This window comes from Novosphingobium sp. ST904, assembly GCF_001298105.1.
Lineage (GTDB): Bacteria > Pseudomonadota > Alphaproteobacteria > Sphingomonadales > Sphingomonadaceae > Novosphingobium.
Genome location: NZ_LGJH01000161.1, coordinates 1 through 55,866 on the forward strand (window position 1 = coordinate 1; position 55,866 = coordinate 55,866).

Genomic DNA, 55,866 nt, shown 5'->3' on the forward strand with positions numbered 1-55,866 from the left:
TTGCCCGGCAACTCAACGAACGGCCAAGGAAAACGCTCGAATACCAAACACCCGCAGAGCGCTTTCAAGCCTGTGTTGCCGCCACCCGTTGAACCCACCCCCCATTACGGACATTAGGCGCGAGGTTAAACATAGCCTTATGACAAGAAAAATTGTGGCACTACTTCTGCTATGCCTTGGGTCTGCTTGCGCCACAGACATGTATTCTGACACGCCAGCTTGCCGTGATGGTGACGCGAACACGGTTTGTCCGGTCGATGGCTCAAGGGATGGAGACGAAAACGCTAAACCAAGCCGTTTCGCATCGGGGGAAAGCAAGCCTGAGCTTCTCAGGCAAATACAACTGGCGGTCGAAGGAGACATTAGCTTCGCAGGTCACTACTCTACTGCCTACGTTCCCTGTGGCACTGCATGCGGCAGCTACTGGTTTGTGGACCGCCGCAGTGGGCTAGTCTTTTCCGCTCCGGGCGAAGCGGGTGACGGACAGATGATTTGGGACATCAAGACCAGTCATGATAGCGATGTCGTGGAAGTGACCTACGGGTCGCGCGACGGCACCAACACTGGCGCGTGTGCGAAGCAGGCGTTCCGCTGGATAGGAACGAAGTTCGTTGAGGCAATGCCAAAGGAACCGACTAGCTGCCCCGCCTAATGACAGCTTCCCCCCATCATAGCCGCTTACGCTGCGGATCTGCGCCGCCAGGAAACGGTCGGGCAGCTTTACGCCACCAACAAGGGATCGGCGATCCGGAAAGGCAATCATGGGGCGTGTTCGGTCTGGCCGCTTTTTCCATCGATGGATGAAAACCGGACAGGCTGCTATAGATCGCACCCCATGGCCGTCTGAATGGCGAAGATGGGTGGTTAGCTGCCATCCATCGCATGAGGAGCAAGAGCCACGTCGCGGCAGATCGCGATGAGGTCGGCTCCGTAGGACGGCACGATTACCACCATGGAAACGTCGCCATCGGCAATGCGGGCTGACTGCCGCTCAACAATCGCCGCATGCGCCCTCTGGTATTCCTCGGCGGCTGACGGATGCGGTGGGCGGAACAGACGCTCAAGCCCAAAATGCTCGTAAGGAACTTGGCCGCTGACCACCTCCACCATGGAGATGGTGTTGCCTTGCCTGAAGTCCTCCATGTGAAGAACCTCAAGTCCAGCGAGTGTTAGCGTGTATCCGTCGCCATTTGACTTGCTCAAGAAAAGCTTTGCCGTGTTCTCACGGACGATTACTCCGTCGAGCGATCCGTCGTGGAAGTGGGGAATATCAGAAACCATAATCCAACCTACAGGCTTCCGCCTGATGTCCGCAACGGGGCGTGTCCGGAATGGCAGGAAATCTCCTTTGTCGGCGATGCGCTATACCGAAGGCGATGGGCAGCTATCTGCCGATCTGAGCCGGTGAGACGCCTATTTCGCAACCGGCCTCCACGTTGTCATCCTGAACTTTTGTCAGGATCCATGTCCAGACCCATGCTTGTTGTTGGGCATGGAAACTTGCCCTCGGTTTGGGCGATTTGGCGGCGAAGCTTTCGGTGGGATGGATCCCGAAACAAGTTCAGGATGAGGAACTGCGCGGACGGCACCTTGCCTTCGCAACAACCATCTTCGTCATCCTTGCGCCGGCGGGGATTCCGCTATTCCGACGGACGCGGCGCGGCAAAAGGCCGCGGGCCCCAGCCTGGGCGACGGAGTTTGAGCGTTGGGCAGGCGTCTACCCAGCAAGCCCTCAGATCGCGCCCACTTCCCGCAATTCCGCCATCCTCGCTTCATCGATACCGATCTCCGCCAGCACTTCGGCGGTATGTTCGCCCAGCATGGGCGGGGCCATGCGGATGGTTGCCGGGCTGGCTGACATCTGGGCGAGCGGGCTGGCGATGAGGTCCACCGAACCGCTTTCGGCCCAGGCGTGCGGCGTGGTGGCGCGCAAGTTCCGGTGCTTGACCTGCTCATCCTCCCACACGTCCGCCAGTTCGTTGTAGCGCGCGGCGGGAATGCCGACGCCGTCGAGCATGTCCTGCATCCGGGTAACGGTGAAGTTCTCGCTCCAGCGGTTGATCAGGTCCATCAGTTCGGCGCGGTTGGTCTTGCCGCGCTTCAGGTTGCTGTCGAAGCGCGGGTCGGTGAAGAGTTCGGGCTGCTCCATCAACACGGTCAGGCGGCGATAGTGCTCGTCGGTGCCGGCGGTGAGGTAGATGATGCCGTCGGCGCAGCGCATCAGGTCTGCCGGGCCGCCGCCGTTGCCGCCGTTGCCGAGGCGGGGAGGGGCCTGCCCGCTGATGAGATAATCCTGCATGATGTGGCTGACCATCGCCACCGAACTGTCGAGCAGGGCGATGTCGATGAACTGGCCCTCCCCAGTTCGGTTGCGGTATTGCAGCGCGCCGAGGATGGCGAGGGCGGTGTTGTGGCCGGTCACGAAATCGACGAGGCTGGGTCCGGTCTTGAGCGGGCCGCCGCCGGGCTGGCCTTCGGGAAGGCCGGTGACGGCCATCATGCCGCCGGTGGCCTGGAACAGCCCGTCATAGCCGGGCCGCGCCGCCATCGGGCCGGTCTGGCCGAAGCCGGTCACCGAGCAGTAGATCAGGCGCGGGTTGATGGCCTTCAGGCTCTCGTAATCGAGGCCGAAGCGGGCCAGATCGCCCACCTTGTAATTCTCGATCAGCACATCCGCAGTCTTCACCAGCTCCTTGAGGATGGCCTGACCTTCCGGCTTGGAATGGTTGAGCGTGATGGAGCGCTTGTTGCGGTTGGACACGGTGAAGAAGCTGGAATGGCGGGTCTCGATCCCGTCCTTGCCGGGCACCCACGAGAAGCCGTAGCCGCGCCCGTCGTCCCCCACGCCGGGGGCGCTCGATCTTGATGACGTCGGCGCCGAGGTCTCCGAGGATCTGCGCGCCCACGGGGGCGGCGAAGACGCGGCTCATGTCGATCACGCGGATGCCGGCCAATGCCGCCTTGGCGCGCTCTTGTCGTTGTTGCTCATCGTCCGAACCTAGTCAGAGCGGAGAGGCGGGCCAAGGCGGGGGGCGGCGCTTATCGCAGCGACGATCAAGGCGGCCTGCCGCCCAAGTCAGGGCTTATCCCGCCCGCCAAAGCCGGTTAGCGCGGGCGCCACGGACACATGAAAAAGGGACTGGGCGAGATGAAGACGGCCATCATCACCGGGGCAGGCAGCGGCATCGGCCTTGAAACCGCAAAGATACTCCATGGCGAAGGCTTCGCCATCGTCGGCGTCGGTCGCAGCAAGGACAAGCTGGCCACGCTGGAGGCAGAGATCGGCAACCCCGACCATGTGCTGGCGATATCGGCGGACCTTACCGACCCTGCGGCGCCCGCGCGGATCGTGCAGGCCGCGCTGGACCGGTTCGGCCGGATCGACGCGCTGGTAAACAATGCCGGTGTCGGCAGTCCGAAGCCGCTGGACGAAACCGACGACGAAACGCTGGACGATTTCCTCGACATCATGCTGGTGGCCCCGTTCCGCCTGTGCCGCGATGTGATCCCGCACCTTTCGCAGGGCGCGAGCGTGGTGAACGTCACCAGCACTTTCGCGCATATCGGCGGGCGGCGGGGCGGCGCCTACTCGGCGGCGAAGGGCGGTCTCAAGTCGCTGACCGAACATATGGCCTGCGAATACGGCCCGCGTGGCATCCGTTCGAACTGCGTGGCACCGGGCGTGACGATGACCGACATGGTGCGCCACCGTTTCGAGGATGAGGGCTTCAAGCGCGCCAATGTCGAAACCACGCCCTATCCGCGGCTTGCCCAGCCCGGGGATATCGCTTCGGTGATCGCGTTTCTCTGCCTTCCCGGCAGCGAGATGATCAATGGCCAGTCGATCGTCGTCGATGGCGGCTGGACGGCGACGAAATACCTCTCGCCCCGCGTCACCCGCACCACATGGGTCGAGCCTGACGGACAGTAAGCGGGGCTAAGGCGCGGTGCACACCACGTTGCCGCCGCGCCGTTTCGCCTCGTAAAGCGCCGCGTCGGCCCGGTGGAACAGGGCTTCCGGATCGACGCCCCCGGCGCTGTCGGGGAAGGCCATGCCCGCGCAGGCGCCAAGCGGGAGGTAGCGTTCCTGCCAGATCACGGGAGAGGCCAGGGCGTTCATGCGGTGACGCACGCATATTTCGAGCCCCATCCGCGATCCCGTGCGGTCCAGGATCATCGCGAATTCGTCACCCCCGATGCGGGCGATAAGCCGGGCTTCGGGGAACGTGGCGCGCAGCCGGCGGGCGAAGCCGGTCAGGCAGGCATCGCCGGCGGCATGGCCCCACCTGTCATTGACGGCCTTGAAGGCGTTCATGTCGAACAGCACGATGGCGCCGATGTCCGAAAGGCTGTCGTCGCCGGCGGGCCGGTCGAGGAATTCGGACTGGAAACGGGCGCGGTTGGAAAGGCCGGTCAGCGCGTCGTTCTCCGCCATCTGGCGAAGCCGTTCCCAGCGCAGGCGTTCCTCGGTGATGTCCTGCTTCATGCCATAGAGGCTGACGGGGCGGCCGTTCTCGACACGGGTTGCCGCGGTCAGGCGCATCCAGCGCAGTTCGCCGTCGGCGCGCCTGATCTGCGCTTCCATCGAGAATCCGGAACGCGCGGCAATGGCCTGCGAGCGTAGCCGCTCGAGCGTGGCGCGCGAATCCTCGGCGTAGAATTCCAGCGTTTCGCGGCGGTCCATCTGGCGGTGGAGCGGGGCGCCGAAGATCTGGAACACACCTTCCGTCCAGGAAAGCTCTTGCGTTCGCAGATCGCAGGACCAGGCGCCGATCGATGTCAGTGCCGCTGCCTGCGCGTATAGCTGCGCCGGATCGCTTGCCATCATGCGGGCAGCGCCGGGCGCGGGGGTCATGCGGGACTGGATGACGGCGTGATCCAAAAGGCGGGAACCTCGGGGGGAAGAGGGTCGCGCTCCGTTACGGGAGCTTGGCTTAGGGGTAAGCACTTAAGGTAAAAGGAATACTAAGCATAGGGTCTTGAATGGTCTCCGGGGGGCATCATTCATTGCCGTTTCGCCAACGGCGATGCTCCCTCCCGGTCAAGCTGGCGCGGTTGTTCGCCGGCCACCGGGCGCCGATAATGCCGCCTCAATCGATCGGGAAGAGGCGATGATCCGGGGCATCCATCATGTCGGCGTGAACTGCCGCGACCTTGCGCGAATGACGCGTTTCTACTGCGAAGCCTTCGGTTTCGCGCCGGTGGACGAAGGGTTCGGCTGGGCGGACGAGCCGGTGATGGACCGCATCGTCGATGTGGCCGGATCGGCGGCGAAGGGCGTGATGTTGCGGGCGGGCAGTGCTATCTCGAACTGTTCGAGTATTCCGCTCCGCCTTCCGACATCGCCCGGCCGCTCAGGCCCAACGATCGCGGCTATACGCATTTCTGCATCGATGTGACCGATATCGAATCGGACATTCTCCACCTGAAGGCCTGCGGCATGACCTTCGGCGACCGGGATTTCGTTGACGTGGGCCATGTCCGCACGATCTACGGCTACGACCCCGAGGGCAACGTGATCGAGGTGCAGCAATGCATGCCGGGCAACGGCTTCACGCTGGAGGAACTCGGCCAGGGAAATGCGCTGCGCGCCCGGGCGGAATGAGGGGATCGGAGCCGATGCCTTCCCCGGCGTAGCGGCTGACCGAGCCGCGCGGGCTGAGGTCGGCCGCGAAGGTGTGGCGGGCGGTTGCTCCGTCCGTGATCCGGGTAAGCGCCTCTCGCGCGATGGCGGCCCAGGGGACGCGCATCGATGTTAGCGGCGGCAGGGTCCGGGCCGCCAGCGGCGTATCGCCGAACCCCACGACCGAGATCTCGCCCGGTACCGAAGTTCCGGTTCGCGCGGCGGCATGGAGAACGCCGGCCGCCATCTCGTCGTTGCAGCAGACGATCGCGCTGGGGCGGGGGCTGACGTCGAGCAGGAGCAGGCCCGCCTCGATCCCCGATTCGAAAGTGCCGTTCCCGGAAACGACCAGCGGCGGCCCCCTTCCGCTCCGGTCCGCCATGGCATCGAGGTAGCCCTGTTCGCGCAGGCGCGGTCCGGGCGAGGTCTCCGGTCCGGCGACAAGGCCGATGCGGCGATGCCCTTCGGCCGCCAGCCAGTGCACGAGTTCGGCCATCGCCGCGCGGTCGTCACAGGCAAGGCCGGGTTCGCCGGGCCGGGAGCAGGGCACGCCCGCCGCTGCGCACATTTGGGCAAGGGCGGGATCGGACGAGAGCGGCGGCAGCAGGATCGCGCCGCTCGGGCGGTGAGCGGCCAGGAACCGCTGCAACCGCTGTGCGGGATCGGCGGCGAGCAGATGGACGGCCAGGGCCGGGCCACCGTCCTGAAGTTGTGTGAGAAGTTCGGTTTCCATCACGCAGGCAAGGGCGGGGTCCGAGCCGTCGTGCAGAAGGACGATGAGCGCGGGGCGAAGCCCTGCGCTGGCCGGTTGGCGATGCGCGAAGCCCAGTTCCGCCATCGCCGCCTCGATAAGGCCGCGCGTATGTTCGCTGATGGTTGCAGAGCTGTTCACCAGTCGGCTGACGGTCTTGCGCGAAACCCCTGCGAGCCGGGCGACATCGTCCATGGTGGGGCGCGAAGGAGGTGGCATCCGGCCATCATGGGAGGGCTGCGCAGACCCACCAAGCACAATCCGCCCCGATCCGGACCGGTCGCCGGGCAATGCCCCTGCGACGACCTGATACAACCCCGTTATTGCGGAAAACGGGCGAAATCCCTAAGTGGGCGGTGCTTCCGCACTGGCGGATCCGCCCACCCCACCGGAGAATGATGAAGCCCGTCCCGTCGCAACGCCACTATGGAATGGATTGGCTGCGCGTCGGCGCGTTTGTTCTGCTGATCTTCTATCATGTCGGCTTTTCGTTCACGCCGTGGGGCTATCAGACCCCCACGCGCGGTGTCGTGGCGTGGGCCGAGATCCCGCTGCTCGGTCTGAGCGCATGGCGTCTGGCGCTGCTTTTCGCGATCTCCGGCTATGCCAGCGCGGCGCTGCTCAAGAAGGACGGCAACAACCGCGTTTTCCTGAAAAGCAGGGTGCTGCGCCTTGGCATTCCGCTGCTGTTCGGGTTGACCGTGGTGGTGCCGCCGCAGCCCTACATGGGGCTGATCAACAGCGGCTACGCGCATGGCTACGGCTATTTCCTGCTGCACGACGCCTTCAGCTTCCGGACGGTGGGCTATGAAAGCCTTCCTGCGACGATGCACATGTGGTTCGTGATCTACCTGCTGGTCTACACGCTCCTGCTCTGCTTCGCCCTGATGGCCTTGCCCGATGCATGGCGTGCCAAGCTGCAAAAGGCCGCGGAGCGCGTGCTGTCCGGTCCTGCACTGCTTCCGGCGGGCATCGGCCTGATCTTCCTTGTCCGCCTGATTCCCTATGGCTGGACCGACATCCACAACCTGCTGCAGGATCGGGCCGCGCATCTGCATTACGGCGGGATGTTCCTGTTCGGCTTCCTGCTTCGCGGATCGGTGCCGATCCAGCAAGCGATAGCGCGGCAGTGGAAAGTGGCGCTGGTGCTGGGGATCGCGGGCTATGCGTGGGTGATCCGGGATTCGCTGCTCTATCCGGGCAATATTCCGACCCCGGCGGCCTGGGAGCAGCCGCTTTCCTTCGCCAAGTCGATGCAATGCTGGGGCACCGTGATCGCGCTGTTCGGCATTGCCGACCGATTCTGGAACTTCGACAGCCGCTGGCGCGTGACGCTGGTGGAAGCGGTCTTCCCGATCTACATCGCGCACCAGACGGTGATGGTCTTCGTGAGCTACGGCCTGCGCGACATGGGGCTGACCGCGCTTCCGGAATTCCTGACTCTCTGCCTCACCGTGGCGGGCGGTTCCTGGCTGTTCTATCTCCTCGGGCGCGAAATCGGCCCGCTGCGCCCCCTGATCGGGCTCAAGCGGCACCGCACCCGCAAGCCTGTAGATGAAAAGGAACCGGCGCTGGCCTCGATCGGCTGAGTTTCGGTTCTAGCGTGCTTCGGCAAGTTGCCGGTCTCGCCCCCGCAGGACATCCCCGACCTCGCAGGAGGAGAGCCCGCGAGGTCGGAGTCTACAAGTCAATCGCGCGCCAGCAGCAGCGCTGCCGCCATCGGGCCGCCGCCCGAGGTGCGACCGCGAGCTTGGGGTCGCCGCCGATCTGCCGTTCGCCGGCCGCGCCGCGAAGCTGGGTCACGGCCTCGTGCGCGAAGCCGAAACCGTGCAGCCGGCCCGCGCCGAGCTGCCCGCCGAACGTGTTGAGCGGTAATTCGCCATCGCGCGCGATGCGCTTTCCACCTTCGATGAAGCGGCCGCCTTCGCCCTTGGGGCAGAACCCGAGCCCTTCCAGCCAGGTGATCGGCAGGAACGCGAACCCGTCGTAGAACTGCACGGTATCGACATCGGCCGCCGTGTAGTCGGTGCGGGTCCAGAGATCGGCGCCGGTTTCGTAGGCGGCGAATTCCTCGACCTGATCCCACGAGTAGCGATCCACCGAACCGGACATGGCGGCGATGCGGATCGGCGTTGCCGTGACTTCGTCCAGCGCGTCACCCGCCGAGACGATGACGACGGTGGAAGCGTCCGAGAAGCGGTCGCAATCGTAGAGGCACAGCGGCGTGGTGATCATCCGCGCGACATGTACTTGTCGAGCGTCAGTTCTTCCTTGGTGATCGCCCGGGCGCGCGGGTTGGCCATGGCGTTCTTCGAACCGTTGATGGCGATCTGGGCGAGCTGTTCGCGCGTCATGCCGTAGCGGTGCATGTGCCGGGCCGCATACTGCGCCGTCCAGCAGGCTGCCGACGTGGCCCAGAACGGGCTGGTCCACTGCGAGGACCCGGTGACGGTATCCTGCTTCGCGCCGGACATGTACTGAGCCGGATCGGCCATGCCGCCCGCTTCGTAGACCGTGCGGAAGCAGATGACATGGCGGCAGACCCCCTGCTTCACAGCCATGGCCGCCATGCCGATGGCGGAGAGCTGCGCGGGCTGTTCCATCGCGCCCATGTGCCACTTCGACTTGATGCCGAGCACTTCGATGAGGTCTTCGCTGCCGACCGGGGAGAAGGCGGTATAGCCGTTCATCTTGCCGGGGTAAGTGAAGACGCCGTCGATCTGGTCGAGCCGGAGCCCGGCATTGTCGAGCGCTTCGCGCACGGCATCGACCGTGAGAAGCAGCGGATGGCGCGGCAGGCGCACGCCGACTTCGGACTGGCCGACGCCGGTGATATAGGCTTCCTTGCCGGCCATCAGGCGACTTTCTCGAAGAGGGGATAGAATATGCCGTCCTGTTCCTCGAATGTGACGCGAACCTTGTCCTCGAAGTCCACGGTTTCCACGGGGCTACCGACGATGTTCGTGGTGAGAAACACGCCGGGCGCGCCGTCCAGCTTCACGCGGGCGATTACGTAAGGCACTTCCAGCCCCTTGGCCCAGGGCTGGTGGTTCACCGTGAAGCTGTCGATCGTGCCGGTTCCGGGAACGGCGTGAGGGGCAACGTTCTCCGACTGGCAATGGCGGCACAGAATGCGCGGCGGATGCGTGAATTCTCCGCAATCGCCGCAACGGGTGATGTTGAGCTGTCCTTGGCCACCGCCGGTCCAGAAGGCGGTGTTTTCCTGGTCCAGCTTGGGCTTGGGCCTGGGTGGATTCATGTCGGGTCTCTCCCCTGTTTTGCCGCGACAGTTCGGTGTGGCGGGGCTTTGCGTCAAGGCGAGCGGGGGATTGATCGCGGGGGCGCGCGCGATCCTTTCCCGCATTCACCGCTCAGCGCAGACCGGGCATGATCTCCTCGGCGATCCACTGGGTGTAATCGCGATAGGCCTCGATTCCGGGCAGATTCGGGATCGGGATCGAGCTCCAGGTAACGCCCCATTCGGCCAGTTGGCCAAGCCGGTCCAGAAGCTGCTGCCCGGTCTGGCCGGGCCGGGCGGAAGGGTCGTGCTGTACTTTGTGCCCCTCACCGACGCGCGCTGTGGAAATGCCGTAGAACACGTCCGCAAGCTGGCCGTTGTAGTCCGGCTGCGAGCGGATGAAGTCGATCCTGTCGGGGATCGTCTCGGGCTTCGTCAGGAACGGCCACCAGCCTTGCGCATAGCGCGCGGTGCGCTTCAGCACGGCATCGGCATCGCCGCCGAACCACACCGGGATATGCGGTTTCTGCACCGGCTTCGGTTCGAAAGCGACATCGCGGAAGGAGACGTACTTGCCCTCGAATTCCGGGTTTTCCTGGGTCCAGAGCGCGAGGATCGCCTGGATGTATTCCTCCGCCATGGCGCCGCGTTCGTGGAAGGGGATGCCGAGCAGGGCGAATTCGTCCTCCAGCCAGCCGACTGCGAACGTGATCGTCACGCGGCCGAAAGAAAGCCAGTCCATCGTCGCCAGCGCCTTGGCGGTGACGATCGGGTGCTGCGCGGGCAGGATGGCGATGCAGGAATTGACCCGCACCCGCTCTGTGGCCCCGGCGAAGTGGCTCATCGCGGTATAGGCGTTGAAGTAGAATGGGCCGGAAAGATCGACGTGGGCTTTCGGGATCACGTGATGCTCGGGCACCGCGATCATCTCGAACCCCAGCTTTTCCGCCCATTTGGCGAGCGCGGTCTGGTCCGCGCCGGTGACGGCCAGTTCCCATGGCTGCATCGTCGCCTTGAGTTCGAGCATGTGCGGCATCGCGAATGCGAGTTTCAAGAATTCACCCTTCAGTCGATCACTTTGCGGGCTATCAGATCGTCCATTTCGCTTTCCGACAAGCCCAGAAGCTCGCGGTAGACATAGCCATTGTGCTCCCCGAGCAGGGGAGCGCCGCGTTCGACCTGCGGGCCTTCGGGGCTGATCCGCCATGACGGACCGATGATCGGACGGGTTCCATTGCGGTGATCGCTGACCATGCGGAAGGCATCGCGGCCCCAGAGGAAACCGTCCGAGCAGAGGTCCATCGAGCTCATCGCCTTGAACGCCGGAACGCCCGCGTTTCTGAGCTTTTCGGCAAGGTCTGCGGCGTGGTGCGGGCGGGTGAGCGAGGAGAGTTCGGCATCGAGTTCGGCGCGGTTGGTCAGCCGGTTCGCCAGCGTCGTAAAGCGCGGGTCGTGGCGAGGGCAGGGGCGCCCAGCGTGTTGCAGAGTGCGCGCCATTCGGCCTCGTTCGCCACCGCGATACTTGTCCAGCCGCTCTCGCCGCAGGGGTAGAAACCGTGCGGGGCCATCTCCGGGTGGTGGTTGCCGTCGGCCTTGGGCACGTCTCCGGTGACGCTGGCGGCGAAGAGGCTGTCTCCGACGAGGCTGGTCATCGCCTCCACCGCCGACAGGTCGATGAACTGGCCTTCGCCGGTGCTCTCGCGGTGGTGGAGCGCGGCCACGCAGGCGAGTGCGGCAAGCGCGCCGGCGGTGGAATCGCCGTAGCGGATGTTCATGCCCTTGGGCGTCTCGCCCTCATGCCCCACCAGCGCGGTGAGGCCGGAGAGCGCGGCGAAGCAGGGGGCGTAGCCGGTCTGATAGCCCAGCGGGCCGTCGCTGCCCCACATCTTGATCGCGCACTGGATGAGGTCCGGCTTGATCGCCTTGAGGCTTTCGTAATCGAGGCCGGACCGCTCCATCGCGCCGGGGCGGATGTTGTCGATCAGCACGTCGGCCTCGGCGATCATGCGCTTCACGAGGTCCAGCCCCTCGGCGGTCTTCATGTTGACCTGAACCGAGAGGATCTCCTGATTGATCGAGAGGAAATAGGGCGCGGCGTCGATGTTCACGCCGCCATAGGCGCGCATCTCGTCCAGGTTGGAGCGGGATTCGATCTTGATCACTTCCGCGCCGAGGTGGGCGAGCAGCTTGCCCGCGTAGGGGCCGGCCCAGACTTTGGTGAGTTCGACAAAGCGGATGCCGGCGAGGGGGCCTTTCCGGTCAGGAAGCGGCATCGAGGATATCCTCCTGATCGGCGCCGAGACAGGGTGCTGCGGCCTTCACCGAAACCGGCGTGGCGCTCATGCGGTAGGCAGCGGTGGGGTAGGAGACGTCTCCGAACGCCGGATGCACCGCCTGCTGGAAGAAGCCGCGATGGACGAACTGTTCGAGGCGGGGCAGGTCATTCGCGGTCTGGACCGGCACCATGGCGACGCCCGCCTTCTGTGCGGCCTCGGTAATCGGATGCTTGTCCTGCCGGGCGATCCAGCCGGTGAAGTGTTGGCGGAATTTCGCGACATTGGGCGCGGTGCAGTCGAACTCCAGCCAGTCCTCCCGCAGTTCCCGCGTCCATGCCGGATCGCCCATCAGCGCGCAGAGGCCCTTCCAGTGCGCGCGGCTGGTCATCAGCAGGAAGACATGCCCGTCGCGGCAGGCAAAGGACGTGCCGGGGCCGCCCATGTCGTAGGCGGTGCGTTCGTCGCTGGGCTCGGCCTCGCCCGCCAGCATGCGGTCGAGCACGCAGTCAATGCGGTTCAATTGCACTTCCACTTCGGAAATATCGACGAACTGGCCCTGACCTTTGCGGCGCAGGCGCAGCAGCGAGGCCAGGGCGGCCAGCGCGGCGTCGATCCCGGCTTCGTAGTCCGAGAGGAACCGGCCCGCGCCTTTCAGCGGCGGCTTGTCGGCAGGCGTTTCGCTAGGGCTGTGATAGGCCCAGCCACCCGCCGCGATGACGTTGATCGGGCGGGCGGATTGCCAGCCTTCCGGCGCATCCTGCCCGAACGGCGTGACCAGCGTGTGCACCAGCGCGGGATGCGCTGCGGCGACCGCTTCGGGCAAGAGGCCCATCGCCCTGCACCAGCCCGCGTCGTGATCGTCGATCAGGCCATGGGCGCGAGCGAGCAGGCGGTCCAGCACCTTGCGATCCGCGGCATCGGCAAGGTTCAGCACGACCGATTTCTTGTTGGTATTGAGGTAGGCGAACAGCGTCGATTCCCCCGCCGCGAACGGCCCCATCGCGCGCGTCGGAGCGCCGCCGGGGCGTTCCACCTTGATCACTTCGGCGCCGAGATCGGCCAGCAGCTTGCCGGTATATTCCCCGCTCACCCGCTCGGCGACCTCGATCACGGTCAGCCCTTCGAGGGCACCTCTGCTCGTCATAGCGATTGCCCGTCGTCGATCGTGAATGTGGCGCCCGTCACTTGCGCGGAGGCGTCGGAAAGCAGGTAGAGCAGGGTGGGCGTCAGCGCCTCGGCATCGAGCAGGCGGCGGCGGTGGAGGGCGGCGATGTCGGCTTGTCCGCGCTCGCTGGCGAACCAGTCGGTGTTGATCTCGGTGGCGATCCAGCCGGGTTGCAGGGTGTTGACGTTGATCCCCTGCCGCATCCATTCGCGCGCCAGTTGCCGGCCCAGGTGGGCAAGACCCGCCTTGGTGGCCGCATATAGGGCATCGCCGGTGCCGCTCTGCAGCGCGGTGATCGATCCGATCAGCACCACGCGCCCGCGTTGATGCTCGCGACTGCCGCCCGCGATCAACCGCCGTCCGGCCTCGCGCGCGACCAGCATCGCGCCGAGCAGGTTGGTATCGAGCACGCGGCGCAGCCCGTCTTCCGGCACATCGGTGGAGCGGCCGCCGGTGCCGACACCGGCATTGCAGATCACGCCATCGATCGTGCCGAACCGGGCCTCTGCCGCATCGAAGGCAGTGCGCACCGAAGCCTCGTCCGTCACGTCCAGCTCGACCGCCAGCGCCTCGCCCAGTTCCGCCGCCAGCTTGGCGCAGCGGTCCACCCGCCGCGCGCCCAGCACGACGCGTCCGCCCGCAGAGGAAATGGCGCGCGCGAAACCGGCGCCGATCCCGGAGGAGGCGCCGGCGACGAAAACAGTGCGACCCGATAGTGAAAACGTCATCAGCGTTGAAGGGCCCTAAAGTCAGGTTGATAGGGCGGCAGCGCCATGTACTTGTCGATGGTCTGTTCGAAGTGGCGCACGCGCACTTCCTGATAGTCGCCCAGGGTGATGCCGGGCTTGGCACTCGCTTCCAGACCTTCCTGCTGGGCGTAGAGGTTGTCGGTATCCTGATCGAGGATATGGCCGAAACCGGGGTCCATGCCTTGCGCCTCTGCAAAGGACTGGTGATCCTGCAGGATCTCCACCTCGGCCGTTTCCACCTCGCGGCCGTCCTTGGGCTTGGGCCGCATGAACATCACTTCGTAGATCGTGCGGCGATGGTCGCGCGCGTCGGGGCGGAAACGGTAGATCATCGGCAGCGAGATGCCGGGGAACAGGAACAGGTTCGGGAAGAACGTGTAGCTGTAGGTATCGAGCAGTTCGGTATCCGAAACGTGGCTGAGATCGGTGTTCGTTGCCGTTTCGAACATGTCGCGGAACATGTCTGCCATGACCTGCCGCGCGCGTTCGCCCGCCTTCAGTTCGGGCTTGCTGCCGCCCAGCGAGGAACTGTCGCCCAGCGTGAAGTTGGCGATGATGTCCGCCTCGCTGTACTTGTCGCGCAGTTTGGGGCTGACCACGCCGAGCGTGGAGATGAAGCGGTCCACGTGATCGCCGTAGACATCGTACTGCGAGTTCACGTCGCCATTGGCAGGCGCCACTTGCGGGTGCGTGTCGCCGACGTGATAGGCCTCCATGAAGGCCTCCATCGTCAGCTTCCAGTTGGCCGGATAGCTCTTCTGGACGTGGAGGTAGATGTAGCGATCCTCCAGCTTCCACGCCTTGAGATGAGCGAGGGCCTCGGCGCCGAGGTACTCTTCAAGGCCGGGCGCGGCGGGGTCCGATGTTGATCCAGACGAAGCCGCCCAGCCGCTCCACCCGTGCTTCGGGCAGGCACATCTTCCGCGTGGCGACATGGGCGAAGTCCCACTTTTCAGGGATTTCCTTCAGCGATCCGTCGAGGTTCCAGGTCCAGCCATGGAACGGGCACTTCAGGTTCGCCGCGAAGCCCGCCGTGCCGGAGGGCTTGAGCTTGGTGCCGCGATGGAGGCAGGCGTTGAAGTAGGCGCGGATCTCGTCATCGTCACAGCGGGTGACGATGAAGGAGTACGATCCGATGTCGTAGACGTAATAGTCGCCCACTTCGGGAATGTGATCCTCTCGGCAGGCCATCTGCCAGGTGCGCGTCCACATCCGCTCGAACTCCGCTTTGGCGAAGGCGGGATCGGTGTAGCGCTGCTTGGAAACGTCCTCGCTGCCGAGGTAGTGGTAGCTTTCGCTGGCGGCCCAGGCGGGGGCGGCGTTGCGGTCTGCGGCGATGATGTCCTGCGTGGATTCGGCGGGGCAGCGGGCCTCGCCGGGCTGCAGCGTTCCGGTGGCGACGTTCATTCCGAGGCTCCTTATTCCGCCGCTTCGAGCGTCGGCGTGCTCGCATGTGTTGCGAGGGCAGGGCTGATTTTCTGGACCGCGCCGTCCTTCATCACGAAGGCGACCTTTTCCGGCCCGGCGAGGATGGAGATATCGGCGATCGGATCGCGTCGATCAGGATCAGGTCGGCCAGATTGCCCGGCGCCAGTGTGCCGAGTTCGCCGCCGTATCCCATGGCGAGGCCGCCGTTGCGGGTGGCGCAGACCAGCGCCTCGGCCGGGGTGTAGCCGTAGAAATCGACGAAGGATTTGAGGTCGCGCCCCTGCGTGCCCTGCGGGCTCCAGCCGAAGCCATAGTCGCCGCCGATCAGGTGGCGGATGCCGCGCTTGCGCAGTTCGGTATGCGTGCGCAGCGAGTTTTCCAGCAGATCCGGAATGTTCATGTAGCCGCCCAGTTCGGGCGAGAGGCCATGCGCCGAAGCCTCACCCGCCATGATCTGCGCGAAAAGGCCGACGGTGGGCACCACGAAGATGCGGTCCCGCGCCTCCTCCATCATGTCCAGCAGCTCCTCGTCCACGTATTCGCAGTGGAACAGGCCGTCCACGCCCGCCCGGACGCAGTGCTTGGAGCCTTCGATGGAGCGGGTGTGGGCGTTGATCTTGCGGCCATAGGCATGGGCCGTTTCGGATGCGACGCGCACTTCCTCGAACGTCATCGGCGTCGTGTTGCCGGGCGTGCCGGGGTAGAACGGATCGCCCGAGACATCGAGCTTCACGTTGTCGATCCCCTCGCGGCAGTGGAGGCGCACGGTCTTGCGCATCTCTTCCACGCCGTCGACGATGGCGGAGGGGCCGATCCGCGGATTGTGGAGCTTGCTCTCATCCCCCATCGCGCCGGTGACGGAGATTTCGAGGCCACCCGCACGGATGCGCGGGCCGGGCAGACGGCCGGCGTTGACCTCGTCCCGCACGGCGACGGCCAGTTTCAGCTTCGCCTCGGAGGCGCCGTAGGCAGAGGTAAAGCCCGCCTCGATCAATGCCTTGGCCCCGCGCGCGGCGGTGAAGACCTGCGTTTCGGGGCAGGGGGTGATCAGATCCTCGGTCGCGCAGACATTCTCGAACGAGAGGTGCGCGTGGCCTTCGACCATGCCGGGCATCAGGAACATGCCGCTGGCGTCGATCGTGATGTCGTCCGGCTGCGCGACGGTTGCGGTGCCGACCGAGGTGATACGGTTGCCCTCGACCACAAGGTCGCCCTTGATCGTGCTTTTGCCCGTCCCGTCGAATATCGTGGCGTTCTGGATCAGTGTCCGTCCCACGGTTTTTCTCCTTCTGGCCACGGGTGTTCTCGTGGCTCTTGGGGAGGCAGGTTAGGAGGGAGGTGCGGCGCGGCAAATGACGGGCCGGGCAGAGGGCTTGTCCTGTACCGGAAGGCCCGGCGGCTACGTGGTGGCGGTTTTCCCGCTGGGGCAAGTCGCAAGGCACGGGGAGCGCTTTGCGCGGCCTCCCGGCTGCGGCATCACCTATGAAAACCAAACGAAGAGGACCGGGCCGGACTTATGGGCAACCTTCATGTCACCATGACCGACATCGACGGCGTGAAGCACGAATTTTCCGATGTGGATGAGGGCGTGAGCCTGATGGAACTCGGCCGTGGGCGCGGGGTTGCCGGGATCATGGGCGATTGCGGGGGAGGCTGCGCCTGCGCGACCTGCCACGTCTACATTTCGCAGGACTGGTGGGACGAAGTGGGTGAGCCGGACGAGGTGGAGTTCGCCATGCTCGACATGGTGGCGGACGTCATGAAGGACACCAGCCGCCTGGGCTGCCAGATCAGGATGAGCGATGATCTGGACGGCTTGGAAGTCACCGTGGCGCCTGCGTCGGGGTACTGATCCTTCCCCTCGGGGCAAGCCTTGGTTCGAGGGCGGGCATGGCTGGCCGTCGCCGCGCGGTCCATAGAACATGACAAGAGGCGGCACGAACCGCTGCATCAATTCACGGGACAGGGTACATGGCAACGTCAACGCAAATTGGGGCAAGCGAAGACCGGATCAGCGAGCGGCGGGAACTCACCGCCGAAGAGCAGGCGCTGCTGGGCAGCGGTTCGCTGGCCGATACCACGATCCAGGCGCAGCCTAACCCGTTCTACCGCGTCATGCGCCACGGCGATCCGATCCACTATGACGAGCGGCTCGGTTCCTGGCTGGTGACGCGGCACGAGGATATTGCGCAGATCCAGTCCGACCCGGTGACCTTCTCGGTGAAGCACGGCTATTCCGAACAGCAGGCGCGCGGGATGCGGGAGGAGTTTCAGGCTTACCTCGAAGAGCATGGCGGGGGCTATTTCCCGGACGCGATCATGTCCGATCCGCCCTATCACACACGCATCCGCAAGCTGATGGAGCAGGCCTTCACCGCGCACCGCGTGAAGGAACTGGAGCCGCGCATCACCGAAGTGGTGCGCGGGGTGATCGCCGATGTGGTGGCGCGCGGCGATGGCCGGTGCGATGCCGTAAAGGACATCGCGATTCCGCTGACCATCCGGGTGATCGTGGAGCAGCTCGGGCTCGATCAGGGCATGGAGGAGCAGATTTCGCGCTGGTCGGTCGCGGTCACCGCGCAGATCGGCGCGATGCAGAGCCGCGAGACGATGCTGGCCAATGCCGCGCAGATCGCGGAGCTTCAGCAATACCTGATCGCCAAGATGAGGCAGCGCGAGGCGAACCCGTCGGAAGACATGCTTTCCGATCTGGTTCATGCGCAAGTTACCAATGAGGATGGCGGCAAGGAGAAGCTGACCTTTGCAGAGGCCGTCTCGCTGGTGCGCGCCACGCTGATCGCGGGCAACGACACCACTGCGACCGCCATCGGCAACCTGTTCTACGTCCTCACCACGCGCCCCGGCATGGCCGAACTGCTGGAGAGCGTGGCGGACGACGATCGCCAGCTGGGTCGCTTCGTGGAGGAGCATTTGCGCGCCGAACCGCCGGTGCGCGCGCTCAGCCGCATGACCACGCGCGAAGTCACCGTGAACGGCACGACGATCCCGGCCCATGCGCATATGCTGCTGGTCTACGGATCGGGCAACGTGACGAGACGGTGTTCCCGGAGCCGCGCAAGTTCGATCTGACGCGCCCCAATCTCGGCCGCCACGTGGCCTTCGGCGGCGGCCCGCACCGCTGTATCGGGCTGGCGCTGGCGCGCATGGAAGTGAAGGTGGCCGCGCGGGAGATCGTCCGGCAGATGAAGAACCTGCGTCTCGCCATTCCCGAAAGCGCGATCCGCTACACGCCCACCGTCGCCACGCGCACCATCGAGTCGCTGCCGATCACTTTCGAGGCGCGCTGATGGAACTTGCGGGCAAAGTGGCGGTCGTGACCGGCGGCGCCAGCGGCATCGGCCGCGCCACCGTGGAACTGTTCGCGGCGGAGGGCGCAAAGGTCGTCATCGCCGATATCGCGGACGAGGCGGGAGAAGCGCTGGCGGAAAGGCTGGGCGCTTCGGCGGTCTATCAGCGCACCGACGTATCCGATCCGGCGGCGGTGGAGGCGATGATCGAGGCCGCCGTCTCCCGCTTCGGCGGGATCGACGTGCTGTTCAACAATGCGGGCATGTCCTGCGGCGCGTTTCCCAGCTTTCTGGACGATACGCTGGAGGATTTCGACCGGGTGATGCGCGTCAACGTGCTTGGGCCCATGCTGGGCACGCGCAATGCGGCGCGGATCATGGCGAAGGCAGGCCCAAATGGTCAAAAACGGGGCGGCGTGATCCTCAACAATGCCTCCATCGCCGGCACGCTCGCAGGCCATGCGATGATGACCTATCGCGCGTCGAAGGCGGCGCTGATCCAGTTCTCCAAGTCCTCCGCCATCGATCTGGCGCGGCACGGCATCCGGGTGAACTGCATCGTGCCGGGCCATGTGCGCACCGAATTGTCCTCGTTCGGAGAGAAGGGGGCCGAGAACGGCCTTGCCGCGCGGATCGAGGAGGGGGTGAATGCGGTCTACCTCTCCAACCAGCTCATCAAGCGGCGCGGAGAGCCGGAGGACGTGGCGCAAGTGGCGCTGTTCCTCGCCAGCGACCGTTCGCGCCACATGACCGGCGCGGTGATCCCGGTGGAAGGCGGCGTGACCGTGGGCGATCCGGTCAACCATCTGGAGCAGATATTCGACGCTCGCGCCGCGGCATTCGCGGCGATGGAGCGGCTCGACGGCTGAAGACCCCGAAGACGGGGCGAAGCATTGGAAGCGGTGGTGTGCCGCTTCCCGGGGAGGAGAGGGACCATGAGGAACTGGCTGAAGGCCGCGCTGGCGGCTGGAACGGTGCTGTCTGGAATGGACGGCGCCTATGCACAATCGCAGCAGGCATCGCCGGGCGGCGTTACGATCCACGAAGGCGATATCGTCGTCACCGCGCGGCGGCGTGACGAAAGCCTGTCCACCGTGCCGGCGGCGATCACCGCCCTCAATGCCACCGATCTGGTCGAGCGCGGGGTGAAGACCGATTCCGACCTGCAACGCATCGCGCCGGGCCTGACGATCCGCCAGACGCAGGGCAACAACTCGCTGACCTATTCGATCCGTGGGCAATCGGCGGATACGTTCTCGGGTTCGCCCTCGGCGGTGATCGCCTACCTCAACGAAGTGCCGCTGACGATCAACAGCGCTTCCTCGTTCTACGATCTCGAGAACGTGCAGGTCCTGAAAGGCCCGCAGGGCACGCTGTTCGGGCGCAATGCCACCGGCGGCGCGGTGCTCTACAATTCGGCCAGGCCCAGCGACAAGCTGGAGGCGGCGCTGACCGGCCGGGTCGGCAATTACGGCATGTGGGAAGGCGAGGGGATGCTGAACGTGCCCCTGCTGGCGGACAAGATCCTGCTGCGCGGCGCCTTCGACGTGATCCGCAAGGACGGCTACATCCGCAACCTGCTCAACGACGAGCGTCTGGGCGACATCCGCCGCGACAGTGGCCGTGTGACGCTGACGGTGGAGCCCACCGACACGATCAGCAACACCACCATGCTGCAATATACCAACACGCGCGCACCAATACCGGTGCGTCCTACACTTACAGCGTCTATTCCTGCGGCCAGACCAACAACGGCTTCGCGCTGACCTGCGGGGCAGGGCTGCTGTTCGGGCCGACGCTCGATTCCGTCGCCGGACCGGGCGCGTGGGAGGCTTATCTCGCCGCGCATCCGGATGCCTATGCGCCGGGCCTGATCGACTACGTGAACGAACAGCGCCGCATCGGGCCTTACAAGACGCGCCATCCCGGCGGGGCCAGCCACCATGGCAAGGACTGGTTCCTCACCAACACAACCGAAGTCGACCTGAGCGACAGCGCCAAGCTGCGCAACATCTTCGGCTGGTCGGATTCGAAAACCCGCTCCGAACAGCCTCAGCTCGGCGCGCCTTTCGTGACGATCCTGACCGCCAATGCCGCTGCGGGCGAGTTCGGAAACCAGCTGAAGGTCCGCTCCGTCTCCGAGGAATTGCAGCTGGTCGGCGATGCGATGGATGGCAAGCTGGACTATATCTTCGGCTATTACTTCCAGAAGCAGCGCAGCGACACGCTCTGGCCGCAGACCTATTTCGATGTCTCGCCGATCATTCCGCCCAGCTACGTCACCAACAACTTCCGCATCCGCAACCGGACCAATGCGGTCTACGGCCAGGTGTCCTATGCCGTGTTGCCGGACCTGAAGCTGACCGGCGGCCTGCGCTACACCTGGGAGCGGGTCTCGATCGCCCAGTTGCCCGGCGCGACCTATACTTACGGCGCGCGACCAGAAGAAGACCTTCTCCGATCCGTCATGGGAAGTGGGGCTGGAGTACAAGGTTTCGCCGGAGTGGTTCGCCTATCTCAAGACGCGCGGCAGCTTCCGTTCGGGCGGCTTCAACGGTGCGGCCCCGCCGGTCAACGCGACGGCTACCGATGGCGGCAACCTGTTCAATTCCGAACACACGCAGGATATCGAAGGCGGCCTGAAGTACGCCGGTGACGTGATGGGCCGCCCCGCGAACTTCGCCAGCGCCGTGTTCATCCAGTGGGTGCAGGATGTGCAGCGCGTGGAGTTCCCCGATCCGGATGGCCCCGGCGGGCTCGCCTCGATTGCGGTGACCGCCAATGTGCCTTCGGAACGCATCTGGGGCTTCGAGGCGCAGGGCAATCTCCGCCCGGCGACGTGGCTCGAACTGGGCGGTTCGGCGGCCTATACCAAGGCGACGTTCACGAACGGAAACATCGAACTGTTCGGCACGCCCTATTCCTATGGTCCGGTAGGCGATACGCCGGAGTTCTCCGGCACGGCCTATGCGCAAGTCTTCCTGCCGGTGGGTGAGGAGGCGGGCGAAGTCTCGCTGCGCGGCGACCTTTATGGGCAGACGGCGCAATACTTCTCCAATGCGGCCAACTCGATCGCGCCGGGAACGAAGCTGCCGGGCTATGTGCTGGTGAACGGGCGGCTCGACTGGAACGGGATCATGGGATCGGACTTCTCGGCCGCGCTCTTCGTCAAGAACGTGACCGACAAGGCCTATTTCGTCGGCGGCATGACGCTGGCCGCAGCGCTGGGCCACAATGCCGCTGCCGTGGGCGAGCCGCGCACTTACGGGCTGGAGATCCGCTACCGATTCTGAACGAAGGCGGTGATTTCCCCCGCCAGCCTGGCGGGAATTTCGAGGTTGAGCAGGTGGCCGGCGCCTTCATGGTCGATCCGCGACACCTGCTCGCTCGCAGCATCGATCAGGGCGGCCATGAGCCGGAAGTCCTCGGTGTCGCGGCTGCCGGTCAGCAGCAGGGTCGGCGTGGCGAGATCGGTCAGCCGCTCGGCCTCGGGCAGTTCCGGGCGCTGGTCGTCCTGTATCCATTGGCGGCCGTGAAAGGCTTCTATCCCGGCGCGGAGCCGCTGTGACTCCAGGCTTTCGCGCGTGGTTTCGAACAGGGGGTGATTCCACCAGAGCTCCCGGGCGGACGCGATATCGCCGCCCCGTGCGGCGCGGCCGATCGCTTTCCAGCGCTCGATCCAGTCCGCGCTCCAGGACCAGCCCAGCATGAGCGGGCTGACCATCACCAGCCGCCGCACGCGCTCCGGGTGGTTCAGGGCGAAGTTCAGCACGGTGCCCCCGCCAAGCGAGAGGCCGCACAGGTCTGCTTGCGCAATGCCGAGGGTTTCGAGCAGGGCGAGCAGGTCGTCCGAATGGGAGAACGGCACGCCGGGAGCGCCGGTGGAATCGCCGAAGCCGCGCTGGTCGTAGGCGATCAACGGAAGGTCGGCGGGCAGGGCGGCCACGATCGGCTCCCAGTCGTGCCGGGAGCCGCCGAAACCGTGGACCAGTACGAGCGGCGTCCCGGATCCCTCGCGGCGGTATCCCGAAAGCGTGGCTCCGCCGGTTTCGATGCTGAAGTCTTGCGTCATGCGCAGGAGGCTAGCGCGCCCGCACGCATGACGCACTGATCAAATCAGGCAGAGCCCATGTAGCGGCCGCCATTGGTGCTGATCGTCTGCCCGGTCATGTAGCTGGCTTCCTCGGAGGCGAGGAAAGCTGCCGCCGCCGCGATGTCCTCGACCTTGCCGAGGCGCTTGACCGGGAGGGACTTGCCATAGGCCTCGGCGTCGATCGGGGCCTGGCGCAGCATCGGCGTGTCGATCGAGCCGGGCGGGATCATGTTGGCGGTGATGCCGGTGCCGCCCAGTTCCATCGCCAGCGCCTTGGTCATGCCGAGCAGGCCGCCCTTCGACGAGACGTAGTGGCTTTGCGCAAAGGAGCCGGACTGGGTGGAAGAGGAAGTGATGTTGATGATCCGCCCCCACTGCGCCGCCAGCATGTCCGGCACGATTTCCTTGGTAACCAGCCACGGTCCCTTGAGGTTGATGCGGATCACCTTGTCGAACTCGTCCTCGCCGATATCCAGGAAAGGCGTGAAGGGTGCGATGCCGGCATTGTTGACGAGGATGGTGATCGGGCCGAACGTGCCGCGTGTTTCGTCGGCGGCGGCCTTGATCGCGGCCTTGTCCGAACAGTCGGCGGTGATCGCCAGGGCCTTGCCGCCGGCTTGCTCGATCAGCCGCACCGTTTCGGCCGCGCCTTCGGGATTGAGGTCCCATACGGCGATGGCGGCCTTGTCCTCGGCAAGGCGCAGCGCGATGCCGCGCCCGATGCCCGAGCCGCCGCCCGTGACGACGGCGACCTTGCCTTCAAGCGAACGTGTCATGAAATTCTCTCCCGCGGATGCACTCGATTTGCGCTGAACGGGTGAACAGCGAGCGCCCCGGGAGTCAAGAACCCTTGTTACATGCGTTCGGCGAAACCGCCGTAGCGGCCTTTGTGGAACAGCATGGGATCGTTCTCGCGCACTGCTTCCATGCGCAGCACTTCGCCCAGCACGAACCAGTGGTCGCCCGCTTCGGTTACCGAATAGAGGCGGCATTCGATCGCGGCGATCGAGTCCGCGATGATCGGCAGGTTATGGTCCGATACCGTATATTCCACGCCGACGAACTTCTGGTCGCCCTTGGCCGTGACGGCCCGGCAGACTTCTGTCTGGTCGCTGGCCATGACGTTGACGCAGAAATGCCCGGCCTTCTCGATCAGCGGCCAGGACGAGGACTTCCTGTCGGGGAAGAAGCCGACCAGTGGCGGATCGAGCGAAACGGAGGTGAACGAGCCGACGACCATGCCCGCGGGCTTGCCATCGTCGAGCGCGGTGATCACGCAGACGCCGGTCGGGTAGCTGCCCAGGACCTTGCGGAACTCGGCCGGGTCGATGGTGGTCGTGGTCACTGGGTCTGTCATCCTGTTACTGCGATGTTGCGACGCATCATGGCTTGAGAACTCCCTCCATCCGTCGGGCGGTTTCGTCAAGCCATTGGCGGAAGAGCGTCACCCGCGGAAGCTTGCGGATATCCTGGTGAGTCACGAACCAGAATGCGCGGGTTATCCGGCATTCGGGCAGGACCTGAACCAGTCTCGGATCGGAATCGGCCATGAAGCAGGGCAGGACGCCAAGCCCGCCGCCGCTGGCGACGAGACTGTGCTGCGCGGTGATGCTGGGCGAGCGGATCGCCGCCTTCAGGCCCGGCTGGATCTCGTCTAGATAGCGCAGTTCGGGCGAATAGAGCAGGTCGGGAATGTAGCCGACCATGGCATGGCCCTCCAGCAGGTCTGCCGGGCGCGCGGGGCTGCCGTGGGCATCGAGATAGTCCCGCGTCCCGTAGAGGGCGAGCGTGTAGTCCGAGAGCTTGTGCGCCACCAGCGGCCCGGTGCGGGGGCGGGAGAGCATGACAGCGACATCCGCCTCGCGCCGGGTCGGGCTGAGGAACCCGCTGCTGGCGACGAGATCGATGGCGAGGCGCGGGTGTTCAGCCTGGAATCCGGGCAGGTGCCGGGCAAGGAACCAGCAGCCGAATCCTTCCGACGTGCTGATGCGCAGGGTGCCGTAAAGGCCGTCGCTGCCCTGGGCGGGTTCGGTGATCCGGCCGGCTGCGCTGGCCATGGCCTCGACCGAGGAGAGCAGGGTTTCGCCTGCCTCGGTCAGTTCCTGGCCGCTGCGGGTCTGTTCGAACAGCGTGGTGCCGAGCGCGGCTTCAAGGCGGCGCAGGCGGCGTCCCACGGTGGTGGGGTCCACCCCGAGCAGCCGTGCCGCTCCCGCCAGTTGCCCCGCCCGGGCGATGGCGAGGAAGGCCTGGTAGTCGCTCCAGTCAATGGAATGCATCGTCAAGGTATCGTCACTGCGGAGAATTGTCCGTCCGGCTGCAAATGTGCAGTTATCGATGGCGTATTTTCAGCTTGCCTGCAAATCGGACCGGGACCACCTACCCCTCAAAGAGCGCTTGCGGGCGTTCGGGGAAAGAAATTGCGAAAGGATGAGGAATGCGGCTGATTGACCACTTCGTTGTCGGCGGAAGCGGCGGTTCGGCCGCCCGTCTGGGCGATGTCTTCAACCCCAGCACCGGGCAGGTCCAGGCCCAGGTCCCGCTTGGCGACAAGGCGCTGCTCGACCGTGCCGTGGCCACCGCCCATGCCGTGCAGCCCAAGTGGGCCGCCACCAATCCCCAGCGCCGCGCGCGCGTGCTGTTCAAGTTCAAGGAACTGATCGAACAGAACATGCAGTCGCTTGCCGAAATGCTCGCTTCCGAGCACGGCAAGGTGGTGGACGATGCCAAGGGTGACATCCAGCGCGGCCTTGAAGTGGTGGAGTTCTGCTGCGGAATCCCGCACATGCTCAAGGGCGAATACACGCAGGGCGCCGGTCCGGGCATCGATGTCTATTCGATGCGCCAGCCGCTCGGCGTCGGCGCGGGCATCACGCCGTTCAACTTCCCGGCGATGATCCCGCTGTGGATGTTCGCCCCGGCCGTGGCGGTGGGCAACACCTTCATCCTCAAGCCGTCCGAGCGCGATCCTTCGGTGCCGAACCGCCTCGCCGAACTCTTCATCGAAGCCGGCGCGCCGGAAGGCGTGCTGCAGGTCGTCCATGGCGACAAGGAAATGGTCGACGCGATCCTCGATCACCCCGGTATCGCGGCGGTCAGCTTCGTCGGGTCGTCGGATATCGCGCAGTACGTCTATTCGCGCGGCGTTGCCGCCGGCAAGCGCGTGCAGGCGATGGGCGGCGCGAAGAACCACGCCATCGTCATGCCGGATGCGGACATGGATCAGGCCGTCAACGACATCATGGGCGCAGCCTATGGCTCGGCGGGCGAGCGCTGCATGGCGCTGCCGGTCGCTGTCCCGGTGGGTGACGAAACCGCCGAAATTCTGCGCGAAAAGCTGGTCGCCGCGATCGACAAGCTCAAGGTCGGCGTGTCCAACGATCCCGAGGCCCAGTACGGCCCGGTCGTGACCGCGGTTCACAAGCAGAAGATCGAGAACTGGATTCAGACCGGCGTCGACGAAGGCGCGGAACTGGTCGTCGATGGACGCGGTTTCTCGCTTCAGGGTTATGAGGAAGGCTTCTTCGTAGGCCCGTCGCTGTTCGATCATGTGACGACAGAGATGAGCGCCTACAAGGAGGAGATATTCGGGCCGGTGCTTCAGATCGTCCGTGCCAGGAACTTTGAGGAAGCCCTGGAGCTTCCCACGAAGCACCAGTACGGAAACGGCGTCGCCATCTTCACCCGCAACGGTCATGCCGCGCGCGAATTCGTGCAGCGTGTGCAGGTCGGCATGGTCGGCGTGAACGTTCCGATCCCGGTGCCGGTCAGCTATCACAGCTTCGGCGGCTGGAAGCGTTCCGCCTTCGGCGACCACAACCAGTACGGCATGGAAGGCGTGCGCTTCTGGACCAAGGTGAAGACCGTGACCCAGCGCTGGCCCGATGGCGGCGCGGGTGACAGCGCCTTCATCATCCCGACCATGGCCTGAGGCCGACTGGCGGAACATGGGGGCTTGCGCGGGCGTTGCCTTGGCAATGCCGCGGAACGAAAAGGACGTTTGATGATGCAGATCAGGAACGCACTCGCCCCCATGGCCGCAGCCGCGCTGGTCCTCGGACTTGCGGCCTGTTCGAAGGAGCCGGCCGAGCCCGCCGCGCAGGAAACCGGCACCGCCGTGCCGCAGCCCACGCCGAGCAGCGCTGCCGGCACCGGGCCAGCGGTGATGCCCACCGCCATTCCCGGCGCCCTGCAGGGTCGCTGGGGGCTCGTCGACGCCGATTGCACCAGCAGCCGGGGCGACGCCAAGGGCTTGCTGACGATCAGCGGCGATACGCTGACCTTCTACGAATCGGTGGCGAAGCTGGCGACGATCAGGTCCGGTTCGCCTTCCTCGTTCAATGGTGAATTCGCCTTCACCGGGGAAGGGCAGAGCTGGAACCTTGACGTCGCGCTGACATCGCCCGACGGCGGCAAGACATTGATCCGCAAGGATACCGGACCGGACGCGATGCCCGGTCCGCTCACTTACACAAAGTGCCCCTGAGGGCACCTAACCGCACCTGACAGGGACAGAGATGACCGAACAGTTTGGGCTGACCGAGGACCAGCTTGCGATCCAGGAGACCGCGCGCAAGTTCACCGCCGACCGCATCACGCCTTACGCGGCCGATTGGGACGAGAAGCACCATTACCCGGTCGATGTCTGGAAGGCCGCCGGCGAACTCGGCTTCGGGGCGATCTACGTTTCGGAGGAAAGCGGCGGCATCGGCCTCGGCCGTCTCGACGCGGCGCTCATCATGGAGGCCATGTCCTACGGCTGCCCGGCGACCAGCGCCTATATCTCGATTCACAACATGGTCGCCTGGATGATCGATACTTTCGGCGACCAGCAGCTCAAGGACCGCTATCTTCCCGATCTGGTGACGATGGAGAAGATCGGCTCCTATTGCCTCACCGAACCCGGCTCCGGCTCGGATGCGGCGGCGCTCAAGACTTCGGCGCGGCTGGACGGCGACCATTATGTGCTCAACGGCACCAAGCAGTTCATCTCGGGCGGCGGCTACAATGATGTCTATGTCGTCATGGCCCGCACCGGCGATCACAAGTCGCGCGGGATTTCCTGTTTCGTGGTGGACAAGGACACGCCGGGTGTCTCCTTCGGCGCGCCTGAGAAGAAGCTCGGCTGGAACGCATCGCCCACCGCGCAGGTGATCTTCGAGGATGCCCGCATTCCGGTCGCCAACCGCGTCGGCGCCGAGGGCGACGGCTTCAAGTTCGCCATGGCCGGGCTCGACGGCGGCCGCCTCAACATCGGCGCCTGTTCGCTGGGCGGAGCGCAGCGCTGCCTCGACGAGGCGGTCCAGTACGTGAAGGACCGCAAGCAGTTCGACGTGGCCCTGGCCGAGTTCCAGAACACCCAGTTCCGCCTCGCCGAAATGGCGGCCGAACTGGAGGCAGCCCGTGCGCTGCTGTACCTCGCCGCAGGCAAGGTCACCGCCGGATCGCCCGACAAGACCCGCTTCGCCGCCATGGCCAAGATGATGGCCAGCGATACCGGCTCCTCGGTGGTCGACCGTGCGCTGCAACTGTTCGGCGGATACGGCTATCTTCGCGACTATCCCATCGAGCGGTTCTGGCGCGACCTGCGTGTCCATCGTATCCTCGAGGGAACCAATGAGGTCATGCGGATGATCATCGGCCGCGACCTCCTCAAGTAAGGGGCCCGAGGACATGACGACCGACCTGTTGAGCACCGAAGCCCTTGCCCGGGAACTGCTGACCCGCCGCGAGGGCGTGGCGGGCGTGATCTCGCTCAACCGACCCAAGGCGATCCATGCGCTGACTCTGGGCATGTGCGAATCGATGCGCGAATCGCTTGGTGAATGGGCCGGCGATCCGGGCGTGAAGGCCGTGATGATCGAGCATAGCGAGGGGCGCGGTTTCTGCTCGGGCGGGGACATCAACCTGCTGCGCCGTTCCGCGCTGGAGGATCACGGCGCGGCGGGGCGCAGGTTCTTCCACGAGGAGTACCGGCTCAACCACCAGCTCTTCACTTACGAAAAGCCGGTGGTTGCCTTCATGGACGGCGTGACCATGGGCGGCGGCGTCGGCATCTCGCAGCCGGCGCAGTTCCGCGTGGCGACCGAACATACCCGCTTCGCGATGCCCGAAACCGGCATCGGCCTGTTTCCCGACGTCGGCGGCGGCTGGTACCTTTCGCGTCTCGACGGCCGCCTCGGGCAGTTCCTGGCGCTGACCGGCGCCCGGCTGGACGGTGCGGAGTGTCTCTGGGCGGGCCTTGCCACGCATTATCTTCCCAGCGAAGCCCTGCCGGAAGCCAAGCGCCGCATCGCGGCCGGGCATGAAATCGGCGGCGTGCTCGGCGCCCTGTCGGCCAAGGCGCCGGAACCCAAGATCGCCGCGCACGAGGGCCAGATCCGCAGGCACTTCGCCTTCGACACGCTGGAGCAGGTGCTGGCCTCCCTGGAATCCGACCAGAGCGAGTGGGCCGCGCGCGAGCTTGCCACCTTGCGGACCAAGAGCCCGCAGGCCTGCAAGGTCTCGCTGCGCCAGCTCGCCACTTCGCTGACGCTGGATACCTTCGCCCGGAACATGGCGATGGAATACCGCATCGGCAGCCGGGTGATCGTGCTGCCCGATTTCGCGGAAGGCGTGCGCGCGGTGATCGTGGACAAGGATCATGCGCCGAAGTGGAATCCTGCGGCGCCCGAAGATGTAACCGAAGCGATGCTGGACGCGATCTTCGCGCCGCTGCCCCAAGAGGAGGAATGGAAGCCCCTATGAGCTATGAAACGATCCTGGTTGAAACGCGCGGCGCCGTCACTCTCATCACGCTCAACCGCCCGCAGGCGCTCAATGCGCTCAACTCGGTGGTGCTGGAAGAGCTGATCCGGGCCTTCGCGGCGTTCGAGGCGGACAAGACCCAGGGCTGCGCGGTGATTACCGGCGCGGGCGAGAAGGCCTTCGCCGCAGGTGCCGATATCAAGGAAATGGCCGACAAGCCGGGCGCCGAGTTCTATTCGGAGGACTTCTTTGCCGGTTGGACCAGCCATCTGGTCAAGGCCACGCGCAAGCCCTGGATCGCGGCAGTAAACGGCTTCGCGCTTGGCGGCGGGTGCGAGGTGGCGATGATGGCGGACTTCATCATCGCTTCGGAAAACGCGAAGTTCGGCCAGCCCGAGGTGAAGCTGGGCGTGGCGCCGGGCATGGGCGGTTCGCAGCGCCTGACCCGCGCAGTCGGCAAGTCCAAGGCCATGGACATGTGCCTCACCGGCCGCCTGATGGACGCCGCTGAAGCCGAGCGTTCGGGCCTCGTCAGCCGCGTGGTGCCGCTGGAGCAGCTTCTCGACGAAGCGCTCAAGGCCGCCGCCGCGATCGCGGCCATGCCGCCGCTTGCTGCGATGATGAACAAGGAACTGGTCAACATGGCCTTCGAGACGACGCTGGACACCGGCCTCGTCATGGAGCGCCGCATGTTCCAGGTTCTCACCGCCACCGAGGACAAGGCCGAAGGCATGGCAGCCTTCGTCGAGAAGCGTCCCGGAGTCTGGAAGGGCCGCTGACGCCGTTCCTGCTCGTCAAAGGTATGCACAAGGGCGCAACCCGATCCCGTTCCGGCCCATATCGTTCCGGCCGGCGGCGGGATGACAGTGGTGCGACCCAGGGAGAGAATGTCATGAAAATCGCCTTCATCGGACTCGGCAATATGGGCGGCGGCATGGCTGCCAATCTCGTGAAGGCGGGCCATGAGGTGCGAGCCTTCGACTTGTCCGCCGAAGCCGTAGCCAAGGCGGCGGAACAGGGCTGCGAGACGTTCGCCGCGGTCTCCCAGGCCGTAGAAGGTGTGGATGCGGTGGTGACGATGCTGCCGAACGGCGCGATCGTGCGCTCGGTCTATACGGCCGAAGTCTTCGGCCATGGCCCGCGCGGGGCGCTGTTCCTCGATTGCTCGACCATCGACCTTGAAACCGCGCGCGAGGTGGTGGGGCTGGCGCAGGCCGCCGGCTACGCGATGGCCGATGCCCCCGTATCGGGCGGCATCGCGGCGGCCAATGGCGGCACGCTGACCTTCATGGTCGGTGGCAGCTCAGACGTGTTCGAGCGCGCGAAGACGGTGCTCCAGCCCATGGCCAAGGCGGCGATCCATGCCGGGGATACCGGTGCGGGGCAGGTCGCCAAGATGTGCAACAACATGCTGCTGGCGATCCACATGATCGGTACCTGCGAGGCGCTGGCGCTGGCGGAAAAGGCCGGGCTCGATCCGCAGACGTTCTACGAGATCAGTTCCAAGGCCACGGGCTACTGCTGGTCGCTGAACGACTATACGCCGATGCCCGGCGTCGGCGCGGCGAGCCCGGCGGACAACGGCTATGCCGGGGGCTTTGCCTCCGCGCTGATGCTGAAGGACCTGCGGCTGGCGATGGCGGGCGCGGAAACCTCCGGCGCCGCGGTGCCGATGGGCGAACACGCGACGAAGATCTACGAGGCCTTCGTGGAGGCGGGGAACGGCGGTAAGGACTTCGGAGCGATCTTCACGACGCTGTGAAATCCTCCCTGCCGTCCTCGTCCTTCTTCCTCTCCAGCACGAAACGGGGCACGCGCAGGCCCTTGGTTCGACCGGTCAGATGATACTGCCGGCAAAGCGCGCAGCGATAGGGCCGCAAGGTAACGGCCGCTTTCGCTGCGCTTGCAGCGCTTCCGCCTCGGCGGCGTAGCGCCGCTTGCGCTGGCAGATGCCGAAGCGCGTTCGCATGGGTTCAGCCCAGCAGCCGCGCGCCCAGCAGCATGAGCAGCTTCACGTCGATGGCGTAGCCCTGCGTGCGCCACGCGGCGATCGCCTGTTCGATCCCGGCAAGTGGCACGCGGTGAACGACGATATCCTCGCTGTCCACGCCGCCGCCTTCGCCCACTTTCACAAGGTCATGCGCGCGGAACAGGGTGAAGCTTTCGCTGACCATGCCCGGCGAGGAATAGAATTCTCCCAGGTTTTCCATGCGGCCTGCGTGAAAGCCGGTTTCCTCTTCGAGTTCGCGGGCGGCGGCGACGCTGGCGTCCTCGTCGGCGCTGTCGTCATGGTCGCCGACGAGGCCGGCGGGCAGTTCGATGCAGCGCTTGCCGAGCGGCACGCGGTACTGGTCGACGAGGATCACATGATCCTCGGCGTCCACCGCAAGGATCACGGCGGCGCGGATGCGCGCGCGCGGCTGACATATTCCCAGCGGCCGCGCTTGCGGGTGGTGATGAACCGGCCCTGCCAGATCACTTCGTCCGGCGCGTCGGCATCGGGCGGCAGGGGAAGGGCGGAGATATCGGTCATATTTCGATCAGCCTGTCGGGAAGTTCGTTCACGTCGTCATCGGCGCGAGGGAAGTGCTGGGAAAGGATCGCGCGACTTTGCCGACCGCCACGATCATGCCGTCGCAAATGCGGCCTTCGCCGACATGGGCGAGCATGGCCGACATCGCCTTGCCCCAGACTTCGGGGTCGACCTTTTCGGCGATGGCGCGATCTGCGACGATCTCGGCGCGGTGCTCGCGCATGGAGAGGTAGATGAGCACGCCGGTACGGCCGGTGGTGCGCTGCTCGGCGCCGATGCGGAAGGCGCGAACGGCATGGGCATGGACGCGCATGGTCTTGATCTGCGGCGGAACCAGCCAGAACTTGAGCGGCTGCCAGAACTGGAGCAGCAGCATCGCCCCGAACTTGATCGCGGCCACGCCAGCCGCAAGGCCCAGCAGCATGCGCGGGGTCCACTCGTGGCCCCAATCGGCCAGCAGGCGCTCGTAAAGGCCCATGTAGAAGCCCGGCGCGATCACCAGCGCGCCCAGCGCGAGGAAGGCGACGATCGCCGACCATGCGAGCGCGACGTCGGTATAGCCGTCCGAACGGTCCGCCAGAACGGTGACGATCTCGCCGGCGCTGTGCATTTCGGCCTCGCCCACGGCCGCGCTGATGCGGTCACGGTCCTCGGCGGAAAGATAGACGGGTGTCGGCATAGTCTCAGTCCCCCTTACCAGCTTCCGCTCGCGCCGCCGCCGCCGAAGCTTCCGCCGCCGCCCGAGAATCCGCCTCCGCCTCCGAAGCCGCCACCGCCGCCCCAGCCGCCACCGCCGCCCCAGCGGTCGTTCGTCATCGTCGTTGCCGAAGCCGCCGGGCATCCAGATGATCGGGCCGCCGAAGCCGCCCCGCCGCCTGCCGCCGCCGCGCGCTTCATTGACCATGGGCATGACCACGAAGAAGACGATGATGAGGATGAACACGATAACGCCGAACGGGAAGCCGCCGCCGCTGTCCTTGCGCGCGGCATCGGCATCCGCCGCCACCTTGCGCGCCTGGTCGGGCGGCAGGGTGAGCTGCTTGACGAGAGCGTCGGTCCCTGCCTCGATGCCGCCGGGATAGTCGTCGGCCTTGAAGCGGGGGAGAATGTCGTTGTTGACGATGAGGAACGAGAGGCCGTCGGTGATGATCGGCTCAAGGCCGTAGCCGACCTCGATCCGCACCTTGCGCTCATTGGGCGCCACGATCAGCAGGGCGCCGGTGTTCTTGTCCTTTTCGCCTATGCCCCAGGCACGGCCGAGTTGATAGCCGTAGTCGGAAATCTCGTAGCCCTGAAGGCTGGGCAGGGTGACGACCACGAGCTGGCGGCCGGAGTTCTTCTCCAGCGCGTCGAGCTTCTGCGTGAGCCGGGCTGCGACTTCGGGCTGCAGGAGATGGGCATCGTCGACGACGCGGCCGGTCAGTTTCGGAAACGTGGGCTCGGCGGCTGCATGCTGGGCAAGCAGCGCGCCGAACGCCAGGAGGATGGCCGCGAAGACGGCCCTGAAACGTGTCACGTTATCAGATCTTGCCTTCGAGGCTCGGCGCGACGTCCGCCCCCGGGGTGGCCGCCTGATAGGGAACCAGCGGGTCCGCGCCGCGCAGCTTGGCGCCGATCATGGTCGGGAACGTGCGGACTTCGGTGTTATAGTCCTGAACCGAGGCGTTATAGTCGCGCACGGCGATGCGGATGCGGTTTTCCTGGCCCTCGATCTGGGTCTGGAGCATCTGGTAGTTCACGATCGACTTGAGGTCGGGATACTGTTCGACGCTGACCAGCAGGCGCGACAGGCTCTGGCCGAACTGCGATTGGGCGGCCTGGAACTGCTGCATCTTGGCAGGATCGTTCAGGTCTTCCGCATTGACCTGTACGCTGGTCGCCTTGGCGCGCGCCTCGACCACGCCGGTCAGGATTTCCTTCTCCTGCGTTGCGGCGCCCTTGGCCACGGCGGCGAGGTTGGGAACGAGGTTGGCGCGTTCCTGGAAAGCGGCCTGGACGTCGGCCCACTTGGCCTTGGCGGCTTCCTGCTTGGTCGGGACCGAGTTGAAGCCGCAAGCCGCCAGCGAAAGCGCTGCCGCAAGGGCCAGCACGGCGCGGCTCTTGCGGGCCAGGTTGGAAAGGGTCATGCGTGATCCTCCTGATCGGCGCGGCCAAGGAGCCACGCCTGTTGTCCGCATAGATAGCAGGCGGAGGTCCCGGTTCAAGGACAGTCGCATTGCGCGGCCACGATGAACATCGCGGCGCAACCTATTGTTACAGGACCGATTGTTACAAAAGGTCCGATGTGGCAGGTTCGCGCAGCCGCCCGTGGACGGAACAGGATCGAGGGGAAAACGACCCATGCTTCAGGAATTCAAGACTTTCATCGCGCGTGGCAACGTGCTCGACCTCGCCGTCGGTGTGATCATCGGCGCGGCTTTCGGCAAGATCGTCGCCTCGCTGACCGACGACGTCATCATGCCGTTTATCGGCCTCATCACCGGAGGCATCGATTTCAGCAACAAATTCGTCGTGCTGGGCACCGTTCCGGCCGGCTATACCGGCCCCATGACTTACGCAGGGCTCAAGGCGGCAGGTGTCGCCATGTTCGGCTATGGTGCGTTCCTCACGGCGATCATCAACTTCCTGATTCTCGCTTTCGTCATCTTCTTGATCGTGCGCCAGGCCAACCGCCTGCTGCCCAAGAAGGAAGAGCCCGCGGCGCCCACCGGCCCCACCGAAGTCGAACTCCTGGCGGAAATCCGGGACGCGCTTAAGAAGGACTGAGGCTGAAAAATCCTCTGTGAATTGCAGAAGGGCGGGGTCATTCCCGCCCTTTTCTTTTCCGGCCGGCGCCCTATATGAGGTTCCGCCGGTTTCGACCGGATATGATGATAAACTGCGCCGTATAATAGGCACAGCGGACCCGGGGGCGGTACCCGGCGGCTCCACCATCACCCGTTCCTTCGGAGTTTTCCGGTGGGACAGCCCTGTTGTCGCAGGGGTGATGACGGGGCCGAACTAGGATCGACGTGTGTTGAAAAGCGGTGTTTTCATTCGGGCTGAGTAACCCGTTCAAGGCTCAAAACTCACAAGTGCCAACGACAACGAAGCACTCGCTCTCGCCGCGTAATTCTAGGGGCTAACGCCCTGACGTTACAAAGCTAAAGCGCGGTTGGACCCACCGGGCAACAGAAGGGATTCCAGGGGTTCGGGGTGTACCTTGCAACAGAAACACCCCACCTTCCCGGCCTGAAACATGCAGGCGGGCAACCTTGGAGAAGGGGAAGCGGAATGGCTTATTCCGGCAGTTGCCATTGCGGCGCCGTGTCCTTCACCGTCGATGCCGATCTTCCTTCCGAAGCGATGAGCTGCAATTGCTCGCATTGCCGCCGCAAGGGTTTTCTCCTGACATTCGTGCCCGAGGATGCGCTTGGAATTTCCAGTGGCGAGGACGCGTTGCGGGAATATCGCTTCTACAAGCACAAGATCGTGCACCGTTTTTGCACAACTTGCGGGTGCCAGCCTTTCGCCGGTGCGCAAGGGCCGGATGGCACGCCGATGGCTGCCATCAACTTGCGCTGCGTGCCCGAGGCGGACCTTGGCAAGCTGGCGATCAGGCCGGTGGACGGCGCGAGTTTCTGAGATTTCCCGTCAGGCTGCGTCCGGCCTTGCCTGTCCAGCGATCTGGCCCGGAGCCTGAGCGGTTATCAGGGCAGGGGCACCGCTGTCCTCCGGTTCGGATGTGGTTTCGAGCTTGGCCAGTTCGACCTTTGCGGCGTTTTCGGCTTTCTCGTACTTGATGCAGTCGAGAATTTTGGCGCCTGCCATGAAGACGGCGCCCGTGCACGCCAGGAACAGCAGCTTCCCGCCCCAGCCGGGAAAGCGCGTGATGTACACGCTGCCGCGTTCCACGGCGCCAAGCGCAAGGGCGTAGATGATCATGAACGCTTCCCAGCGTGTCTTGATCACGAACAGTCGGCTGAGTTTCTGAAATATTCCCGGTTTTCGAAACATTCCCATCCTCACGTCCTGCCCGGCTTGCGAAAAGGCCCGCCTGAACCAGGGGCAACCCACTGGCGCCGCCGGGCGCCATTACGTTATCCGGTTCAGCAACACCCGTGCCAACCGCGTGTTCCCGCGCGGCTTTCGAGCAGGGTGAATGTCCTATGTAAGTTATTCCGACGCAAGCTGTAAGCTGATCCGACGTGGTGCCACTTTGGACCGTAAATGGCGCATGTTGCCATTCCCGCCGGGATGCGGCATAGGATAGGCATCCTCCCCAGGACAGTCTTGAAAAGAATTGTCACGGTCGCCGCTCGCCCGATGGGCCTGCGCGCGCAAGGAATGCGAGGAATGATGACTGACAGCGTTGAACGTTCGGGCCTCCGGGTCGACGCCGCACTGGTGCGCTTCGTCGAGGATGAGGTTCTGGCCCCCATCGGGCAGGATGCAGGTTCGTTCTGGCTCGGATTTGCCGATCTGCTGGCCAATTTCGCGCCGCGTAACCGGGCCCTGCTCGAAACGCGCGATGCCTTGCAGGCCCGCATCGATGAATGGCATGGCGCGCGCGCCGGCCAGCCGATCGAACAGGAAGCCTATCAGCAGTTCCTGCGCGAGATCGGCTATCTCGTGCCCGAACCGGGCGATTTCACCATCGGTACGCGCGGCGTCGATGCGGAAATCGCGACGATGGCGGGGCCGCAACTGGTCGTTCCCGTGCTCAATGCCCGCTTCCTGCTCAATGCCGCCAATGCGCGCTGGGGCAGCCTTTACGATGCCTTCTATGGTACGGACGCGCTCGATGCCGCTCCGGCGCAGGGCAGGGGCTATGATCCGGTTCGCGGTGCCGCAGTGATCGCGGCGGGGCGCGCATTCCTCGATCAGGCTCTGCCGCTGGCATCGGGAAGCTGGGTGGATGCCACCGGTTTCGAAGCAATTCTGGCCGATCCGGCGCAGTATGTCGGGCAGACGGCGCAGGGGCGGCTCTATCGTTCGAACGGCCTTGCCATCGAGATCGTCGTCGATCCTGAAACCGAAGTCGGCCGGTCCGACAGGCTGGGCATTTCCGACATCGTTCTCGAAGCGGCGCTCACGACTATCGTCGATCTGGAGGATTCGGTCGCGGCGGTCGATGCCGAGGACAAGCTTGCGGCCTATGCCAATTGGCTGGGCGTCATTCGCGGCGACCTGGTCGAGACTTTCGAGAAAGCCGGGAAGGTCCAGACCCGCGAGCTTGCCGGCAACAGGCAAGTAACCACGCCTTCCGGCGAAGCGTTCGAGCTGTCGGGGCGGAGCCTGCTGTTCGTCCGCAACGTCGGCCACCTCATGACCAATCCGGCGATCCTCCTGCCTGACGGCTCCGAAATTCCCGAGGGGATCATGGACGCGGTGCTGACCAGCGCCATCTCCGCGCAGGACGTGAAAGGGCTGACCCGCTTCGGGAACAGCCGCGAAGGCTCGATCTATATCGTCAAGCCGAAGATGCACGGGCCGCAGGAATGCGCCTTCACCAACGACCTGTTCAACGCGGTCGAAGACCTGCTGGGCCTGCCACGCCACACGATCAAGGTCGGCGTCATGGACGAGGAACGGCGCACCTCGGCGAACCTGGCGGCCTGCATCCATGCCGTGAAGGACCGTATCGTCTTCATCAACACCGGCTTCCTCGATCGCACCGGCGACGAGATTCACACATCGATGCGGGCCGGGCCGATGATCCGCAGGAGCGCGATCAAGGGATCGGCCTGGATACAGGCCTATGAGAAGCGCAATGTCGCCATCGGGCTGCGCCACGGGCTTTCCGGCATCGCGCAGATAGGCAAGGGCATGTGGGCCGCGCCAGACATGATGCGGGACATGCTGGAGCAGAAAGTGGGCCACCCCAGGACCGGCGCCAATACGGCCTGGGTGCCGTCACCCATCGCGGCCACGCTCCACGCAATGCATTATCACGCGGTGGACGTGTTCGGCCTGCGCAAGGAAATGGAAGGCGCAGAAATTCCCTCCCTTGATCTGCTGTTGCAGGTGCCGCTGGCAGATGGCGCGAATTGGTCGGAGGAAGAAGTTCGCGAGGAACTCGACAACAATGCGCAGGGGCTGCTGGGCTATGTCGTACGCTGGATCGATCAGGGCGTCGGCTGTTCCAAGGTTCCTGACATCGATGACGTGGGGCTGATGGAAGACCGCGCCACGCTGCGGATCTCCAGCCAGCACATCGCGAACTGGCTGCTGCACGGCGTCTGTTCCGAAGCGCAGGTACTCGATTCACTGCACCGGATGGCGGCCAAGGTCGATGCGCAGAATGCCGGCGATCCGCTCTATGAACCGATGGCGGGCAATTGGGATGCTTCGCTGGCATTCCGCGCCGCCTGCGACCTCGTGTTCAAGGGCGTGGCCCAGCCCAACGGCTATACCGAGCCACTGCTCCACGCATGGCGCCGGAAGAAGAAAGTACTGGTTTCGGATAAGTTTTTCGCTGCAGCCTGAACCGATCTTAACTTTAAATTGAGCTATTCCCTCCTAGCGTCTAACGGGAAAACCGGGTCGCTAGGGGGGCTGGCGTGAAGGAAGAAAAGATCAGGCGCGCGCGTACGCGCGCCATGGTTCAAGTGCGTGTTTGCAGTGAACGTGGGGAAGGCGAAGCATTCGTGCTTGATGCCAGTTCGCACGGTATGCGTCTGACCATGTCGAAACCGCCTGAGCGGGGGGAGCGTGTGCGGATGGTCGTCGGAGGGCAATCCATCTCCGGCGAAGTGCGCTGGCGGCTGGGCAACCGGTGCGGCGTGGCCCTGCGCGAACCGATCAGCGTGATAGCGTTGATCGAGGGCGGAGATATTCCCATCACGCTTTCCGCGGCTGCCGCCGCGCGTGACAAGCGGCAGGGCCTGGCCGGCATCCTGGCTTCAGACGGGCCGCTGCTGGGCCGGGTTCTTCAGTTCGCCCTGATCGCGGCGGTGCTGGGCTGCGGAGCCCTGATGGTTTCCCATTTCGTCACGGCGAGCATCGGCTCGCTGGAAGCGGCGCGGGAAACCGTGGCGGGCGCGGGCGATCTTTGACGCTGGGCGTCAGGCGCGGGTCAGTTCCCGCGCCACGCTCACGAATTCATCCACCGAAAGCGTTTCGGCGCGGCGCTGCGGGTCTATCCCGAGGCGGTCCACCGCGTCGAGCGCCCCCGGCACGCCCTTGAGGCTCTGGCGCAGCATCTTGCGGCGTTGCCCGAAGGCGGCTTCCGTCACGCGCTCAAGGATACGCATGGAAACGCCTTCCGGCGCATCGCCGGGTTCGACATGCACGATCGCGGACATGACCTTGGGCGGGGGCGTGAAGGCACTGCGATGGACCTTCATCGCCAGCTTCGCCTTGGCGCGCCACTGGGCCAGCACCGCGAGGCGTCCGTAAGCCGAAGTGTCCGGCTCGGCCACGATGCGGCGGGCGACTTCCTCCTGGAACATCAGCGTCAGCGAAGACCATTGCGGAGGCCAGCTTTCGCCGGAAAGCCAGCCGATGAACAGCGCCGTTCCGACGTTGTAAGGCAGGTTGGCGACCACGGCATAAGGCCCGTCGAAAAGGTCGGCCGGGGCGATCTTCATCGCATCGCCTTCGATCACCTTGAGTTTGCCGGGAAACGCGGTTTCCAGTTCTGCGAGCGCGGGCAGGCAGCGGCGGTCCATTTCGATGGCGGTCACGGTTGCGCCGGCACGCAGCAGCGCCCGCGTCAGCCCGCCGGGGCCGGGGCCGACTTCCAGCACCTGCTTGCCTTCCAGCCCGCCGGGGATCGCGGCAATGCGATCCAGCAACTGTTCGTCGAACAGGAAATTCTGCCCCAGCGCCTTCGACGCCGAAAGCCCGTGCTTCGCGATGACTTCGCGCAAGGGAGGTAGGGTGGTCATTTGCTTGCTCTCCGGCCGGCGCATTCGCCGGCCATGCGCAGCGCCGCGATGGTGGCGCCGGGGCTGGCCACGCCCTTGCCGGCGATGCCGAAGGCGGTTCCGTGATCGGGCGAGGTTCGCACGATCGGCAGGCCCAGGGTGACATTGACGCCCGCATCGAAATCGAGCGTCTTGATCGGGATAAGTGCCTGATCGTGATACATGCAGAGCGCCACGTCGAACTTCTCGCGCTCATGCGCGGCGAACAGGGCGTCGGCGGGGTGAGGGCCGGTTACGGCAAGCCCCGATTCGCGCAGCGCAGCGATAGCGGGGGCGATCGTCTCTATCTCCTCGCGGCCCATGCGGCCGTCTTCCCCGGCGTGGGGGTTGAGCCCGGTAATGGCGATGCGTGCGGGAGAAAGCCCGAAATCGCGGCCAAGGGCATGGGCGACGATCCGCGCCTTGCTCTCGATCAGATCGCGGGTCAGCAGGGTGGGCACCTCGCAAAGTGCGACGTGGACCGTCAGCGGGACGGTGCGCAAGTTGGGCCCTGCGAGCATCATGACCGCGCTTTCATGCGGAATTCCGCAGGCGTCGGCGAGGAATTCGGTCTGGCCCGGCTGGGTAAAGCCGATCTCGGCTAGCCGCGACTTCGCGATGGGGCCGGTGACGACGGCGCCTGCCTCGCCCGAGATGGCAAGCTGCGTGGCACGGGTGAGGGAGTGCAGCGCCAGCGCGGCGCCTTCACGATCGGGCGCGCCGAACGATGCGCCGGCATCCTCGCTTCCCAGCACCGGGAGTGCTTCGCCGAATAGGCTCGCGGCCTCGGCCGGCGCGGCGATGCGCGCTACGGGAAGGTCGATCCCCCGGCTGCGCGCGGCGGCGACAAGCACGCCCGCGCCGCCGGTCACGAAGAAGGGCGAAAGTCCGGCCTCATGCCGCCGGGACCAGGCCTCGGCGAATAGTTCCGGGCCAACGCCCGCCGGGTCTCCGAGCGAAACCGCGAGGGCGGCGCGCCGTTGGAACTGGCCGCCATGCTTGCCGCCCCTGCTATCGTCAGTTGTATTCGATCACCGCATCGCGGCGAAGATCGCGCAGGTACATCTGCGCGCGCTTGTTGATGCGGTCGTCTTCGAGCTGCGACATGACCTGGTCGAAGTTCGGACCCGAATCGACCTGCTGCGGATCGTCGCGGCCGCAGAGCATCAGGATGCGCACACCCTCGGTCAGCGAGCCGAACGGGGGCAGGGTCTCGCCGGGCGAGAGGTTGAGGATCGAGGCCTGGATCGGGCCGGGCAGGTCGCGCGCCTTGACCTGATCGTTGGCGACGACCTGTGCGCCGATCGTGGCGGCAACCTTGTCGACGTCACCGCAGCCCTTGGCGGTCTGGATGGTCTTGGCGAAGCTTTCGGCCCTGGCATTCGCCTGCGCTTCGCTAATGCCCTTCGGGAATTCCATCGAGATCTGCTTGAGCGCGAGCAGCGCGTCGCGCGGATCGGCGGTGAGCACCTGACGCTTGTCGATCAGGTAGAGGATCGAATAGCCGCCGGGAATCTCGATCGGACCGGCGAGCTGGCCGGCCTGCATGTCCCGCGCGGCGGTGCCCAGTTCGTTGGGCAGCTGGGCAAGGCGAATCCAGCCCAGATCGCCGCCGACCGCAGCCGTCGAAGCCTGCGAGTACTGGCGCGCATAGGCCACGAAGCTGCCGCCCTGACGGAGCTGCTGCATGATCTGGTTGGCGTTGTCGAAGACCTGCTGCTGCGAATCCGGTGTGGCTGCGAGATAGATTTCGCCAAGCCGGTATTCCTCGGTGCCCTTGGCGGCCTTGAGGCGATCGATCACTTCGTTCACTTCGTCGTCGGAGACGTTGACGAAGGGCTGGACGTTGCGCTGGAGCAGTCGCTGCCACGACATTTCGCCGCGGATCTGGCGCTTGAGCGAGTCCGGCGAAGAACCGACGCGCTTGAGATAAGCGTCCATCGCCTGCGTGTTCTGGTTGAAGTTCTGCGAGGCGACGCGGGCGTAGGACTGTTCGACTTCGGCGTCATCGACGGCGCGTCGGCGGCCTTGGCTTCCTGGATCTGGAGCGTTTCGTCGATCAGGTTGCGCAGCACCTGGAGGCGCAGGCGCTTCTGTTCTTCTTCGCTGATCTTGCCCTGGTTGGCGGCGAGGATCAGGGCGAGGCGCTGGTCGACGTCGGTGCCGGTGATGACGGCGCCGTTGACCACGGCAGTGGCGCGGCGGACGTTGGGATTGTCGTTGCCGAAGATCTTCACGTCGTCAGGGATGACGATTTCGCCCTGGGGGGCGGACTGGGCGAAAGCAGCGCTGGACGACAGTGTCGCTACCCCGGTGCCGCAGGCGACCAGGGCGCCGCAGGCAAGAGCCGCGCGCTTGATGAACTTGTTGCCTTGGATTGCTTTCACCTTGACCTGTATCCCGTATTCGACCCGTACGGCCGACGCCGCTCGATGGAAAAATTCGCCGAGGGGCATCTCTTCGGCCCTATGTCGGCACGCGGCTTAACCGAAACTGAGCACGTCCGATAGTCGCTTTGCAGCACGGTGCCAACGCCCGCGACGTTCCGCGTCCACCATGGCCGGATTTACCACGCGCCGATGTTCTTGAGCGCGAAGCCGAGCTGGAACGAGTTGCCCTTGCGAGCGTCTCCGAACGTCACGTAGTCGCGCCGCCAGGTGAACGAGACCTGGAGGCAATCGTCCTCGTAAGCCATGCCCACGCGGGTGCGCAGGGGCTGGAAACCGTCGGAGCCGTAAGTCGGGTCTTCGTTGCGGTCGGTCAGGTTGACCACCGCGGAGCCGAACATCGACCAGTAGTTGGCGAAGGCGACGCGGCCGGCGGCGCGCACTTCCTCGCGGTCCTTCAAGTCCTCGATGTCCATCGAGATGTCGCGGTTGAGCTTGGTATAGCCGAGTTCGAGGTAGGTCTGGTTGTTGCCCAGCGCGATGTCGAACTCGTTGCGACGGACCGCCAGCGTGTCCTTGTCGACGCGGAAGCGGTGGATGATGTTGAAAAAGTTGCGATAGCGCAGTTCGGTGCGGCCGACGATATCCGAGGTCTTGCTGGTGAGGCCGGTGCCGTCAGGCAGGATCGAGGGCTTGTTGCTCAGGCGGACCGACTGTCCGATGGTGGACTTGATCCGCCAGCGTGGACGTTCGAACATCCAGTCGAACCCGTAAGTGACGCGCGCGCCGTCCTCGAACCGGTCATAGCCGGGGAAGCGGTTGAGCGCGAAGAGGTTGGAATCCTCAAGCTCGATCGCGCGCGAATCCTCGTTCGGGATCGCCAGGTTCTTGACCGGCGGCGTGGCGACGAACTGGATGCGCGGGGTCAGCACCTGGCTGCCGCCGAACACCTGCCCGACCAGCGGCCACTTCACGTCCACCGCGGCGAGTGCGATCGCGCGGCCCTGCCACCCCGCATTGCCCCGATAGAGCGCGGTGGTGGTCAGGTCGTTTTCGTCCGAGTGATAGACATCGCCGCGCACGAGGCCGGTGAAGGTCACTTCCTGGCCCAGTCCGGTGATCTTGCGCAGCGACCACTGGGTGCTGGCGAAGGCGCGCTGGGTATCCTGACCGTCGACGCGGGTGACGGCCATGGTGTTGACCTGCGTCTCGATCTTGCCGCCGAGCAGGGGGTCGTCGAAGCGGTGGCGATAGTCCAGCACCGGCAGTGCCACCGGGATCATGCCCTGGTCGCGGCTCGATTGCAGGGTCTGCGTCGCGTAGCCGGCGAAGGAGAAGTAGCTGTCCTGGTCGATCCGCTCCAGTTCGACCGACGAACGCAGGCGATCGTCGCGCGAGATGTCGTAGCGGCGCACGAAAGTACGGTCGGTCGCGCGGCGGATCGAGGCGGTGATGCTCCAGTTCTCGTCGAGCTGGAACTTGCCGTTGGCGAAGATGTATCCGCGGAAGGCGCGTTCGCGGTTCGGGTCGGGATTGCTGCTGTTGATCGGTATGCGGTTGCTAGAGGTCGCATAGCCGGTGATCTGGTAGGCACCGAGGTCCGTCAGGGCGCGGTACTGGAACGAGGCCATCGGCGCGGCCTTGGTATAGGCGTGAAGCGAGCCGGTGAGGTCGCGGTTTTCCGCGATCTTCCAGTAATAGGACTGTGCAACCTCGATGCCGTTCGACGGGCTCGACCGCAGGTCCGGCACGAGGAAGCCGGAAACCGCGCCGCCATTTGTGCTGACCGAGAGACCGAACAGCGGAAGCTGCACGGCGCCGAACAGTTCGAGGCGGGCATCGCTGAACCGCACGCGATTCTGCGTCTCGCTGTAGACCACCGTCTTGGCGACGACGCGCCAGGTCGGGGTCTTGGGGCAGCCTTCGTCGTTTTCCACCGCGCAGCCGGTATAGGCGGCGTGCTGGAGTACGACGTCGCCATTGGCGATGCGCTCGCCCTTGTTGGCGGCGAGGCGGCCGCCCTGGCGCATGACGAGAAGCAGGTTCTCCATCATGCCGGTCTTCAGTTCGTCCGTCAGCTCGACACTCTCTGTGTAGAGCTGGTTGCCGTCCTGATCGACCATGCGGACATTGCCGCTGCCCAGGATCTGGCCGGTCTTGCGGTTCCATGTCACCTTGTCGGCGCGGACGGACTGCTTGTCCTTGCGCAGCACGACATTGCCGGTGGCGGTGACGAATTCGTCGTTCTGGGCATATTCGACGGTGTCGGCCTCGAAGGCGATCGGCACGGTATCGTCGGTAGAGGCGGGCGGGGCGGCGGGCGCACCCTCGATCGGCCCGGTATCGACAGGACGCGAAAGGTCCTGTGCCCAGGCACCGGCAGGCAGGCCGATGCAGGCGATTCCAAGGGCGAGCGCGCGCAGCGAAATAGGTCGCAAGCGGCGATCGGGGGCTTGCAGCGGAGACGGCGCGGCAGGGAGCATCACTTGCCTATCGCACCGCCTGTGCCTAACTGCAATCCGCTGTTGCGGTGAAGCGCACAAGTTCGGCGCTCGCCCACGTGATTCAGGAGATCCCATGAATATCCAGTTCCTTGACGCCGCTGCCCCCGCCCCGGCGCGTCTCGTCGCCCGCTTCGTGAATCAGGATTCGATTCCGGCCGATATCGAGCAGGTTCTTGTCGAAGGCGCTAAGGCTTCGCGGTTCGCGGGCAAGGCTGGCCAGGTATTCGAGGGCTTCGTGGAGCGCGACGGCAAGGTGGTGCGCGTGGCGCTCGCCGGGATCGGCGCGGCGGACGGCAAGGACCGCAAGGGCGCGATCGAGCGCGCGGGCGCAGGCATCGTCGCCCGTTACCTGACCTCGGGCGAGACGGCGGTAACGCTCGACCTTACCGGCGCCGGCCTTTCGGCGGACGAAGCGGCGGGCGTGCTGCTGGGCGCGGTCCTGCGCAGCTGGCGCCTCGACACCTATCGCACCAAGCTGGCCGACGACGCCAAGCCGAGCCTTGTGGACATTGCCGTGGTCGGCGCGCCGGAAGGCACCGAGGCGGTCTGGGCGGTGGAGCAAGCCATCGTCGAGGGCGTGTCCTTCACCCGCGAACTCGTGACCGAGCCGGCGAACGCGATCTATCCCGAAACCTTCGTCGCGCGCTGCGAGGCGAAGATGGCGGGCAGCGGCCTCAAGGTTCGCGTGCTGGACGAGAAGGAAATGGCCGATCTCGGCATGGGCTCGCTGCTCGGCGTGGCGCAGGGCTCGGTGCGCCCGGCGCGCCTGCTCGTGCTGGAATGGCTCGGCGGCGCTGACGGCGAAGCGCCCGTGGCCTTCGTCGGCAAGGGCGTAACCTTCGACACCGGCGGCATCTCGATCAAGCCTGCGGCCGGCATGGAAGACATGAAGTGGGACATGGGCGGCGCTGGCGCCGTTGCGGGCACCATGCTCGCCCTCGCGCTGCGCAAGGCGAAGGCCAACGTGATCGGCGTGTGCGGACTTGTGGAGAACATGCCTGACGGCAATGCCCAGCGTCCCGGTGACGTCGTCACCTCGATGTCGGGGCAGACCATCGAAGTCATCAACACCGACGCGGAAGGTCGCCTGGTGCTCTGCGACGCGCTGACCTGGGTGCAGCGTGAATACAAGCCCGCCAAGATCGTAGATCTCGCCACGCTGACCGGCGCGATCATTCTCAGCCTCGCCCATGAATATGCCGGGCTGTTCTCGAACAACGACGACCTTGCCGGCCAGCTCGCCGCCGCCGGCGACGCTTCGGGCGACCGCCTGTGGCGGATGCCGATGGGCCCGGCCTACGACAAGATGATCGACAGCCCGATCGCCGACATCAAGAACGTCGGCCCGCGGTTTGGCGGTTCGATCACGGCGGCGCAGTTCCTGCTGCGCTTCATCGAGAACGACACCCCTTGGGCGCACCTCGACATTGCCGGCACCGTGTGGACCGACAAGCCGGGCGCAACCTGGGACAAGGGCGCCTCGGGCTTCGGCGTGCGCCTGCTCGACCGCTTCGTGCGCGACAACCTGGAAGCGTAATCGGGAGGCGGGGAGCGCGACATGCGCGTGGATTTCTACCAGCTCAGTCGCGACCCTGCCGAAAGCGCGCTGGCGCTGATCGCCGGAAAGGTCGCGGGGAATGGCGAGCGCCTGCTCGTCGTCTCCGCCGACCTCGGCCAGCGGCAGCGCATCTGTCAGGCTCTCTGGTCCGTGGGGCCGGAGAGCTTCCTTGCCAACGGCTTCGCGGGCGAAGGCAGCGAGGATCGCCAGCCGATCCTCCTGTCCGACGTGGCGGAGCCTGCCAACGGCGCGAAGTACATGGTGATCGCGGACGGCCAGTGGCGCGAGGGCGAGGTTCCGTTCGAGCGCACGTTCTTCCTGTTCGACCAGTCCACGCTCCAGCATGCGCGGGAAACCTGGCGGGCCTTGCGGGAACGCGAAGGCGTGGAACACTACTACTGGAAGCAGGACGGCGGGAGATGGGTTCAGGCCGGATGATTCTCCGCCGCTATCCCTGACCTTCACGACGCCTAATTCTTGCGGAGCGGCGCGTTCCCGGCTAGGGGCGCGCGCAACAATTCAAAACCCTTACTTCGCAAGGAACATATCATGGCGGTTACCCGCACCTTCTCGATCATCAAGCCCGACGCGACCCGCCGCAACCTGACCGGCGGCGTGACCAAGCTGCTTGAGGAAGCCGGCCTGCGCGTCGTCGCCTCGAAGCGTATCCAGCTCTCGCAGGAGCAGGCTGAAGGCTTCTACGCGGTCCACAAGGAGCGTCCCTTCTTCAACGACCTCGTTTCCTTCATGATCTCCGGTCCGGTGGTCGTGCAGGTTCTCGAAGGCGAAGACGCCGTGAAGACCAACCGCGACGTGATGGGCGCCACCAACCCGGCCGACGCCGCCGAAGGTACCATCCGCAAGACCTTCGCCGAATCGATCGAAGCCAATTCGGTCCACGGTTCGGACTCGGACGAGAACGCGGCGATCGAGATCGCCTACTTCTTCAAGCCGGAAGAAATCGTCGGCTGAAGCACCCGCTTCGCGACATGATGAAAAGGCCGTCCGAAAGGGCGGCCTTTTTGTTTTTGTGCTGGCACAATTGCTTGGTATCCAGGCGGGCGTGAAGATCGGCGGGGCGAAGCGGCTCCAGGCGGCTTTTCGATTTGGCCACTGCCGGTTCTGCGTTAGGCTGTCTCTCGGAGAGGAGAGCGAGAATGCAAGGCATGGGTACGGCGGACGAGGTCTGCCCGTTCGAGTTCAATTTCGACGAGAAAACCTTCAAGGTCGGCGATACGGTCAGCTACCGCGTCGGCGGGAGCCTGGAAGGGTTTCCGTTCGTCGGCACGCTGGTCGAAGTGCATGACGACCATGTCGTGATCGCCGGGGATCCCCGCGAGCCTGACAAGCGTTATCGCGGCACGCGCGAAAGCCGCCCGCAAGTGGACTATTCCGAAATCTGACGATCAGTGCCGGTCCTTGATCCTGCTCAAGGTGGAGTTGGGCGGAACAGGGCAGCTTCGGTCAGGTTGGGGAAGCGGTACCATGCTGCCGAGGCGTATCGCCCCAGCTTTCCGTGTGTTTTCGAGCGAAGAGGATAGCCGATGTCCCACAAAGCCCACGAACTCGCCGCCGAATTTCCGGACGATCTGGAAGTTCTTCACCACCTGAAGGCAACGCGCGGACATTTTGCGGTTCTTGCCGACCGCTACGACGAAGTGAACGGCGCGATCCACCGGATCGAGGCCGAACTGGATGCCGCGTCCGACACCCGGCTTGAGGAACTGAAGAAGGAGCGGCTCTGCCTGCTGGACCAGCTTGGCCGCATGATCCGCGATGCAGGCTCCGTCGGCGTCTGACGCGGCCGTGCCGGGTCCGGAGCCCGGCGCACCGTTCAATCCTTGCGCCGCAGGGCGGCAAGGTCGATCCCGTGCTTGTTGACCTTGTAATAGAAGGTCTTGCGCGGCAGATCGAGCGAGCGGATGGCCGCGCCGATCTCACCGCCGGCGGCCTGCACAGCGGCAACGATCTCATCCCGTTCGAAGGCATCGACACGCTCGGTCAGCCCCTTGTTCCGGGCGGCTGATGGCGTGGGCGATGGCTCGCCGAGGCCCAGCACGAACTGTTCCGCGAAATTGGCGAGTTCCCGCAGGTTGCCCGGCCAGTCGTGCCGTTCGAGCATCGTGCGCACCGGCGCGGTGACGGGAGGAAGCTCCCGGCCCATGCGGCTTGCGGCATCTCCGGCGAAACGGGCGAAAAGGGAGCCGATATCCTCGCGCCGTTCGCGCAGCGGGGGGATGCGCAGGCGCATGGCGGCAAGGCGGTAGAACAGCGGGGGCAGCAGGGATGGCGGCGGGCCTTCGGCGGCATCCTGGCTGGTGGAGATCACGCGCACGTCGATCGGCGTCGCCTCGCCGCGATGGCGCAGCACGCGCTGTTCGACGAAGGGCAGCAGGCGCTCCTGCAAATGCGCAGGGGCGCGGTCCACGTCGTCGAGATAGAGCGTGCCCCGATGGGCCGCGGCGAGCCCCGGTTCGGCCAGCCCGCTTGCCGCGAACAGCGGTTCGGACAGCGCCTCGGGCATGGCGGCGCAGGCGATGGGCAGGAAGCGCTGGCGCGCCCGCTTCCCCGCGCGGTGAACGAGGCGGGCGAACAGGTCCTTTCCGGTGCCGGTCTCGCCTTCGATGAACAGGTCTATGTCGGCGTTGGCGAGGACGGGGATCATCTCGCGCAGGCGGCGGATGGCGGGGCTTTCGCCCAGAAACACCGGGGCGTCGGTATCCTGCGCCATGGCCCGCAGGCGCCGATTTTCGAGCGTCAGCCCGCGCGCGGTGGCAGCGCGCGTGACGGCGGCGATCAGGGTGTCGGGTGCGAATGGCTTGGTGAGGAAGTCCCATGCCCCAGCTTTCAGCATCTGCACGGCCATTTCGATGTCGCCGTGGCCGGTGACGAGCACGACCGGCAATTCCGGGTCGCGCTCGTGAAGCTGGCGGAACAGGTCTATCCCCGAGACATGCGGCATCCGGACATCGCTGACGACCACGCCGGGCCAGTCGGCGGTGAGGGCGGCGAGGGCGGGGGGCGCAGCGGCGAAGAGTTCGACCTCGAACCCGGCAAGCCTGAGCAGTTGCGCGGTCGAGCGCGCAAGGTCTTCGTCATCCTCCACAAGGGCGACACGCCGAGGGGCGAGGGGGGCAATGGACATCAGGCCAGTCTCAATCGAAGCTCGAAGGCGGCCCCGGTTTCGCCGGGTACGAGGCGCAGCGTGCCGCCGAATTCCTGCGCGATATCCTGCGCGATCACGAGGCCAAGGCCGAGCCCTTCGGCGCGGCTGGTGGCGAAGGGGGTGAACAGGCGGTCGGCGATCTCGGGCGCGATGCCGGGCCCGTTGTCCGCTACGGTGAGGCGCAGGATCCCGCCATCCACGGCGAGCGTGAGCGTTATGCGCGGGTCCGGGCGGCCAGCCAGCGCCTCGGTGGCATTCTGGAGCAGGTTCACGAGGATCTGCTCCAGCCGCACCTTGTCGCCCCGCACCTTGAGGTCCGCGGGAATCTCAGGGGTCTCGAAGGTCAGCGCGGCGAGGCGTTCCTTGAGCAGCAGGTGCGCGCCGTCCAGCACTTCGGCCAGGGGCACGGCGCTTTCCCCGCCGCTGCTCTTGCGCGCGAACCCGCGCAACTGCGCGGTGATGACACCGATGCGCTCGGCCAGACGGTCTATCGCGGTGAGGTTCTCGCGAACGTCGGCGGCGGCGCCGAGGTCCAGCAACTGTCCCGCCGAACTGGCGTAATTGCGGATGGCGGCAACGGGCTGGGCGGTTTCGTGCGCGACGCTGGCGGTAACCTGACCCAGCGTGGCGAGGCGATTGGCGAGGCGCAGTTCCTCGCGCAGGAGGGCGGCGCGCTGTTCGAGCGCGGCGCGTTCTTCCATTTCCCGGCGCAGTTCCGCTGTACGTTCGGTGACGGCGGCTTCGAGCAGCGCGGTGCGTTCGCGGCGGCGGCGGCTTTGCTGGGCCAGCCACCAGAGCGCACAGACCGCGACAAGCGCGAGCGTGGCCGCGACGGCCTGCGCGCTGCGCATGGGCGTGGTAACGGCGACGCGGATTGGCAGGGCCAGGTTCACCCGCCACTGGTCGCGGTTGGGCGGGCTGGTGGCGAGAAGGAGCCGCGCCCTCCGTCCCGGAATGCGCAGAAATCCGTCACCGTCCGTGCCGTAAGGGGCCGTGGTCAGACCCGGAATGCCGATATCGCCCGCGATCGCTTTCTGCCGGGCGGGATCGATCGGACGGGTCATGGCGAACCGCCAGTCGGCCCGGCTGGCGACCAGGATCACGCCATCGCGGTTGGTCACGAAAGTCTCGCCGCCCGCGGTGCGCCACTGGGCCTCGATCCGGTCGAAATCGAGCTTGATGACGATCACGCAGTCCCCGGCCGCCTTGCGCGCGAGGTAGAGCCCGGCGCGATGGCTGACGGTGCCGAGCGCGAACTGGGCGCCGTCGCCGTGCCTGCGGGCATCGCGGTAATAGCGGCGGAAGCGATAGTCGCGGCCGACGAAACTGTCCGAGCGGCGCCAGTTGCTGGCGGAAATCGCGAAGCCGTCGTCACCGACGAGGTATATGGCGGAGGCCCCGATCTGGCTTGCGAAGGCTTCGAGCTTGGCATTCAGCCGGCGGTCCGCGCCGGGCTCGCCACTGGCGGCGGCGATCACGTCACGGTCGTCTGCGAGGGTCTGGGGAAGCAGGCGGAAGCGGGCGATCTCGCTTTCCAGCAACGACTGGCGCAGGCGCGCGTCGGCTTCTACCGACGCCGAGAAAGCGGTGGTGGCCCGCTGTCTCACGATCTCACCCGCGATGCCGCCGGCGATCAAAGCGGCAGCGATTGCGGCGAGCGTCCAGTAGAGGGTGTGGCGGCGATTCACTCCCGGCAATCTAGGCCCGGCCGCAGCGATGTGCAACTTTCGGCACATCGCTGCACTGCAATGTGCCGATTTCTGCTCGAAAGGCAGGGCGCTTCCGTTCGCACATCCCCGCAAAACAGGCATTTAGGGCGAGTGCAAAAATGTCTTTGGCCGCAGCGTGGAATCGAACAGTCTCTGCCCAGCCCGCGATAAGCATAAGTCTTGCGCGGGCAGAGAGAGGAAGAAAGGCCTGACCATGCACACCACCTTGCCCGATACGCACGAATCGTCGGCGCCAAAGCGCTGGTACGGTCATCTCTACGTGCAGGTGCTTATCGCCATCGCGGCGGGTGTGACGCTCGGCCACTTCTTTCCGGCCACCGGCGAAGCGCTGAAGCCCCTGGGCGATGCCTTCATCAAGCTGGTCAAGATGGTGATCGCCCCGGTCATCTTCCTGACCATCGTCACCGGCATTGCCTCGATGCGCGATCTCCGCTCGGTCGGGCGCGTCGCGGGCAAGGCGTTCGGCTATTTCTTCTTCTTCTCGACCCTGGCTCTGATCGTCGGGCTGGTCGTCGCGAACGTCGTTCGCCCCGGCCACGGCCTGAACATCGACCCCGCCTCGCTCGATGCCTCGAAGGTCGCACTTTACTCCGAGAAGGCACACGAAACGTCGATCACCGGGTTCCTGATGGAAATGATCCCGGACACTTTCCTCTCCTCCATGACCGAGGGTAATATCCTTCAGGTCCTGGTGATCGCCATTCTCTTCGGCATCGCGCTCGCCATGCTGGGCGACCGGGGCGCGCGTCCGCTCTCGCTGCTCGAAGACGTGTCGCTGGTGTTCTTCAAGCTGGTCTCGATCGTCATGAAGGCCGCGCCCGTCGGTGCCTTCGGCGCGATGGCCTTCACCATCGGCAAGTACGGCGTCGCAGCCTCGCCAACCTCGTGGGGCTGGTGGCGACGTTCTATCTCACCTCGGCGCTCTTCGTGGTCGTGGTGCTGGGCCTTGTCGCGCGGTTTGCCGGCTTCTCGATCTTCTCGCTGATCGCCTACCTCAAGGCCGAACTGCTGCTGGTGCTGGGCACCTCCTCCTCGGAAAGCGCGCTGCCTTCGCTGATGGAGAAGATGGAGCGTGCCGGTTGCCCCAAGAGCATCGTCGGCCTCGTCGTGCCGACCGGCTACAGCTTCAACCTCGACGGCACCAATATCTACATGACGCTGGCGGCGCTGTTCATCGCGCAGGCTTGCAACGTGGAACTGACGCTGGGCCAGCAGGTGCTGCTGCTGGGCGTTGCCATGCTCTCGTCCAAGGGTGCGGCGGGCGTCACCGGCGCGGGCTTCATCACGCTGGCTGCCACGCTCTCGATCGTGCCTTCGGTGCCGGTCGCGGGGATGGCGCTGATCCTCGGCGTGGACCGCTTCATGTCGGAATGCCGCAGCCTGACCAACTTCATCGGCAATGCCGTGGCAACGGTCGTGGTCTCGCGCTGGGAAGGCAAGCTGGACACCGAGCGTTTCAAGGCGGTGCTCGCCAATCGTGAGCCCGCCGCCGCGGTGAGCCCCGTGCTCGTCTGACCTGACTGCACCCGGGGCGAAAGCCCCGCACAGGAATCACGGACATGAAGACGAAGTTATCGCGGCTGCTGGCCGCCACCCTTTGCTGCGCCCCTTTCACGGCTCATGCCGAAGAGGCCCGGACCGCGAATTCGGCCACTTCCCCGGTCTATCCGGTATCCTCCAACGGCGACGGCGCCGTCACCAAAGGCTACAGCATCTCGCGCTGGGCCGAGGACTGGCGGGGCATGGCCGACAAGTCGAAGCGGGACGATCCGCTCGACCGGCTGAAGTTCCTGCCGCTCGGTGCAGACGGCGATATCTACCTCACGCTCTCGGGTGAACTGCGGCTGCGGGTGAACCAGACCACCAATCCCAACTTGCGCGAGGCCGAGGCGCAGCGGCAGGATATCAGCCGCGTCGTTGCGGGGCGCCGACCTTCATGTCGGCCCGCACTTGCGCTTCTACGGAGAGCTGGCGCATGCCGGGATCGGCGGCCGGAATATCGGAACGCCGGCCACCAGCATGCGCAACGGCCTTGTCGCCCAGCAATATTTCGCCGAGGCGAGCGGCCAGATCGCAGGGCTCGACGTGGGCGTGCGCTATGGGCGGCAGGAATTCGTCGATGGGCCCAACCTGCTGACGTCGCAGCGCGACAACAACACGGTCCACTACACCCTGAACGGCGTTCGGGCCTGGGTGAGGGGCAAGGCGCTGCGCGCCGACGTCTTCGACCTGTGGCCCACCGCCTATGGCGAGGACGGCATCGGCGACGATCGCAGCGATCCCGAACGCCGCTTCTCCGGGGTGACGCTGGGATACGCCGTGCCCAAGGCTTTTCTGGGTGATTCGAAGATCTTCGTCGATCCCTTCCTCTGGCGGCGTCAGAACGGCGTCGGCACATGGGGAGGGCGGATCGGCCCGGCAACGCGCTGGTATGGCGGGGTCCACGTCTACGGCGATGCCGGGCGGTTCAGGTCGACTGGACGGTCAACCACCAGTGGGGCGAGTTCATCGACCAGAAGATCGATGCCTGGCAGGTGCTGCTGGCTCAGTCCTACCGGCTGGGATCGGCCAAGGCAGCGCCCCGCATCGGGTTCAGCGCGGACTATGCGAGCGGCGGCGGCGGCTATGGCGACGGGAAGCTGCGGGACGCCTATTCGCCCTTCGGCAACAACATCTACTTCAGCTATCAGCTCTACCTGACGCCTAGCAACATTCGCGCGATTGCCCCCACTTTCAGCTTCTCGCCGCTGAAGAATGTGAAAGTGAATGCCGAATACCGTTTTGCATGGCGTGACAGTGTCACGGATGCCGTCTATCGGGCGAACGGCCAACCCTTTGCCGGCACCCAGAACGGGCGGGCGCGCAAGATCGCCGAACTGGCCCGCCTCCAGGCGGTCTGGACGATCTCGCCCCGCGTTTCGTTCACCGGGCGCTACGAGCATCTCGAAGCCGGGCCCGCGCTGACCGATGCGGGTTACCGCAGCTCCGATTTTCTCGCGGGCTGGCTGAGTTTACGATTCTAGGAAAGGTCGCAGATGTCCCCCACCCGTCACGCCGCAGCCCGCGCGCTGCTCTCCGATCCTCTCACCAACAAGGGGACCGCATTCACCGCCGAGGAGCGTGACGAGTTCGGCCTGCACGGTCTGCTGCCGCCGCATGTCGGCACGCTCGACAGCCAGATCGAACGTCGCCGCAAGGCACTGGAAGAAAAGGAAAGTGACTTCCAGCGCTACGCCTTCCTGCGCGAGCTTCAGGATTCGAACGAAGTGCTGTTCCACGCGCTGGTCCAGAGCGACCTGCCGCGCATGCTGCCGCTGGTCTACACGCCCACCGTGGGTGAGGGCTGCGAGCGCTTCAGCGAAATCTGGCGCCGTCCGCGCGGCCTCTTCCTGAGCTATCCCAACCGCGACCGCATCTCCGATATTCTCGCCGATCCTGCCTATGACCGGGTGAAGGTGATCGTCGTCAGTGACGGCGAACGCATCCTCGGCCTGGGCGACCAGGGCGCGGGCGGCATGGGCATCCCGATCGGCAAGCTGGCGCTCTACACCGCCTGCGCGGGCATCCATCCTTCCGAAGTCCTGCCGATCCTGCTCGACCTGGGCACCGACAACCACGCCCGCCGCGAAGATCCGCTCTATGTCGGCTGGCGCGCGCCGCGCGTGCGGGGCCAGGACTACGACGATTTCGTCGAGGCCTTCGTGAGCGCCGTGGACGATCGCTTCCCCGGCGTCCTCCTCCAGTGGGAGGATTTCGCGGGCAAGAACGCCTACGATCTGCTGGGCCGCTACCGCGACCGTCTGCTGAGCTTCAACGACGATATCCAGGGCACCGCCGCCACGGCTGTCGGCACCCTGCTGGCGGCGATCCGCAAGACCGGCGTGCCGCTTACCGAGCAGCGCGTGGTCCTGTTCGGCGCGGGCGCGGCAGGCAGCGGCGTGGCCGAGATGCTGGTGCAGGCAATGATCGCCGACGGGCTGGACGAGAAGGAAGCGCGTTCGAAGATCTGGGCGGTCGATCGCGACGGCCTCATCCTTTCCGACATTCCGCGTCTGCCGCCGCAGCAGGTCAAGCTGGCGCGCGATCCGGCCGAGATCGCCAGCTGGAACGCGGGCGGGCAGAACATGATCTCGCTTCAGGAAGTCGTGGCGAACGTCCACCCCACGGTGCTGATCGGCACGTCGGGCCAGAAGGCTTCGTTCAGCGAACGCACCATCCGCACCATGGCCGAACATGTCGAGCGGCCGGTGGTCTTCCCGCTGTCGAACCCGCTGTCGCGCGCCGAGGCGCATCCGGCGGATATCCTCGAATGGACCGGCGGCAAGGCGATCGTCGGCACCGGCAGCCCGTTCGGCACGCCCGGCGTCACGCAGGTCAACAACGTCTATGTCTTCCCCGGCGTGGCCTCGCGCGCTGGCCAGCGGGGCCACGGCAATCAGTGACGGCATGTTCATGGTCGCGGCGCGCCGTCTGGGCGAGCTGAGCCAGGGCGAGAACGGCCTGCTTCCCGCCGTTACCGAGCTGCGGGACGTGGCGCTGGAGATCGCCGTGGTCGTGGCCGCGCAGGCACAGGCCGAGGGTCTCGCCACGGCGGCACCCGAAGAACTGACCCGCGAAAGCATCGCGCAAAGCATGTGGCAGGCTGTCTACAACTGAACCTGACACCATACTGAAAGGCACTGAACATGGCCCTGGCGACCGATACCCTGAAGGCAGGCCTTCTC

General features: G+C 65.4%; 49 protein-coding genes, 1 other RNA gene and 11 pseudogenes (1 of these 61 only partly in view). 32 read left to right on the plus strand and 29 right to left on the minus strand.

Annotated features, from left to right (window positions below; genetic code table 11):
• Positions 1–864: 864 nt before the first annotated feature.
• The gene (locus tag ADT71_RS23065) at positions 865–1,281 is read right to left on the minus strand and encodes a hypothetical protein (protein WP_054440708.1); all 417 of its coding nucleotides are present in this window, start codon (positions 1,279–1,281) and stop codon (positions 865–867) included.
• A 451-nt stretch (positions 1,282–1,732) separates the two neighbouring features.
• Positions 1,733–2,930, minus strand: a pseudogene (locus ADT71_RS23070) (CaiB/BaiF CoA transferase family protein).
• Positions 2,931–3,127: 197 nt separating this feature from the next.
• On the opposite strand from ADT71_RS23070, the gene ADT71_RS23075 reads away from it, so the two are divergent.
• A complete protein-coding gene (locus ADT71_RS23075) occupies positions 3,128–3,931 on the plus strand; it encodes an SDR family NAD(P)-dependent oxidoreductase (protein ID WP_231636129.1) in 804 nt (267 codons plus the stop codon).
• 6 nt (positions 3,932–3,937) lie between these two features.
• Here ADT71_RS23075 and ADT71_RS23080 read toward each other — a convergent pair whose 3' ends face one another.
• On the minus strand, positions 3,938–4,855 hold the full coding sequence (locus ADT71_RS23080) for a GGDEF domain-containing protein (protein ID WP_054440712.1): 918 nt from the start codon (positions 4,853–4,855) through the stop codon (positions 3,938–3,940).
• 256 nt (positions 4,856–5,111) lie between these two features.
• On the opposite strand from ADT71_RS23080, the gene ADT71_RS34350 reads away from it, so the two are divergent.
• Entirely contained in the window at positions 5,112–5,399 is a 288-nt protein-coding gene (locus tag ADT71_RS34350; RefSeq protein WP_231636130.1) for a VOC family protein, read from the plus strand.
• The gene (locus ADT71_RS34355; protein ID WP_369818331.1) at positions 5,312–5,605 is read left to right on the plus strand and encodes a VOC family protein; all 294 of its coding nucleotides are present in this window, start codon (positions 5,312–5,314) and stop codon (positions 5,603–5,605) included. The genes ADT71_RS34350 and ADT71_RS34355 overlap by 88 nt, the downstream gene beginning before the upstream one ends.
• Here the strand turns inward: ADT71_RS34355 and ADT71_RS23090 are convergent.
• Positions 5,553–6,593 (minus strand): LacI family DNA-binding transcriptional regulator, encoded by a 1,041-nt coding sequence (locus tag ADT71_RS23090; RefSeq protein ID WP_082370515.1) that lies wholly within the window; start codon positions 6,591–6,593, stop codon positions 5,553–5,555. The genes ADT71_RS34355 and ADT71_RS23090 overlap by 53 nt on opposite strands.
• Before the next feature lie 212 nt (positions 6,594–6,805).
• On the opposite strand from ADT71_RS23090, the gene ADT71_RS23095 reads away from it, so the two are divergent.
• Complete coding sequence (locus ADT71_RS23095; RefSeq protein ID WP_231636132.1) at positions 6,806–7,963, plus strand: acyltransferase; 1,158 nt, start codon at positions 6,806–6,808, stop codon at positions 7,961–7,963.
• A 91-nt stretch (positions 7,964–8,054) separates the two neighbouring features.
• Here the strand turns inward: ADT71_RS23095 and ADT71_RS34360 are convergent, their stop codons facing one another.
• The 10 genes and pseudogenes from ADT71_RS34360 to ADT71_RS23135 form a co-directional block, all read right to left on the minus strand.
• A complete protein-coding gene (locus ADT71_RS34360) occupies positions 8,055–8,609 on the minus strand; it encodes a thiolase family protein (RefSeq protein WP_231636133.1) in 555 nt (184 codons plus the stop codon).
• Positions 8,606–9,229 carry a hypothetical protein gene (locus ADT71_RS34365; protein ID WP_231636134.1) on the minus strand — a complete coding sequence of 208 codons (624 nt, stop codon included), beginning with the start codon at positions 9,227–9,229 and terminating at the stop codon, positions 8,606–8,608. The genes ADT71_RS34360 and ADT71_RS34365 overlap by 4 nt, the downstream gene beginning before the upstream one ends.
• Entirely contained in the window at positions 9,229–9,633 is a 405-nt protein-coding gene (locus ADT71_RS23105) for a Zn-ribbon domain-containing OB-fold protein (protein ID WP_054440887.1), read from the minus strand. The genes ADT71_RS34365 and ADT71_RS23105 overlap by 1 nt, the downstream gene beginning before the upstream one ends.
• A 112-nt stretch (positions 9,634–9,745) precedes the next feature.
• On the minus strand, positions 9,746–10,666 hold the full coding sequence (locus tag ADT71_RS23110) for a TIGR03619 family F420-dependent LLM class oxidoreductase (RefSeq protein WP_054440716.1): 921 nt from the start codon (positions 10,664–10,666) through the stop codon (positions 9,746–9,748).
• Between the two features lie 11 nt (positions 10,667–10,677).
• Positions 10,678–11,885: pseudogene (locus ADT71_RS23115) on the minus strand (CaiB/BaiF CoA transferase family protein).
• Positions 11,872–13,032 carry a CaiB/BaiF CoA-transferase family protein gene (locus ADT71_RS23120; protein ID WP_054440718.1) on the minus strand — a complete coding sequence of 387 codons (1,161 nt, stop codon included), beginning with the start codon at positions 13,030–13,032 and terminating at the stop codon, positions 11,872–11,874. The pseudogene ADT71_RS23115 and the gene ADT71_RS23120 overlap by 14 nt, the downstream one beginning before the upstream one ends.
• Positions 13,029–13,781, minus strand: a complete 753-nt coding sequence (locus tag ADT71_RS23125) for an SDR family NAD(P)-dependent oxidoreductase (protein ID WP_054440721.1) — start codon at positions 13,779–13,781, stop codon at positions 13,029–13,031. Before ADT71_RS23125 ends, ADT71_RS23120 begins: the two co-directional genes overlap by 4 nt.
• Positions 13,781–14,737, minus strand: a complete 957-nt coding sequence (locus ADT71_RS23130; protein ID WP_231636137.1) for an RHO alpha subunit C-terminal catalytic domain-containing protein — start codon at positions 14,735–14,737, stop codon at positions 13,781–13,783. The genes ADT71_RS23125 and ADT71_RS23130 overlap by 1 nt, the downstream gene beginning before the upstream one ends.
• On the minus strand, positions 14,640–15,209 hold the full coding sequence (locus ADT71_RS34375; protein WP_231636138.1) for an aromatic ring-hydroxylating dioxygenase subunit alpha: 570 nt from the start codon (positions 15,207–15,209) through the stop codon (positions 14,640–14,642). Before ADT71_RS34375 ends, ADT71_RS23130 begins: the two co-directional genes overlap by 98 nt.
• Positions 15,210–15,300: 91 nt before the next feature.
• Positions 15,301–16,506 (minus strand): amidohydrolase family protein, encoded by a 1,206-nt coding sequence (locus ADT71_RS23135; RefSeq protein WP_231636139.1) that lies wholly within the window; start codon positions 16,504–16,506, stop codon positions 15,301–15,303.
• A gap of 240 nt (positions 16,507–16,746) precedes the next feature.
• Between ADT71_RS23135 and ADT71_RS23140 the strand changes: the two genes are divergently transcribed.
• The 7 genes and pseudogenes from ADT71_RS23140 (at position 16,747) to ADT71_RS35150 (ending at position 21,831) form a co-directional block, all read left to right on the plus strand.
• Complete coding sequence (locus tag ADT71_RS23140) at positions 16,747–17,082, plus strand: 2Fe-2S iron-sulfur cluster-binding protein (protein WP_082370516.1); 336 nt, start codon at positions 16,747–16,749, stop codon at positions 17,080–17,082.
• Positions 17,083–17,201: 119 nt separating this feature from the next.
• The gene (locus ADT71_RS35135) at positions 17,202–18,320 is read left to right on the plus strand and encodes a cytochrome P450 (RefSeq protein WP_255351686.1); all 1,119 of its coding nucleotides are present in this window, start codon (positions 17,202–17,204) and stop codon (positions 18,318–18,320) included.
• A complete protein-coding gene (locus ADT71_RS35140) occupies positions 18,290–18,538 on the plus strand; it encodes a cytochrome P450 (protein WP_255351687.1) in 249 nt (82 codons plus the stop codon). The genes ADT71_RS35135 and ADT71_RS35140 overlap by 31 nt, the downstream gene beginning before the upstream one ends.
• Positions 18,538–19,407: an SDR family NAD(P)-dependent oxidoreductase gene (locus ADT71_RS23150; RefSeq protein ID WP_054440724.1), complete on the plus strand. Its 870-nt coding sequence runs from the start codon at positions 18,538–18,540 to the stop codon at positions 19,405–19,407. Before ADT71_RS35140 ends, ADT71_RS23150 begins: the two co-directional genes overlap by 1 nt.
• 66 nt (positions 19,408–19,473) lie before the next feature.
• Positions 19,474–20,304, plus strand: a complete 831-nt coding sequence (locus ADT71_RS23155; RefSeq protein WP_054440725.1) for a TonB-dependent receptor plug domain-containing protein — start codon at positions 19,474–19,476, stop codon at positions 20,302–20,304.
• Between the two features lie 17 nt (positions 20,305–20,321).
• Positions 20,322–20,942 (plus strand): annotated as a pseudogene (locus ADT71_RS35145) (TonB-dependent receptor domain-containing protein); the annotation flags it as partial.
• Positions 20,943–21,012: 70 nt separating this feature from the next.
• Complete coding sequence (locus tag ADT71_RS35150; RefSeq protein ID WP_156336769.1) at positions 21,013–21,831, plus strand: TonB-dependent receptor; 819 nt, start codon at positions 21,013–21,015, stop codon at positions 21,829–21,831.
• On the opposite strand, the gene ADT71_RS23170 is transcribed toward ADT71_RS35150, so the two are convergent.
• The 4 genes from ADT71_RS23170 to ADT71_RS23185 form a co-directional block, all read right to left on the minus strand.
• Positions 21,819–22,610, minus strand: a complete 792-nt coding sequence (locus ADT71_RS23170; protein WP_054440731.1) for an alpha/beta fold hydrolase — start codon at positions 22,608–22,610, stop codon at positions 21,819–21,821. The genes ADT71_RS35150 and ADT71_RS23170 overlap by 13 nt on opposite strands.
• 44 nt (positions 22,611–22,654) lie before the next feature.
• Positions 22,655–23,407, minus strand: a complete 753-nt coding sequence (locus tag ADT71_RS23175; RefSeq protein ID WP_054440733.1) for an SDR family NAD(P)-dependent oxidoreductase — start codon at positions 23,405–23,407, stop codon at positions 22,655–22,657.
• Between the two features lie 77 nt (positions 23,408–23,484).
• Positions 23,485–23,976 (minus strand): flavin reductase family protein, encoded by a 492-nt coding sequence (locus tag ADT71_RS23180; protein ID WP_054440735.1) that lies wholly within the window; start codon positions 23,974–23,976, stop codon positions 23,485–23,487.
• Between the two features lie 37 nt (positions 23,977–24,013).
• On the minus strand, positions 24,014–24,907 hold the full coding sequence (locus ADT71_RS23185) for a LysR family transcriptional regulator (protein ID WP_054440737.1): 894 nt from the start codon (positions 24,905–24,907) through the stop codon (positions 24,014–24,016).
• 158 nt (positions 24,908–25,065) lie between these two features.
• Here ADT71_RS23185 and ADT71_RS23190 point away from each other — a divergent pair, with 158 nt between their 5' ends.
• The 6 genes from ADT71_RS23190 to mmsB all read left to right on the plus strand — a co-directional run bounded on the left by ADT71_RS23190 (position 25,066) and on the right by mmsB (position 31,137).
• A complete protein-coding gene (locus tag ADT71_RS23190) occupies positions 25,066–26,559 on the plus strand; it encodes a CoA-acylating methylmalonate-semialdehyde dehydrogenase (RefSeq protein WP_054440739.1) in 1,494 nt (497 codons plus the stop codon).
• A gap of 72 nt (positions 26,560–26,631) precedes the next feature.
• The gene (locus ADT71_RS23195) at positions 26,632–27,114 is read left to right on the plus strand and encodes a hypothetical protein (RefSeq protein ID WP_054440741.1); all 483 of its coding nucleotides are present in this window, start codon (positions 26,632–26,634) and stop codon (positions 27,112–27,114) included.
• A 31-nt stretch (positions 27,115–27,145) separates the two neighbouring features.
• On the plus strand, positions 27,146–28,288 hold the full coding sequence (locus ADT71_RS23200) for an acyl-CoA dehydrogenase family protein (RefSeq protein WP_054440743.1): 1,143 nt from the start codon (positions 27,146–27,148) through the stop codon (positions 28,286–28,288).
• 13 nt (positions 28,289–28,301) lie between these two features.
• Positions 28,302–29,375, plus strand: a complete 1,074-nt coding sequence (locus ADT71_RS23205; RefSeq protein ID WP_054440744.1) for an enoyl-CoA hydratase/isomerase family protein — start codon at positions 28,302–28,304, stop codon at positions 29,373–29,375.
• A complete protein-coding gene (locus tag ADT71_RS23210) occupies positions 29,372–30,154 on the plus strand; it encodes an enoyl-CoA hydratase-related protein (RefSeq protein ID WP_054440745.1) in 783 nt (260 codons plus the stop codon). Before ADT71_RS23205 ends, ADT71_RS23210 begins: the two co-directional genes overlap by 4 nt.
• A 23-nt stretch (positions 30,155–30,177) precedes the next feature.
• Entirely contained in the window at positions 30,178–31,137 is a 960-nt protein-coding gene (gene mmsB / locus ADT71_RS23215) for a 3-hydroxyisobutyrate dehydrogenase (protein ID WP_156336772.1), read from the plus strand.
• 211 nt (positions 31,138–31,348) lie between these two features.
• Here mmsB and ADT71_RS23220 read toward each other — a convergent pair.
• The 4 genes and pseudogenes from ADT71_RS23220 to ADT71_RS23235 form a co-directional block, all read right to left on the minus strand.
• Positions 31,349–31,908 (minus strand): annotated as a pseudogene (locus ADT71_RS23220) (NUDIX hydrolase).
• Positions 31,905–32,587: pseudogene (locus ADT71_RS23225) on the minus strand (TPM domain-containing protein). Before ADT71_RS23225 ends, ADT71_RS23220 begins: the two co-directional pseudogenes overlap by 4 nt.
• Before the next feature lie 420 nt (positions 32,588–33,007).
• A pseudogene (locus ADT71_RS35975) lies at positions 33,008–33,424 on the minus strand (YgcG family protein); the annotation flags it as partial.
• A 4-nt stretch (positions 33,425–33,428) separates the two neighbouring features.
• Entirely contained in the window at positions 33,429–34,034 is a 606-nt protein-coding gene (locus ADT71_RS23235; protein ID WP_054440748.1) for a LemA family protein, read from the minus strand.
• A gap of 214 nt (positions 34,035–34,248) precedes the next feature.
• Here ADT71_RS23235 and mscL point away from each other — a divergent pair, with 214 nt between their 5' ends.
• From mscL to ADT71_RS23245, 3 genes are all read left to right on the plus strand, one after another.
• On the plus strand, positions 34,249–34,674 hold the full coding sequence (mscL, locus tag ADT71_RS23240; RefSeq protein WP_054440750.1) for a large conductance mechanosensitive channel protein MscL: 426 nt from the start codon (positions 34,249–34,251) through the stop codon (positions 34,672–34,674).
• Positions 34,675–34,719: 45 nt separating this feature from the next.
• Positions 34,720–35,131: a transfer-messenger RNA gene (gene ssrA / locus ADT71_RS30680) on the plus strand.
• Between the two features lie 50 nt (positions 35,132–35,181).
• The gene (locus ADT71_RS23245) at positions 35,182–35,532 is read left to right on the plus strand and encodes a GFA family protein (protein ID WP_054440752.1); all 351 of its coding nucleotides are present in this window, start codon (positions 35,182–35,184) and stop codon (positions 35,530–35,532) included.
• A gap of 114 nt (positions 35,533–35,646) precedes the next feature.
• On the opposite strand, the pseudogene ADT71_RS23250 reads toward ADT71_RS23245, so the two are convergent.
• Positions 35,647–35,886, minus strand: a pseudogene (locus tag ADT71_RS23250) (hypothetical protein); the annotation flags it as partial.
• Between the two features lie 360 nt (positions 35,887–36,246).
• Here ADT71_RS23250 and ADT71_RS23255 point away from each other — a divergent pair.
• Positions 36,247–38,376: a malate synthase G gene (locus ADT71_RS23255; RefSeq protein ID WP_054440890.1), complete on the plus strand. Its 2,130-nt coding sequence runs from the start codon at positions 36,247–36,249 to the stop codon at positions 38,374–38,376.
• Between the two features lie 74 nt (positions 38,377–38,450).
• Positions 38,451–38,945: a PilZ domain-containing protein gene (locus ADT71_RS23260; protein WP_082370517.1), complete on the plus strand. Its 495-nt coding sequence runs from the start codon at positions 38,451–38,453 to the stop codon at positions 38,943–38,945.
• A gap of 9 nt (positions 38,946–38,954) precedes the next feature.
• Here ADT71_RS23260 and rsmA read toward each other — a convergent pair whose 3' ends face one another.
• From rsmA to ADT71_RS23280, 4 genes and pseudogenes are all read right to left on the minus strand, one after another.
• On the minus strand, positions 38,955–39,779 hold the full coding sequence (gene rsmA, locus ADT71_RS23265) for a 16S rRNA (adenine(1518)-N(6)/adenine(1519)-N(6))-dimethyltransferase RsmA (protein WP_054440892.1): 825 nt from the start codon (positions 39,777–39,779) through the stop codon (positions 38,955–38,957).
• Positions 39,776–40,771 (minus strand): annotated as a pseudogene (gene pdxA / locus ADT71_RS23270) (4-hydroxythreonine-4-phosphate dehydrogenase PdxA); the annotation flags it as partial. The gene rsmA and the pseudogene pdxA, both read right to left, overlap by 4 nt.
• Before the next feature lie 43 nt (positions 40,772–40,814).
• Positions 40,815–42,184: pseudogene (locus ADT71_RS23275) on the minus strand (peptidylprolyl isomerase).
• A gap of 179 nt (positions 42,185–42,363) precedes the next feature.
• Positions 42,364–44,667, minus strand: a complete 2,304-nt coding sequence (locus ADT71_RS23280) for an LPS-assembly protein LptD (RefSeq protein ID WP_054440756.1) — start codon at positions 44,665–44,667, stop codon at positions 42,364–42,366.
• Positions 44,668–44,761: 94 nt separating this feature from the next.
• Between ADT71_RS23280 and ADT71_RS23285 the strand changes: the two genes are divergently transcribed.
• From ADT71_RS23285 to ADT71_RS23305, 5 genes are all read left to right on the plus strand, one after another.
• Entirely contained in the window at positions 44,762–46,225 is a 1,464-nt protein-coding gene (locus ADT71_RS23285) for a leucyl aminopeptidase (protein ID WP_054440758.1), read from the plus strand.
• Positions 46,226–46,246: 21 nt separating this feature from the next.
• Positions 46,247–46,684 (plus strand): DNA polymerase III subunit chi, encoded by a 438-nt coding sequence (locus tag ADT71_RS23290; RefSeq protein WP_054440760.1) that lies wholly within the window; start codon positions 46,247–46,249, stop codon positions 46,682–46,684.
• A 111-nt stretch (positions 46,685–46,795) separates the two neighbouring features.
• Positions 46,796–47,218 carry a nucleoside-diphosphate kinase gene (gene ndk / locus ADT71_RS23295; protein WP_054440762.1) on the plus strand — a complete coding sequence of 141 codons (423 nt, stop codon included), beginning with the start codon at positions 46,796–46,798 and terminating at the stop codon, positions 47,216–47,218.
• 185 nt (positions 47,219–47,403) lie between these two features.
• Complete coding sequence (locus tag ADT71_RS23300; protein ID WP_054440764.1) at positions 47,404–47,649, plus strand: hypothetical protein; 246 nt, start codon at positions 47,404–47,406, stop codon at positions 47,647–47,649.
• Positions 47,650–47,790: 141 nt separating this feature from the next.
• Entirely contained in the window at positions 47,791–48,045 is a 255-nt protein-coding gene (locus ADT71_RS23305; protein WP_054440765.1) for a YdcH family protein, read from the plus strand.
• 35 nt (positions 48,046–48,080) lie between these two features.
• On the opposite strand, the gene ADT71_RS23310 is transcribed toward ADT71_RS23305, so the two are convergent.
• Complete coding sequence (locus ADT71_RS23310) at positions 48,081–49,391, minus strand: sigma-54 dependent transcriptional regulator (protein WP_054440766.1); 1,311 nt, start codon at positions 49,389–49,391, stop codon at positions 48,081–48,083.
• Complete coding sequence (locus ADT71_RS23315) at positions 49,391–51,100, minus strand: ATP-binding protein (protein WP_231636140.1); 1,710 nt, start codon at positions 51,098–51,100, stop codon at positions 49,391–49,393. Before ADT71_RS23315 ends, ADT71_RS23310 begins: the two co-directional genes overlap by 1 nt.
• Positions 51,101–51,335: 235 nt before the next feature.
• Between ADT71_RS23315 and ADT71_RS23320 the strand changes: the two are divergent.
• The 5 genes and pseudogenes from ADT71_RS23320 to ADT71_RS23335 form a co-directional block, all read left to right on the plus strand.
• Positions 51,336–52,657 (plus strand): annotated as a pseudogene (locus tag ADT71_RS23320) (dicarboxylate/amino acid:cation symporter).
• 44 nt (positions 52,658–52,701) lie between these two features.
• Positions 52,702–54,165: pseudogene (locus ADT71_RS23325) on the plus strand (alginate export family protein).
• Between the two features lie 12 nt (positions 54,166–54,177).
• The gene (locus ADT71_RS23330) at positions 54,178–55,584 is read left to right on the plus strand and encodes an NAD-dependent malic enzyme (protein WP_197283108.1); all 1,407 of its coding nucleotides are present in this window, start codon (positions 54,178–54,180) and stop codon (positions 55,582–55,584) included.
• Between the two features lie 4 nt (positions 55,585–55,588).
• A complete protein-coding gene (locus ADT71_RS35155; protein WP_197283109.1) occupies positions 55,589–55,798 on the plus strand; it encodes a hypothetical protein in 210 nt (69 codons plus the stop codon).
• Between the two features lie 29 nt (positions 55,799–55,827).
• Positions 55,828–55,866, plus strand: partial view of an oxidoreductase gene (locus ADT71_RS23335; RefSeq protein ID WP_054440770.1) — the start only. 1,050 nt of this gene lie beyond the right edge of the window; 39 of the gene's 1,089 nt are visible here — the first part of the coding sequence; it begins with the start codon at positions 55,828–55,830; its stop codon lies off the right edge, out of view.

Coding starts and splice junctions, on each gene's coding strand:
- ADT71_RS23065 (WP_054440708.1), bottom strand. CDS start 1,281: ATGGTTTCTGATATTCCCCACTTCCACGACGGATCGCTCGACGGAGTA.
- ADT71_RS23075 (WP_231636129.1), top strand. CDS start 3,128: ATGAAAAAGGGACTGGGCGAGATGAAGACGGCCATCATCACCGGGGCA.
- ADT71_RS23080 (WP_054440712.1), bottom strand. CDS start 4,855: ATGACCCCCGCGCCCGGCGCTGCCCGCATGATGGCAAGCGATCCGGCG.
- ADT71_RS34350 (WP_231636130.1), top strand. CDS start 5,112: ATGATCCGGGGCATCCATCATGTCGGCGTGAACTGCCGCGACCTTGCG.
- ADT71_RS23090 (WP_082370515.1), bottom strand. CDS start 6,593: ATGCCACCTCCTTCGCGCCCCACCATGGACGATGTCGCCCGGCTCGCA.
- ADT71_RS23095 (WP_231636132.1), top strand. CDS start 6,806: ATGGATTGGCTGCGCGTCGGCGCGTTTGTTCTGCTGATCTTCTATCAT.
- ADT71_RS34360 (WP_231636133.1), bottom strand. CDS start 8,609: ATGATCACCACGCCGCTGTGCCTCTACGATTGCGACCGCTTCTCGGAC.
- ADT71_RS34365 (WP_231636134.1), bottom strand. CDS start 9,229: ATGGCCGGCAAGGAAGCCTATATCACCGGCGTCGGCCAGTCCGAAGTC.
- ADT71_RS23105 (WP_054440887.1), bottom strand. CDS start 9,633: ATGAATCCACCCAGGCCCAAGCCCAAGCTGGACCAGGAAAACACCGCC.
- ADT71_RS23120 (WP_054440718.1), bottom strand. CDS start 13,032: ATGACGAGCAGAGGTGCCCTCGAAGGGCTGACCGTGATCGAGGTCGCC.
- ADT71_RS23125 (WP_054440721.1), bottom strand. CDS start 13,781: ATGACGTTTTCACTATCGGGTCGCACTGTTTTCGTCGCCGGCGCCTCC.
- ADT71_RS23130 (WP_231636137.1), bottom strand. CDS start 14,737: ATGTCGCCACGCGGAAGATGTGCCTGCCCGAAGCACGGGTGGAGCGGC.
- ADT71_RS34375 (WP_231636138.1), bottom strand. CDS start 15,209: ATGAACGTCGCCACCGGAACGCTGCAGCCCGGCGAGGCCCGCTGCCCC.
- ADT71_RS23140 (WP_082370516.1), top strand. CDS start 16,747: ATGGGCAACCTTCATGTCACCATGACCGACATCGACGGCGTGAAGCAC.
- ADT71_RS35135 (WP_255351686.1), top strand. CDS start 17,202: ATGGCAACGTCAACGCAAATTGGGGCAAGCGAAGACCGGATCAGCGAG.
- ADT71_RS23150 (WP_054440724.1), top strand. CDS start 18,538: ATGGAACTTGCGGGCAAAGTGGCGGTCGTGACCGGCGGCGCCAGCGGC.
- ADT71_RS23155 (WP_054440725.1), top strand. CDS start 19,474: ATGAGGAACTGGCTGAAGGCCGCGCTGGCGGCTGGAACGGTGCTGTCT.
- ADT71_RS23170 (WP_054440731.1), bottom strand. CDS start 22,610: ATGACGCAAGACTTCAGCATCGAAACCGGCGGAGCCACGCTTTCGGGA.
- ADT71_RS23175 (WP_054440733.1), bottom strand. CDS start 23,407: ATGACACGTTCGCTTGAAGGCAAGGTCGCCGTCGTCACGGGCGGCGGC.
- ADT71_RS23185 (WP_054440737.1), bottom strand. CDS start 24,907: ATGCATTCCATTGACTGGAGCGACTACCAGGCCTTCCTCGCCATCGCC.
- ADT71_RS23190 (WP_054440739.1), top strand. CDS start 25,066: ATGCGGCTGATTGACCACTTCGTTGTCGGCGGAAGCGGCGGTTCGGCC.
- ADT71_RS23195 (WP_054440741.1), top strand. CDS start 26,632: ATGATGCAGATCAGGAACGCACTCGCCCCCATGGCCGCAGCCGCGCTG.
- ADT71_RS23200 (WP_054440743.1), top strand. CDS start 27,146: ATGACCGAACAGTTTGGGCTGACCGAGGACCAGCTTGCGATCCAGGAG.
- ADT71_RS23205 (WP_054440744.1), top strand. CDS start 28,302: ATGACGACCGACCTGTTGAGCACCGAAGCCCTTGCCCGGGAACTGCTG.
- ADT71_RS23210 (WP_054440745.1), top strand. CDS start 29,372: ATGAGCTATGAAACGATCCTGGTTGAAACGCGCGGCGCCGTCACTCTC.
- mmsB (WP_156336772.1), top strand. CDS start 30,178: ATGCACAAGGGCGCAACCCGATCCCGTTCCGGCCCATATCGTTCCGGC.
- ADT71_RS23235 (WP_054440748.1), bottom strand. CDS start 34,034: ATGACCCTTTCCAACCTGGCCCGCAAGAGCCGCGCCGTGCTGGCCCTT.
- mscL (WP_054440750.1), top strand. CDS start 34,249: ATGCTTCAGGAATTCAAGACTTTCATCGCGCGTGGCAACGTGCTCGAC.
- ADT71_RS23245 (WP_054440752.1), top strand. CDS start 35,182: ATGGCTTATTCCGGCAGTTGCCATTGCGGCGCCGTGTCCTTCACCGTC.
- ADT71_RS23255 (WP_054440890.1), top strand. CDS start 36,247: ATGACTGACAGCGTTGAACGTTCGGGCCTCCGGGTCGACGCCGCACTG.
- rsmA (WP_054440892.1), bottom strand. CDS start 39,779: ATGACCACCCTACCTCCCTTGCGCGAAGTCATCGCGAAGCACGGGCTT.
- ADT71_RS23280 (WP_054440756.1), bottom strand. CDS start 44,667: ATGCTCCCTGCCGCGCCGTCTCCGCTGCAAGCCCCCGATCGCCGCTTG.
- ADT71_RS23285 (WP_054440758.1), top strand. CDS start 44,762: ATGAATATCCAGTTCCTTGACGCCGCTGCCCCCGCCCCGGCGCGTCTC.
- ADT71_RS23290 (WP_054440760.1), top strand. CDS start 46,247: ATGCGCGTGGATTTCTACCAGCTCAGTCGCGACCCTGCCGAAAGCGCG.
- ndk (WP_054440762.1), top strand. CDS start 46,796: ATGGCGGTTACCCGCACCTTCTCGATCATCAAGCCCGACGCGACCCGC.
- ADT71_RS23300 (WP_054440764.1), top strand. CDS start 47,404: ATGCAAGGCATGGGTACGGCGGACGAGGTCTGCCCGTTCGAGTTCAAT.
- ADT71_RS23305 (WP_054440765.1), top strand. CDS start 47,791: ATGTCCCACAAAGCCCACGAACTCGCCGCCGAATTTCCGGACGATCTG.
- ADT71_RS23310 (WP_054440766.1), bottom strand. CDS start 49,391: ATGTCCATTGCCCCCCTCGCCCCTCGGCGTGTCGCCCTTGTGGAGGAT.
- ADT71_RS23330 (WP_197283108.1), top strand. CDS start 54,178: ATGTCCCCCACCCGTCACGCCGCAGCCCGCGCGCTGCTCTCCGATCCT.
- ADT71_RS35155 (WP_197283109.1), top strand. CDS start 55,589: ATGTTCATGGTCGCGGCGCGCCGTCTGGGCGAGCTGAGCCAGGGCGAG.